The organism is Pseudomonas sp. AP42, assembly GCF_001728935.1.
Taxonomy (GTDB): Bacteria; Pseudomonadota; Gammaproteobacteria; order Pseudomonadales; family Pseudomonadaceae; genus Aquipseudomonas; species Aquipseudomonas lactis.
The window spans coordinates 1-56,887 of record NZ_LYSO01000015.1 but is presented as its reverse complement, the minus strand read 5'-3'; the positions used below and the strand labels follow the sequence as shown (position 1 = coordinate 56,887).

Genomic DNA, 56,887 nt, shown 5'->3' with positions numbered 1-56,887 from the left:
AAAACAAAAACGCCCCGGGCGAACCGAGGCGTTGTATCACTCAGCCAATCAACGGCTGGCGAAGTACATGGTGACTTCGAAACCAATACGCAGATCAGTGTAAGCAGGTTTGGACCAGGTCATATTCTTACTCCTATCAAGGGATGGGACGTTCACTACCAAGTAATACATATAGTCCACCTCCCATTGGAGATGTTCAGATATTGCTGCGCAATGTTACGCAATTTTATTCAAGTTAGCGCTGTCTCGGTGGAGAAAGCCTGTTGCAGGGTTGGCAATGATCACGGCGCTGCTTGCCAGTCGTCGTTGATACGCGGTCCGTTGGCCACGCAGCGCCAGCCGCCTGCTGCGTCATTGAGTTGGTGCGCGGCGTGCTGCACATCCTCGCGTGTGCGCTGTTGAATCAACTGTTGAAGCTGATCCAGATAACCCGACGAATGACCTGCCAGGTGCGCATGCCAGAGCAACTCGGCAGCTTCGTTGATGGGCAGCGTCTGGGCCGAGAACTGCTGCGCGAGGGCCTGGTTACCCAAGTCGGGGCAGCGCTCGATCAACGACGGCAGTTGCCTCAGGAAGGCCTGCAACTGTTCGACGATGCCGTCCAGGGAAGTGCTGGGCGATTGCACCCCAAACAGCAGGCCGGTTTGGCCGTTGATTGGTCGGATGCCGCTGAACACGGCGTAGCCGATTTGCAGTTCGACTCTCAGGCGCTGGTAGAACGGCCCCTGGAGCACATGCGCGAGCAAGCGCCAGTTGGCTTCATCGGCGAGAGATCGCGTCGGTGCTGGGCAAAATAGCAGTAGCGCCGCCTCGCTGGATTCGGTGTTGACTGCGTGCCAGCGCTTTTGTCCGTCAAGGGCCTGAGGTGTGAAAGGCAGAGTTGCCGGTTGCCCAGGCAACCGGGCCGCTGCGGCTTTGATCGCCGCTTCACAGGTGGCGGGCAAGCCTGTGACCAGCCCCTGCCAGCGTGCTGTGGCCCAGGACGCTGTCGTCCCCTGAGGCTCGGGTTGAACACCGGCACAGCAAGCAGGCAACGCCTTGAGCAGTTCCCGGATGGCGATCATCGGCGCGGGAGCGGGCGACGGTTCATCCGAGCCACTCAGGCACCGCGCCAACGCTTCGAGCACCGCCGGCATGGGGTCGTGGAGGCCGTACATCTTCACCTGCCAGTCAGTGGCGATCGTTTCGCAAGACAACTCGACGCCCGCCTGCCGTGCCTGTTCGCACAACGGCCGCAAGAGGCTTTCCAGCCCGGTGGGTACCGCCGAGTCAAACCGCCAGTGCAGGTACAGCGCACCTTCGTCCGTGTCATCCGTCAACGCCTGGCTGAAGGTCAGCGCCGACAGCTCCCGTCGGCCCCGTGAGCGATCCTGGGCAAAGGTACGCAAGCCACGATGGGCGCTGGTTTGGCCGCGAATCAGGCCGGCGCGTTCTTCCTTGGCGGGCGCACGAAGCAAAGGATTGTTAGGCGGCAGTTGCCAAGGGTGCCGGGAGGCGGGCAGGTGCAGTGAATCGAGCATGGCCTTGAGGGCAGCGGCGCCTTGTTCCGATAGGTCGTGGGCGTCGTTGCGCGCCAAGGCCAGGGCGCCTTGGACCTGTTGCTGGCGAGCATTGAGCAAGGCGAATTCTTCGCGTAACGCTGTCCAGTCGCTGTGTGCGAAGAAACTCAGCCAGTCGTGCAGTAACTCTTCGATCTGCGTGGCCGGTTCGCGCTCGCTGCCGAGAGTGAAGTGGATATCCAGCACGGCTTGATCCGCAAACTGGTACAGCACGGACGCCTGCAGCGCGATGGCCAGTCGTTGTGCTTGCAGTTCGGCGAACAGCCCGCCGGGGGCCGAGGCGTTGAGCCAGGTGCAGAGGAACGCCAGCGCTTCCCGAGGCGCGTTACAGGTAATGACTTGATGCAGGTGTTGGTCGGCGACGTGTTGATAGCGGCGTGCCGAGCCTTGCATCAAGGCCGGTGGAGCGGCCTGCGGGTGCAATGGCCCGGGTGTCAGTTGGTCACTGAACTGCTGGGCTATGGCCTGCAGGTCGGCCAGCGATTGTGGACCGGCGAGGCTCAAGGTCATCTGTCCGCTTTGATAAAAGCGTGCGTGGAACCCTCGCAAGGCATGCTGAAAGTCGTCGCTTTCCACCGGCAGGCTGTCGCGGTTGCCGGCATGAAAACCGCGCAGGGGATGATCCGCCGCCAAGCCTTGCAGCAGCGTCACTTGCTGTTGGGCCTTGGCATCCTGGGACCAGGCGATGAACTCCGCCTCCAGCACTTCGCGTTCACGTTGTTGATCGTCGAGGGCCAGGCGCGGGTGAGCCAGCATATCCGCCAAACGCGCCAGCCCGTCTGCAAAAACCGGCACCGGCAGTTCAAAGAAGAACTCGGTGGTGCGCTCACGGGTGCTGGCGTTGACCTGCCCACCGTGGCGCTGCACGTAGGCCATCAGCCCTTCGCCGGCTGGAAAACGCTCTGTACCGAGAAACACCAAGTGCTCAAGAAAATGCGCCAGCCCAGGCCAGGCCAATGGCACGTCATGGCTGCCGGCAGCCACCTGTAAAACGGCGGCGCAGCGCTTCAAGCGTGGCGCATGGCGCAGGCAAACCCGCAGGCCATTGGCGAGGGTCAGGTGAACGGGATGAGGGTGAACCGGCGCAGGCATGGGCACTTCCGAGGCGTGGGAAGTGCCTATGCTAGCAAACCCAATGGGTCAGGGCTTGTGCAGTGCACCGTAGAGTTCGGCGCGACGGTCTTGCAGGTAGTGGTTGGCGGCTCGGGCGTCGAATATCGATTGGCGCTCCAGGGTGCCGACGATCAAGGCTTCATCCAGGCCGGCCTGGGCAATTCGCTGGCCGTCCGGCGCGGCAATGCTGCTTTGCCCGCAGTAGTGAATCTCGCCTTCGTGCCCGCAGTAGTTGGCATAGGCCACGAAACATTGGTTTTCAAAGGCGCGCGCCCGTACGGTGACGTCGGCAACAAAGTCGAACGGCACCATATTGGCGGTGGGCACCAGGATCAGTTCGGCACCGGCCAGGGCCAGGCGCCGGGTGTTTTCCGGAAACTCCAGGTCGTAGCAAATCAGCATGCCCACCTTCCACCCGTTCAATTCCACCACCGGGAAATCATCGGGGCCGGCGCTGAACATCGAGTGATCAAGATCGCCAAACAGGTGGGTCTTACGGTAGTTGCACAGGCGCTTGCCGTGGGCGTCGATCAACTGCACGGCGTTGTAGATCTGGCCGTCCTCGGCCCGCTCCGGGTAGCCATACAGAATCGCCAGCCCGGCACCTTGCGCCAGTTCGGCAATTGCCTGCGCCGACGGCCCATCCTGTGCCTCGGCCAGTGCGCCAACGGCTTCGGCGCCAATGTTATAGCCGCTGAGGAACATCTCTGGCAGCACCAGCACATCGGCGCCGTGTGCCTCGTGGGCCAACCGGTGCAGGCGCTGCAGGTTAGCGGCCACATCCAGCGGCAGTGGCGGGCATTGGTACAAGGCGACACGCATGCTCAACTCCTTATTCTGCCAGGGCGATGGGCCCTATTTCATCGAACACGTCGCCCGGGCCTGGGTTCTGCGGGTGGGTGCTGCCTCCGAAGTGGTTCATGATCCCCCACACCGCGTTGAGCGAGGTTTGTACCGCGCCTTCGACCCAGGCAGGCGTCCACGATACATCATCACCGGCGATGAAGATCCCGCGTTGTTCGGCAGGCATATCCTTTTGCATGAAGTGCGCATACATCCGCTGGTTGTAGCGATAGTGGCCGGGCAAGGCGCCTTTGAAAGCCCCGAGGAAATGCGGATCGGCCTCCCAGGATACGGTGATCGGGTCGCCGATGATGCGCGCCTTGATGTCGACTTTGGGGTAGATCTTCTTCAGTGCATCGAGGGCCAGTTTCACCCGCTTGTCGATAGGCTGGGGCAGCATCTTCAGCGCGTCGCTCATCCACGAGTAGGACAGGCAGATCACCCCCGGCTTGTCGTCGCCGTTATCGAACAGGTAGGTGCCACGGGTCAGGCGGTCGGTGAGGGTCATGCTCATCAGGTCGCGACCGGTTTGTGGGTCTTTGTCTTTCCAGAATGGGCGGTCAACCATCACGAAGGTTTTCGAGGACTGCATGTAGCGAGTACGATCCAGGGCCATCCACATTTTTTGTGAGAACAGGGTTTCATCGCATTCGATCTGGGTGGTCAGCAGCCAGCTTTGGCAGGTGGTCAGCACCGCCGCGTATTCGCGGGTGTCGCCGTAGTTGTCGGTAACGGCGAAACGGCCATCGGCGGCGTGGGCGATGCGCTTCACGCCGGCCCGTGGCGCACCTCTATGCAGCGAGCTCAGGCTGGTACCGGCCGGCCAGTGAGCGCAGCGTTCCGGCACATGGCGCCAGATGCCCATGGGCACTTGGGCCACGCCACCGACGATCAGGTGTTGATGATCATCGCAGTTGGTCATCACCACACGGAAGATTTCCAGCATGGAGTTGGGGAAGTCAGAGTCCCAGCCGCCGGTACCGAAACCGACCTGGCCAAACACCTCGCGGTGGTGGAACGACAATTTGGCGAAGGCTTTGGAGGTGGCGACGAAGTCGTAGAAGGTACGGTCATCCCACAGCGGCACGAGCTTGTTCCACAGCTCCTTGAGCCGCGGCACGTCGCGGTCGCGGATCGCCTGCTGGATATCGCCGAACTGTGAACCGGCTTCCAGAGCGTCGGCCCAGGCATCGGCCACTTCCTGGAACAGAGCAGGCAAGTCGGCGAGTTTTTGCGCGTAGTGAGTCTGGCCTTCCAGATCGATCACAGTGCTGCCGGACGCCGGCGTCAGCGGGTTGGGAAAGGGCTTGGTCTCCAGTCCCAGTTTGTCCACGTAATGGTAGAACGCCGTGGACGACACCGGGAACCGCATGCCGCCCAGCTCGGCGATGATGCCTTCGGCGCCTTCAAAGGCCTGCGAGCGCAAGCGGCCACCCATCTTCGAGGCTTCATACACCACTGGCTTGAGCCCGAGCTTCATCAGCTCGTAGGCCGCAACCAGGCCCGCGATCCCGGCTCCCACAATTGCCACTTCGGCGCCGTGATTAACCGTAGGAATACTGCCCAGCCCGGCGGGGTGTTCGATCCAGTCATCAAAGGCAAACGGGAAATCCGGGCCGAAGATAGTGATGGGTTTCTTGCCGTCGCCCGGGTGGCGATTAGGCTTGCTGAGGGTGCTGGACGGAATGCTCATGGCTGACCTTACTGACGGCTCGGCGGGAGGAGGGCCCGTTGAGTATAGGAAAAGATGGCAGCCAGTTTAGGGAGCGTTGCGCTCGTTAATAAGACGCAATGTGTCGTCGTATTGCATTAGTTTTAGTCAATATGACGAGAATCGCGATCAGATTGGTTGTCCGCGATCCAGTTTGTTACTGAGGATGATCGAGGTGGTGGTTTTCTCCACGCCGTCGACACTGCCGATCTGGTCCAGCAATTGGTCCAGTTGCTCCGGCGAATCGGTGCGCAGCCACGCCACGTAATCGAACTCCCCACTCACCGCGCACAACTGCTGCACTTGCGCCATGGCGCTCAGCCTGCGCAACACCTCTTTGCCTGAGCGTGGTTGCACGGTAATGCCCACATAAGCCTGCAACCCACCATCCGCAACGCGCTGGCCCAGGCGCACGCCGTAACCGGTGATGACCTGGGTTTTCTCCAGGCGTGCCAGACGCGACGTGACGGTGGTACGCGCGATGCCCAACTGCCGAGCGAGCATGGCCACGCTTTCACGGGCGTTGAGCTGCAGGGCGGCGATCAGTTGGCGGTCGATTTCGTCTAGGGCGGGCAAGGGGGAGCTCCAGTGCGAGAGGGCAGTGAGCAGGCATGTTACAGGCTTGGCCCTGCGGAAAAAATCACTCGGCCAGATACGCAAAAGCCGCGCAATGCGCGGCTTTCTTGTGTGGTGGGCCCAGTAGGACTCGAACCTACGACCAAGGGATTATGAGTCCCCTGCTCTAACCAACTGAGCTATAGGCCCTCAGTAGGTCGCGGATTATAACGATGGTTTGTTCACTGTGCCATCCGAAAAATCCTCATGCCGTGTACGAAGGAAGCTGGCGGCAAAAAGCTCCGGCGGCAGGGGCAGGCTGACGATGTAGCCTTGCATCTGTTCACACCCCTCGCTTGCGAGGAATGCTTGTTGCGCCGGGGTTTCCACGCCTTCGGCGATGATGGTGAATTGCATGCTGTGGCCCAGGGCGATGATGGCGCGCACGATGGCTGCATCGTGAGGGTCGTCGGGCAAGCCGCGGACGAAGGATTGGTCGATCTTGAGGAAGTCCAGGGGCAGGCGTTTGAGGTAGCTGAGGGACGAGTAGCCGGTGCCGAAATCGTCGATCGCCAGCTGTACGCCCAGGCGCTTGAGTTGGTGCAATACCGCGAGCGCTTCTTCGGCTTGGCTCATGATGAAGTTTTCGGTGATTTCCAGTTGCAGGCAGCCGGGTTCGAGGCGGTAATCGCGCAGCAGTTGTTCTATACGTGACAGCAGGTTGGGGTGACGCAGTTGCGCGCCTGCGAGGTTGACCGACAGGGGGCCGAAGTCCTCGAAAGCCGCTTGCCAGGCGTGCAGTTGTCGGCAGGCCTGTTCCAGTACCCAGTCGCCGATTTGCAGGATCGTGCCGTTCTCTTCGGCCAGGGCGATAAAGTGCTCGGGCGGGACCTCGCCCAGCGTCGGGTGATGCCAGCGGATCAAGGCTTCGGCGCCGATCAGTTGTTGGGTGATCAGGCTGCGTTTGGGTTGGTAATACAGACTCAACTCTTCACGTTCGATGGCGCGGCGCAGTTCGTGCTCCAGCGCTACGCGTTCATTGGCTTGGGCAGTCAGGTCGCGGGTATAGCGCTCGACCCGGTTACGCCCCTTGGCTTTGGAGCGATACATTGCGGCGTCGGCATTTTTGACCAGGGTCGCCACGTCGGTGCCGTCCTGTGGATACAGGCTGGTGCCGATACTGGCGCTGATAAAGAACTCATGCTCGCCGGCCTGGAAGGGCGGGGTAAAGCAGTCGAGCAATTTGTTCGCCAAGTGCTGGGCGTCGCTGGCCTGTTGCAAACCGGGCAGCAGGATGATGAATTCGTCGCCGCCCAAGCGAGCAACGGTGTCCACGTCCCGCAACTGCTCCTTGAGGCGTACGGCGATGTCTTTGAGCAGCAGGTCGCCGACCGGGTGACCGAGGCTGTCGTTGATGTGTTTGAATCGGTCGAGGTCGAGAAACAGCACCGCGCCCTGCTTGCCACTTTCCTGCTGGCCGTTGAGGGCGGCTTGCAGCCGGTTTTCGAACAGCGTGCGATTGGGCAGGCCGGTCAATGGGTCGTGGTGGGCCTGATAGTCGAGGCGTGCCTGGGCCAGCTTGAGGCTGGAGATGTCGGCGAACACGGCAACGAAGTGCGTGACCAATTGTTCGCGGTTACGCACGGCGCTGATGGTCAGCCAACTCGGATACACCTCGCCGTTCTTGCGGCGGTTGGAGATTTCGCCTTGCCAGTGGCCATGGGTCGTCAACCGGTGCCACATCGCCGCATAGAACGCGCTGTCATGCAGGCCGGAGGCAAGCAGACGCGGGGTATGACCAAGGGCTTCACCCTCGCTATAGCCGGTTATCTCAGTGAAGGCGCGGTTGACGGCGCTGATGTTCTGCCGTGTGTCGGTGATCAAGACGCCTTCGGCGGTGCTTTCGAACACCGTGGCGGCCTGCTGCAGTTTTTCCTGCATTAACTGGCGTTCGGTGATGTCCCGGGCGATGGTCAGCATGCAATCTTCGTCGCCAATCGGCAGCGGGCGGCTGGACACTTCGCACAGGCGAATCTGGCCGTCGGCACGACGGATATGGCAGATGAAATCGCGGACAAAACCGTCGCGCTGCATCAATTCGAGCATGTGCTTGCGTTCGTTGAGGTCGACCCAGATGCCCAGGTCCAGGGCTGATTGGTCGAGTGAAGAGGCGCTGGTGAAGCCGGTCAGGTGGCTGAAACCCTCGTTTACTTCGATCAGCAGGCCGTCGCTCTGGCGGCTCAGCAGCAAGCCATCTGGGGAGGCATGGAAGGCTTTGGCGAACTTTTCTTCGGAGGTTTGCAGTCGCTGTTGGGTTTCCTTGAGCTGGGTGATGTCCCGCACCACCACCACCAAGGCTTCGGTGGTGTCGAGTTGGAACGGCTCGGCTGAGATCAGCCCGGTAAAGGCCTGGCCATTGCTGCGCAGAAAGGGCATTTCCAGGTTGCGGATGCTGGTGGTCTGTACTCGTTGCAGCAAATCCGGGCCGCCCCCTTGAATGCCCCATATATTCAGGTCGGGGGCGGTTTTGCCCACCACCTCGTCGGCGCGCAGGCCAATCTGGTCCTCGAATGCCTTGTTGACCTCCAGCAGGCAGCCATCAGACAACCGGGCAATCACCAGAATGTCGGGGCACTGCTGAAACACCGAGGCAAATTTCTGCTCGGACAGTTGCAGGGCTTCTTCGGTGCGCTTGGCTTCGCTGATGTCGATCATCAGGCCGCGCAGCACCGGCTCATGGCCGTGTTCGATCAGGCTGACAATGTCACGTACCCACAGGCAGCGGCCATCAGCGGTGATGACTCGGTAATCAATACTGTGATCGCGGTTTGCACGGGTTTCCCGATAGCAATAGGCCTCGGCGCGAGTCAGGTCGGCGGGGTGGATGATGTTGCGCCAGAAACCTGGAATCAGCCAATGAGCGCGGGGATAGCCGAGCAGGTCTTCGGCATGGGGTGACACGTAGCTGTAGGTGAAATCGCTGATGCTTGCTTCCCAGGCGATGGCGGACAAGCTCTCCACCAGGCCGCGATAGTGGTACTCGCTGCTTCGCAGTTCTTGCTCAAGGGCGACCCGGCGGGAAATTTCCGAGCTGAGCCGGCGATTGATCCGAATGACGATTGCCAGCACCGTACTCAATAGCAGCACCGCTGGCAGGCCGTACGTGAGCAGGTCAGCCCAGAAGGTGCGGTGATCGGTGAAACTACCGACCCAGTGTTGCTGGATCGCATCAGTTTCGGCTGAGCTGAGGTCGGCGAGGACTTTGTCCAGGATGCCCACCAGGATTTTTTCATCCCGCGGCACGCCCATTGCCAGTTGGTAGCGGTAGGGCGTTTCGCCGCTGACGTACAGGCCGTCGAGCTTGAGTTGGCGCAGGCTCCAGACGCTGGAGGCCAGGTCGCCGACTACGGCATCCACTTCATCGGTGGCCAGGGCTTGCAGCGTCGAACTGACGTTGGGCATCGCCACCAGATTCAGGTCCGGATGGTGGGTACGCAGCAGTTCATGGGGCGCGTAGTTTTCCACCACGGCAATTTTCAGCCCGTACAAATCCTTGAGGCTGCGTGGTTTCGCGCCGCCTTCATGGGCCAGGATGACGATGGGAAAGTCGAGATAGGGGCGTGTGAAGGCCAGGAAATTCTGGCGTTCGGGGGTGGACATGATGCCAGGCAGCAGGTCGAGCTGATTATTGCGGGCTTGTTCAAGCACCGCGGTCCAGTTAACGGGTTCGATCAGTTTGATTCGAACGCCCAGACGGTCCTGGAGTAGGCGTACGTAATCGGCAGCCAGGCCCTGATATCGGCCATTTTCATCACGATATTCAAACGGGGGCCAGGACGCGTCCACGCCGAGGCGCAGCTCCTGATGGTCCGCCAACCAGCTACGCTCATCATCCGTAAGAGTCAACGCGCCAGCCGTTGCGGTCCAGGTCAGCAGCGACAGCAGTATCACGGTCGGCAATCTGGGCATAACGGTCTCGTTATGGCACGGGGAATGTCTCGAGTGTAGACGGGCATTGCGGGGGCGGGGTGATGCGGGGCAGTAAATCTGTGGAAAGCGGTCGGTAGAAAGCAAAACCCCCGGCCTGGGCCGGGGGTTCTGGTATCACTCGTCGAGGAAGGAGCGCAGATGCTCGCTTCGCGTCGGGTGGCGCAACTTGCGCAGCGCCTTGGCTTCGATCTGGCGGATCCGCTCGCGGGTCACGTCAAACTGCTTACCGACTTCCTCAAGGGTGTGGTCGGTATTCATGTCGATGCCGAAACGCATGCGCAGTACCTTGGCTTCACGGGCAGTGAGGCCGGACAGTACGTCGCGAGTCGCTTCTTTCAAGCTCTCAACAGTGGCGACATCGATTGGCGACTGCATGGTCGAGTCTTCGATGAAGTCACCCAGATGGGAGTCTTCGTCATCACCAATCGGCGTTTCCATGGAGATCGGCTCTTTAGCGATCTTCAATACCTTACGGATTTTATCCTCAGGCATTTCCATGCGTTCGCCCAGCTCTTCCGGGGTCGGTTCGCGACCCATTTCCTGCAACATCTGCCGGGAAATACGGTTGAGCTTGTTGATGGTCTCGATCATGTGCACCGGAATACGGATGGTGCGGGCCTGGTCGGCGATCGAGCGAGTGATCGCCTGACGGATCCACCAGGTGGCATAAGTCGAGAACTTGTAGCCGCGACGGTATTCGAACTTGTCCACCGCCTTCATCAAGCCGATGTTGCCTTCCTGGATCAGATCAAGGAATTGCAGGCCACGGTTGGTGTACTTCTTGGCGATGGAGATCACCAGACGCAAGTTCGCTTCAACCATCTCTTTCTTCGCGCGGCGGGCCTTGGCCTCACCGATCGACATGCGACGGTTGATGTCTTTGATTTCCGCAATCGTCAGGCCAGTTTCGGTCTCAAGCGCGGTCAGCTTCTGCTGGCAACGGATGATATCGGGCTGCAGGCGGCCGATGGCTTCGGCGTATTTCGCCTTGCCCTTGGCCAGTGCGTCGCTCCAGCTTTCGTCAACTTCGTTGCCCGGGAACTGGCGCAGGAAATCGGTACGCGGCATGCGCGCATCACGCACACAGAGCTGCATGATCGCACGCTCTTGGGCACGCAGGCGCTCAAGGGCACTGCGAACACGCTCAACCAGGCCTTCGAACTGCTTGGGCACCAGCTTGATCGGCATGAACAGCTCAGCCAGGGCCACCAGCTCGGCAATCGCCTGCTTGTTGCCACGACCGTGCTTTTTCAGGGCCTTGCGGGTGATTTCCATTTGATCGGAAACCGCACCGAAGCGCTGGGCAGCGATAACCGGGTCTGGACCGCTTTCGGCTTCTTCTTCGTCGTCGCTGCTTTCAGCTTCGTCGTCGTCGGTGTCGTCGTCCGCTTTTGCGGCTTTCGCATCAACAGGCGGCGGCACTTCGGCGGCAGGCGGCGCAATGCCGTCGTCCGGGTCGATATAACCGCTCAGGACGTCGGACAGGCGGCCACCTTCGGTGGTGACGCGGGTGTACTCGGAGAGAATGTGGTCAACCGTGCCAGGGAAGTGCGCAATAGCGCCCATCACTTCACGGATGCCCTCTTCGATACGCTTGGCGATTTCGATTTCGCCTTCGCGTGTCAGCAGCTCGACGGTACCCATTTCGCGCATATACATGCGCACCGGGTCTGTCGTGCGGCCGATATCGGTCTCTACTGCAGCCAGCGCGGCAGCAGCTTCCTCAGCGGCGGCCTCGTCGGTATCAGCGTCGGCCAGCATAAGGGAATCCTTATCTGGCGCGACTTCGAATACGTTGATCCCCATGTCGTTAATCATGCGGATGATGTCTTCCACCTGCTCAGGATCTGAAATATCCTCAGGCAGGTGGTCGTTGACCTCCGCGTAAGTCAGGTAACCCTGCTCACGACCAAGAAGTATCAACTCTTTGATACGAGACTGCTGTTGCGCTTTTCCGGACATAACACCCTATCCACTGAAGGTCTTGGCGGGCAAAAAACAAGCCGAGGATTATACCCGAGCTATGACCTCACACGCCAGCTGAGGTCGGGTTTGATGCGTAAACATTCTGTTTTAAGAGGTCGCGCATCTGTTTTGCTATCTGAATTTGCTCTTCAGCCGATAATCCCGGCTGCCTCGCTCTCTTGATAAGTTCATCGAGGGTCTGAGTGTGTTGACCCGCGGATAACCTATTAATGGTGTCTAAAAACTGTTGTTCAAGGTTGTCGCCGTCAATTAGCCACTCCTTTTCCGCCAGTGCCCGCAATAAACGGCCCTGTTCCGTGCCATGCCAGCGAGCCATCAACTGAATTGAGTTTAGCTTAGGGTTTTTCTGCACGGCTTCGATCAGTGCGATAAGCACCTGAGCGTAGGTGTTGCTCTCGTTGGCAAAGTGGTCGGCACTTTCAACCTTGCCGGCCAATTGCGGGTGGTGAATCAGTGTGCGCAGTGCAATCAGTGTGGGGGCTTCCACCGCTACGGGTGTGCGTGGCGCGTAGGCTTCATCGCGATCACCGCGTTTGCCGTTTTTGCTCCAGGGCTTTTTGTCCCACTTCTTGCCGCCGGCGCCCGGCTTCTTCGGCGTCCATTCCTGCTGGGGCGCGAAGGCCTCCTGAGGTTGATGAAAGTCAGCGTAGTCCGGCATGGCGTCGTAATCCATGCCGGGGTCGTAGGCTGGCGGCGCATCCTGCGGGGCGCTGTGCACCAGCTGGCTTACGGCTTCGCCGCTCAAACCGGTGATCTCCAGCAGGCGCTGACGCATCAGTGTGCGCAAGTTGGCGCCCGGGACTTTATCGATCAGGGGCGCCGCGAGGGTGGCCATATGGGCCTTGCCTTCGAGGGAGCGCGGGTCGGCCTCTTCGGTCAGTTGCTGAAAAAAATAATCCGCCAGCGGCTGCGCATGTTGATTGATGCGTGCGCGGAACGCGTCGGTACCTTCCGAACGCACCAGGGTGTCCGGGTCTTCGCCTTCGGGCAGGAACAGGAAGCGAGCGCGACGCCCATCCTGCAGGCTCGACAGCGTGGCTTCGAGCGCGCGCCAGGCGGCGTTGCGGCCAGCCTGGTCGCCGTCGAAGCAAAACAGCACGCTGGGCACGACGCGAAACAGGCGCTTCAAATGTTCTTCGCTGGTGGCGGTGCCGAGGGTGGCGACCGCGTTGCGCAGGCCTTGTTGGGCGAGGGCGATCACGTCCATATAGCCTTCAACCACGATGATCTCGTCGAGGTTGCGGTTGTTCTTGCGCGCTTCGAACAGGCCGTAGAGTTCCTGGCCCTTGTGGAACACCGGGGTCTCCGGAGAGTTCAGGTACTTGGGCTTGTCGTCCCCGAGCACGCGGCCGCCAAAGGCGATGATACGGCCACGGCTGTCGCGTATCGGGAACATCACGCGGTCGCGGAAGCGGTCATAGCGCTTGCCGGTCTCGGCGTTTTCCACCAGCAGGCCGGCATCGATCATGGCCTTTTGCTGGAGGGTGTCGCTGCTCAGGTGCTTATACAGGTTGTCCCAGCCCGGCGGGGCGAAGCCGAGACCAAAATCCCGAGCGATTTCGCCGGTGAGGCCGCGCCCTTTGAGGTAATCGACAGCGGCCTTGCGCTGCGGATGGCTCTTGAGTGCCTGGCGGTAAAAGTCGGCAGCGGCGGTCAGTAGCGGGTACAGCGGCGAATCGGTGGGTTGCCGGGGTTTGTGCGGGCGACCACTTTCTTCGCGGGGCACTTCCATGCCGGCGGCTTTCGCCAGGTCCTCGACAGCCTGGGGGAAGTCCAGGTTGTCGTGGTCCATCAGGAAGCCCAGGGCGTTCCCGCCTGCGCCGCAACCGAAGCAGTAATAAAACTGTTTGTCGGGGCTGACGCTGAACGATGGGGTTTTTTCTTTATGGAACGGGCAGCAGGCGGTGTAGTTTTTGCCGGCTTTTTTCAGCTGTACGCGTGAGCTGACAACATCGACGATGTCGGTGCGGTTCAGAAGGTCGTCAATAAAGCTCTGGGGAATCAGCCCGGCCATGGCGTTCTCGTCATCACTGCGTGTAAATGAGGGCCCGTGACGTGTTCAAGCGCACGTATGGCGTGCTTGATCATCATCGTCTGCATGGGTCATCAGGAAGTGTATCTGCCGAATATTCACTGAGGGTAGTTTCTGATCAGTCTTCGGCATGGAAATGTTGCCCGGGCGTCCGGTCTTGGCCAATGGCGGCCTCGGAAACGCATCAATGGGCACAGCCGACACGGTTGATCGTCTGTTTGAAGAATAGGTGTGCTCGTCAGTAGCCTTGTTAGGCTCGTCAGAAGAGACGTGCACCGCTGGCAAAAGAGCCAGCCCTGACGTGTGAAGCAGTGTCTCGGTCGCGTGTGCGGCGTCGACGGTGAAGCATCAAGCGATATCCGCAAATGCCAACAGCCCGGCTGAGGGCCGGGCTTGGCAGAAGCTTGCTACGAACGTCTGTGTATTAGTACAGACGAACGGCGCGGCGCTGTTCGCGCTGAACTTTCTTAGCGTGACGCTTAACAGCGGCTGCTGCTTTGCGCTTACGCTCAGAAGTTGGCTTCTCATAAAATTCGCGGCTACGAACTTCAGCCAGAACACCGGCTTTTTCGCAGGAGCGCTTGAAACGACGCAGAGCTACGTCGAAGGGTTCGTTCTCTTTTACTTTGACGGCTGGCATCCAGAGCTACCTTCTTTCATTACCGGGAATCAACGTTCTCGTCGCAAAAAATTCGCGGCTGAGGTCGTCGGTTTTTAAGGGTTGCGGATGTTAACCCCTCATTGCCCGGAATGCAAAGCCTCTGATCGAAAACCGCTAGTCGGGAGGGGGAGTGGCGACTATTATGCGCGCCTTCGAATTCAGCCTCTACAAGGCGCAAACCCATGCTAGTACTGGGACTTGAAACCTCCTGCGACGAAACCGGAGTCGCACTATACGACAGTGAACGCGGGCTTTTGGCCGATGCACTGTTCAGTCAGATCGACCTGCATCGCGCCTATGGCGGCGTGGTGCCGGAGCTTGCCAGCCGCGATCACGTCAAGCGCATGCTGCCGCTGATCCGCCAAGTGCTGGATGAGGCCGGCTGTGTGGCAACCGAGATCGATGCCATCGCCTACACGGCAGGGCCCGGATTGGTCGGAGCCCTGCTGGTTGGGGCCTCTTGCGCCCAGGCGCTGGCCTTTGCCTGGGGCATTCCTGCCCTCGGCGTGCACCATATGGAAGGCCATTTATTGGCGCCCATGCTGGAAAAAACACCGCCAGAGTTCCCGTTCGTCGCTTTGTTGGTTTCGGGGGGGCATACGCAGCTGGTTCAGGTGGATGGGATCGGCCAATACACGCTGTTGGGCGAGTCGCTGGACGATGCTGCCGGCGAAGCGTTCGACAAAACCGCGAAGATGATGGGGCTTAATTATCCTGGCGGTCCGGAAATCGCTCGCCTGGCTGAGAACGGCGTTGCCGGTCGCTACACCTTCCCGCGGCCGATGTGTGATCGTCCTGGCTTGATGTTCAGTTTCAGCGGCTTGAAAACCTCTGCCTTGAACACCTGGCAGCAGAGCGTCAGCGCCGGGGACGACGGCCAACAAGCCCGTTGCGACATCGCGCTGGCGTTCCAGCAGGCTGTGGTGGAGACTTTGACCATCAAGTGCAAGCGCGCCCTGAAACAGGCGGGCATGAAGCGGCTGGTGATCGCAGGTGGCGTCAGTGCCAACAAGGCGTTGCGCAGTTCCCTGGAAAAGATGCTCGGCGACATGAATGGCAATGTGTTCTACGCACGCCCTGAGTTCTGCACTGACAACGGTGCGATGATCGCCTACGCCGGTTGCCAGCGTTTGCAGGTCGGGCAGCACGAAAGCCTGGCGATCAGCGTGCAGGCGCGCTGGCCGATGGAGCAATTGCCGCCGTTGTAAGGTTCAAGGGCGCCGGGCCCAGGCGGGGTATTTAAAAATGCCGTTCGCGCCCGGCAAACAGGTCGCGTAGATTGCCGCGGTGGCGCCAGACGATCAGCAATGTCAGTACGCTCATCGGCACCAGTGCTTGCGGTTCCTGCCAGGCCAGCAGCGGCAGGGTCAGCGGCGTAGCAATCAGCGCGGCCAGCGAGCTGGTGCGGGTCAGGTAGAACGTCAGTAGCCAGGCGAGCATGGCCAGTAACGCCGCAGGGGGGTAAATGCCCAGCAGCATGCCGGCCGCCGTGGCGACGCCCTTGCCGCCGCGAAAGCGGAAGTACAACGGGAACAGGTGGCCCAAGACGGCACATAGGCCCACCCAGGCTTGCTGTTGCAAGCTAAGGCCGACGAGGCTGGCGATCAGCACGGGCAGCAGGCCCTTGCACAGGTCGCCCAGCAAGGTCAGGACGGCGAGTTTCTTGCCGGCCAGGCGCAACATATTGGTGGCGCCGGCATTGCCTGAGCCACTCATTCGCGGGTCGGGATTTCCCGTCAAGCGGCTGAGCAAAATGGCGAAGGACAGCGAGCCGAGCAGGTAGGCGAAAATCGCCAGTGACCAAAACATGCTAACTATTCCGGGCGAGGACGCCCTGATTCTAACGGGGCATCGCGCCCTTGTCGTGCTGCGGAGAAAAGTGCTTGGACAGAGTGTTTATCGAAGGCCTGGAAGTCGACACCGTGATCGGGGCTTACGACTGGGAGCGCGGAATCCGGCAATGCCTGCGCCTGGACCTGAGCTTCGCCTGGGATAATCGCCCAGCCGCGGCCGGTGATGACCTGACCCTGGCACTGGATTACGCCAGGGTGTCTGCGCGTATCCAGGCCTTTGCCGAGCAGTCCCAGTACCAGTTGGTGGAAACCTTTGCCGAGCGCCTGGCCGAAGTGCTGATGAGTGAATTCCAGATTCCCTGGCTGCACCTCAAGTTGACCAAGCCCGGCGCGGTACCGGCTGCCAAGGGCGTGGGCGTGGAGATCGAGCGCGGATGTCGTTGACTCAGGTTTACCTCGGGCTTGGCAGCAATATCGAGCGCGAGGCTCGTTTATGCGCCGGCTTGGATGCGTTGGCGGGCTTTTTGACGGATATGCGCTGTTCAGCGGTGTTCGAAAGCCAGCCGGTGGGTATCAAGAGCGGGCCGTTTTTCAATCTGGTGGTGTCGGCTTATACCGACCTGCCGTTGATGGAATTGGATCGCCGCTTGAAATCCATCGAGGCCGACAATGGCCGCTACGCGCCCGACCGCAAAGGCCTGCCGCTGGATATCGATGTGTTGTTGTATGGCGATCTGGTGGGCGATTTTGATGGCTTGGTCCTGCCGCGAGCCGAAATTCTGAAAAACGCCTTTGTGTTGTGGCCGCTGTCGATGATGGCGCCGCAGCGTATGCATCCTGAGGCCGGCAAGACGATGGCCCAGTTGTGGCGAGACGCGCAGATTGATCAGGTGCTGGCACCTGTGGCGTTCGAGTGGCAGGGGCAGCCACTCACGCCGCTAGCTCTTTTGTAGGCGCCGAGCTTGCTCGCGAAAAACCTGAGGGCGCTGCGTCATCGTTGAGGTTCTTCGCGAGCAAGCTCGCTCCTACGGGGGCTTTTGCTGTTCCTTGTAGGCTTTCAATGCGTTTAGTCGTTCGCGCTTGAGCGCCTCGCCCAGTTCGGGGCCTTTGAAGCCTTTTTCCAGCAGTGGCGCTACCGGCACTTCGCGTGCGGCCTTTGCCGCTGCGCGCAAATAATCGGCCTGTGGATAACTGCGTTGCTCAAAACCCTGGCGGCCCCGAGCGTCCATTTCGCAGGCCGCCACGAACTCTTCAAAGCGTTGCGGCCGACGGTACACGTCGAAGCTTTGCAGCAACTCCAGCAATGTCGAGGCCTTGAGCTCCAGCGCACGATGCCCATGGGTATGATATTGCCCCACCAGCAGGGCCAACTCCTGGCAATCCTTCGGCACCTTGAAACGCTCGTTCACCGCTTTGATCAGCTTCAGGCCGCGTTGCTCGTGGGCAATATGCTGCGGCAACTTATCCACAGGCGTCAGGCCTTTGCCCAAATCATGCAGCAGGCAGGCCCAGCGCACGCTCAGCGGTTGCTTGTGCAGGGCGGCCTGCTCCAGCACGCTCAAGGTGTGCACGCCGGTGTCTATTTCCGGGTGATGCGCTGCGGGCTGCGGCACGCCGAACAGCGCGTCCACCTCCGGCATCAAGGTTTTCAGCGCGTCGCAGTCACGCAGTACTTGGATGAATACCTGGGGTTGAGCTTCCATCAGCGCCCGTGAGATTTCCTTCCAGCTGCGCTCGGGGGTAAGGGCCTCCAGCTCGCCGGACTCACTGAGTTGGCGCATTAACGCCAGGGTCTCAGGGGCGACTGTGAAGCCCAGAGGCGCATAGCGCGCGGCGAAGCGTGCAACGCGCAAGACGCGGAGGGGATCTTCGGCGAACGCGGGAGAAACATGCCGCAAAATACGCGCTTTAAGGTCGCGTTGGCCGTGGTAAGGGTCAGTCAGATTACCTTCGTCGTCCTCCGCCATGGCATTGATGGTCAGGTCACGCCGGATCAGGTCTTCTTCCAGCGTAACGTCGGGGCTCGCATGGAATATAAAGCCGCCGTAACCCCGGCCATTCTTGCGTTCGGTGCGAGCGAGGGCGTATTCGTCACCGTTCTTCGGGTCGAGAAATACCGGGAAATCAGCGCCCACCGGTTTATAACCTTTGGCGAGCATCTCTTCGGCCGTCGCGCCAACGACGACGCGGTCTATATCGGTGACCTCGATGCCCAGAAGGCGATCACGTACGGCGCCGCCGACTTTGTAGATTTTCATGAAAAAGCCTCCATTAGCGGCACAGGATAACGCCTGAGCCTGGCCAATGGAGGCTTTGCTGTTTCAGAGATGAACGACGGCCATGTCCAAGCGGCCGTAGTCGTTGTCGTTATGATCGCTGCGCGGTGGCACATGGTGGGTTTTCATCACCTGGTCGCCCTGCAGGGTTTCCAGATGAATATCAAAACCCCAGAGCCGATGCAGGTGCTTGAGTACTTCCTCAGTGGATTCGCCCAAGGGTTTGCGGTCGTGCTGCTGGTGACGCAGGGTCAGCGAACGGTCGCCACGCACGTCGATGCTGTAGATCTGCACGTTAGGCTCGCGGTTACCGAGGTTGTATTGCGCGGCCAGGGTTTCGCGAATGATGCGGTAGCCGGGTTCGTCGTGGATGGCAGGCACCACCAGGTCATCCTTGAGGTCGTCGTCCAGGATGCTGAACAGCTTGAGGTCGCGAATCACCTGGGGCGACAGGTACTGCAGGATAAAACTCTCATCCTTGAAGCTGCTCATCGCGAACTTGATGGTCGATAGCCAGTCGCTGCCGGCGATTTCCGGGAACCAGCTGCGGTCTTCCTCTGTGGGGTGCTCGCACATACGGCGAATATCGCGATACATGGCAAAACCCAGCGCATAGGGGTTGATGCCGTTGTAATACGGGCTATCGAAGCCTGGTTGGAAGACCACGCTGGTGTGGGACGTGAGGAACTCCATCATAAAGCCGTCAGTGACCAGGCCTTCGTCGTACAGGTCGTTCATCAGGGTGTAATGCCAGAAGGTAGCCCAGCCTTCGTTCATCACCTGGGTTTGGCGCTGGGGATAAAAATATTGCGCGATCTTGCGTACGATGCGCACGATTTCACGCTGCCAGGGTTCCAGCAGCGGTGCGTGTTTTTCCAGGAAGTACAGGATGTTTTCCTGCGGTTCGGCGGGGAAGCGTGCATTGTCCTTGTCGCTGTTCTTGTCGGCGCGCTTGGGGATGGTGCGCCACAGGTCGTTGATCTGTTTCTGCAAGTGCTCCTCGCGTTCCTTCTGGCGCAGGCGCTCCTCTTCGGCAGAAATAGGATAGGGGCGCTTATAGCGATCGACCCCGTAATTCATCAGCGCATGGCAGGAGTCCAACAGGTCTTCCACCGCATCGATACCGTGGCGCTCCTCGCACTGCATGATGTATTGCTTGGCGAACACCAGGTAATCGATGATCGAACTGGCATCGGTCCAGGTGCGAAACAGGTAATTGCCCTTGAAGAAACTGTTATGCCCATAGCAGGCATGGGCCACTACCAGCGCCTGCATGCAGATGGTGTTTTCTTCCATCAGGTACGCGATGCACGGGTCGGAGTTGATCACGATCTCGTAGGCCAGGCCCATCTGGCCCCGGGTGTAGGACTTCTCGGTACTGAGGAAGTGTTTCCCGTAGGACCAGTGGTGATAGCCCAGGGGCATGCCCACCGAGGCATAGGCATCCATCATCTGTTCAGCGGTGATGACTTCTATCTGGTTGGGGTAGGTGTCCAGGGCATAACCCGCCGCGATACGGCTGATTTCCCGGTCATAGGCCTGGATCAGTTCAAAGGTCCACTCGGAGCCGGTGGAAATGGGTTGGCGCTTGTTCTCTTTTTTGGCGGTCATGTCACTAACCTGCGCTGGAAGAGTTCACGGAAGACCGGGTAGATATCGCCGGCCGAGACCAGTTGCTGCTGGGCGAACGTATCGGCAAAGGCTTCGCCGATGCGCTCGTATTCGAACCACAGGGCCTGGTGCTCACGGGGGGTGATTTCGACGTAAGTGTAGTACTGCACGAACGGCATGATCTGGTTGATCAAAATATCCCGGCAGATCGGCGAGTCGTCGTTCCAGTTATCGCCGTCGGAGGCTTGGGCGGCGTAGATGTTCCACTCGTTGGCGGGGTAGCGCTCGGCCATGATCTCCTGCATCAGCTTCAGTGCACTGGAAACGATGGTGCCGCCGGTCTCCCGCGAGTAGAAAAACTCCTCTTCGTCCACTTCCCGGGCGCTGGTGTGATGGCGGATGAACACGACGTCGATCTTGTCGTAGTTCCGTTTCAGAAACAGGTACAGCAGGATAAAGAAGCGCTTGGCGATGTCCTTGGTGGCCTGGGTCATGGAGCCGGAAACGTCCATCAGGCAGAACATCACCGCCTTGGAGCTGGGGTTGGGTTGCTTGACCAGCAGGTTGTACTTCAAGTCAAAGGTATCGAGGAACGGCACGCGGTGAATGCGCGCGCTGAGTTTTTCGATTTCGGCCTCAACTTCCTGGATATCGCCGAAGTTGTCCGGCTCTTCGCGCTTCAAACGTGCCAACTCTTCCTTGGCCTGCTTGAGTTTGGCGCGGCTGCTGCCCGACAGGGCGATGCGCCGTGCATGGGCTGAACGCAGGGTACGGATGATATTGATGCGCGAAGGGTTGCCCTCGTTGCTGATGCCTGCGCGTACGGTCTTGAAGGTGTCGGTGCCGGTGAGGTTGCGCTTGACCAGGTTGGGCAGTTCCAGGTCTTCGAACATGAATTCGAGGAATTCTTCCTGGGTGATCTGGAACACGAATTCATCCATGCCTTCGCCAGAGTTGCCGGCCTTGCCCGGGCCTTTGCCACCGCCGCCGCCTTGTGGGCGCTGGATATGTTCGCCGGTGGTGAATTCCTTGTTGCCGGGGTGTACCACGGTCTGTTTGCCGCCGCGACCATGGTGAAGCACCGGTTCATCGATGTCCCTGCCGGGAATGCTGATTTGTTCGCCATGCTCCATGTCGGTGATGGAACGGCGGCTGACGGCCTCTTCTACCGCCTTTTTGATATGGTCACGGTAACGCCGCAGGAAACGCTGACGGTTTACCGTGCTCTTGTTCTTGCCATTGAGGCGTCGGTCGATCACATAGCTCATAGGGAGCCCTCCGGGCAGCTTCACGTTACAAGCTTCAAGCCGCGAGCTGGAAGCTTAGGGACAAGCGGTCAACTGCCAGGCCGGATGCCTGGCAGTACGCGCTTGCCGCTGCCTTACTGTGATTTGCGAACCCGTAGGTACCACTCGGAGAGCAGCCGTACCTGTTTGTCGGTGTAGCCTCGCTCGACCATGCGTGTGACGAAGTCGTTGTGTTTTTGCTGATCCTCCTTGCTGGCTTTGGCGTTGAAGCTGATGACGGGCAGCAGGTCCTCGGTGTTGGAGAACATTTTCTTCTCGATGACCACCCGCAGCTTCTCGTAGCTGAGCCAAGTGGGGTTCTTGCCGTTGTTGTTGGCACGGGCACGCAGTACGAAATTGACGATCTCGTTGCGGAAATCCTTCGGATTGCTGATGCCGGCGGGTTTCTCGATCTTTTCCAGTTCTTCGTTGAGGGCCACGCGGTTGAGGATTTCGCCGGTTTCCGGGTCGCGGTATTCCTGGTCCTGAATCCAGAAGTCGGCGTACAGCACGTAGCGGTCGAAGATGTTCTGGCCGTACTCGCTGTACGACTCCAGGTAAGCGGTCTGGATTTCCTTGCCGATGAACTCGATGTAGCGCGGCGCCAGGTATTCCTTGAGGAAGCGCAGGTAGCGCTCACGGGTTTCGGCTTGGAACTGCTCCTGTTCAATCTGCTGCTCAAGCACATAGAGCAAGTGCACCGGGTTGGCGGCGATCTCGTGAGGGTCGAAGTTGAAAACTTTGGACAGGATCTTGAACGCAAAGCGCGTCGACAGACCGTTCATGCCTTCGTCTACACCGGCTGTGTCACGGTACTCCTGGATCGACTTGGCCTTGGGATCGGTGTCCTTGAGGTTTTCGCCATCGTAGACGCGCATCTTCGAATAGATATTGGAGTTCTCCGGCTCCTTGAGGCGCGACAGCACGGTGAACTGGGCAAGCATCTTCAAGGTGTCGGGCGCGCAATGGGCCTTGGCCAGGGAACTGTTGAACAGCAGTTTGTCGTAGATCTTGATTTCGTCGCTGACCCGCAGGCAGTACGGCACCTTGACGATATAGATCCGGTCGATGAAGGCTTCGTTGTTCTTGTTGTTGCGGAAGGTATGCCATTCCGATTCGTTGGAGTGGGCCAGCAGGATCCCGGTAAACGGAATCGCCCCCAGGCCTTCAGTACTGTTGTAGTTGCCTTCCTGGGTAGCGGTGAGCAGTGGGTGCAGCACCTTGATCGGTGCCTTGAACATCTCCACGAACTCCATCAGGCCCTGGTTGGCCCGGCACAATGCGCCCGAATAGCTGTAGGCATCGGCATCGTTCTGCGGGAATTCTTCCAGTTTGCGGATATCGACCTTACCCACCAGTGCCGAAATGTCCTGGTTGTTTTCATCGCCGGGTTCGGTCTTGGCCACGCCGATCTGGTTGAGGATCGACGGGTAGAGTTTCACCACGCGGAACTGGCTGATATCACCACCGAACTCGGCCAGGCGCTTGGTGGCCCAGGGCGACATGATGGTGTTGAGGTAGCGCCGGGGTATGCCAAAGTCTTCCTCCAGGATTGCGCCATCTTCCGTGGCGTTGAACAGGCCCAGGGGCGACTCGAAGACGGGCGAGCCCTTGATCGCATAGAAGGGCACCTTCTCGATCAATTGCTTGAGCTTTTCCGCCAGGGACGACTTGCCGCCGCCGACCGGGCCGAGCAGATAGAGGATCTGCTTCTTCTCTTCCAGGCCTTGGGCGGCATGGCGGAAGTAGGAAACGATCTGGTCGATGCATTCTTCCATCCCATGGAAGTCTTCAAAGGCCGGATAGCGGCGGATCACCTTGTTGGAAAATATCCGCGACAGGCGCGAATTATTGGCGGTTTCCACCAGTTCTGGCTCGCCAATCGCCAGTAGCAGGCGTTCGGCGGCAGAGGCGTAGGTGCTGCGGTCCTGTTTGCACAGCTCGAGATACTCCTGAAGCGTGAGTTCTTCCTGCTGTGTGGACGCGAAGCGTTGTTGGAAGTGGCTAAAGATACTCATGACGTCGTCACCTCGCTCGATACGTGGAGCCGACGCCGGATCAATCAGTCGATGCTGGCAGTCATTGACGCACGCCAATGGCTGTTTTCCCCCCAGAACACCCTGAAACGCTACCGATGACCCGTACGCCGGTGTACCGGCTCTCCCCTGATTCGGATGGCCTGCGCTTAAGGATAGTTCGGAATCCGGGAGGTCAAGGCGCGATGCGCAATTAGTTTGGCTGCGCCGTTCGTCAGAAACGGCGCAAGCCCAAGCGTCACGCGGGGTAGCGGGGTGTGAAAAAAATTATTGCGAATCGCCTGAAGAAATTTCCGCAGGAAAGGTCGCACGCCACAGCTCAAACCCGCCGTCCAGGCTATAGACGTCGGAGAAACCCTGACTGATCAGATACGCGGCTGCGCTCTGGCTGGAATTGCCGTGGTAGCAGGCGACGATCAGCGGCGCATCGAGGTCAGCGGCGCGGATGAAGTCGGCGATGTTGACGTTGTCCAAATGCTGGGCGCCGGTGATGTGAGCGGCGGCATAAGTAGGCTGGTCGCGGATGTCGACGACTACAGCACCTTGCTCACGCAGGGCCTGGGCTTCTTGGGGAGGGATACGTTTGAATTCGGTCATGGCGGGCTCCTAGGGCTTGGCGGCGGCCGTCTGGGTAATGGAAAGGGGCGATTCGCACTGGCAGTCGAGACGTTCGCCCGTGTCGATGTTCATCAGGGTCATGGCACCGCCCCACACGCAACCGGTGTCGAGGGCGAACACGCCGGGCTCATCGCATTTGCCTTCCAGCGCGGCCCAGTGGCCAAAGATGATCTTTGTGTCACGGGTCTTGCGTTCCTTGTAGGCGAACCAGGGCTTGTAGCCGGGGAGGGCGGTGTCGGCGCCTTCCTTGCTTTTGAGGTCCAGTTTGCCTTCGGCCGTGCAGAAGCGCATCCGTGTGAAGTAGTTGGTGATGACTCGCAGGCGGGCCACGCCCGTGAGGTCGTTGTCCCACTTCACCGGGTCGTTGCCGTACATGCCGTCGAGGTAAGCGGTGTACAGGTTGTCATCGGCCAACGCAGTTTCAACTTCGGCGGCGCATTTGAGGGCCTTTTTCAGTGACCACTGGGGCGGGATACCGGCATGCACCAAGGCCATGTTGCGGCCTTCATCGTAGTGCATGAGTTTTTGCCGGCGCAGCCAGTCGAGCAATTGAGCACGGTCTGGGGCTTCGAGGATTTCCCGCAGGGTGTCGCCTTTTTTGAGGCGTTCGATGTTGTTGCCGGCCGCAAGCAAGTGCAGGTCATGGTTGCCCAGCACGCAGACCAGAGAATCACGCAGGCTATAGAGGTAGCGCAGGGTTTCCAGGGACTGCGGGCCGCGGTTGACCAAGTCGCCTACCAGCCACAGGCGATCATTTGCCGGGTCGAAGGCTACGCGCTCCAGCAGGCGCTTGAGAGGGTCCAGGCAGCCTTGCAGGTCGCCGACCGCGTACGTCGCCATCAGTGCAGGGCTCCTGGTACGGCCAGGCGGAAGGGCTTGATGATTGCATCGAACAGTTGGCCGTCGGTGGCCTTCATCTGATACGAGCCCTGCATGGTGCCGACCTTGGAAGTCATCACCGTGCCGCTGCTATAAGTGTGGCTGGTGCCGGCGTCGATCAATGGCTGTTGGCCGACAACGCCTGCCCCGCGCACTTCCTCAACCTGGCCGTCGCCATCGGTGATGATCCAGTGGCGCGACAGCAGCTTGGCCGGCACCAGCCCGTTGTTCTTCACTGTAATGGTGTAGGCAAAGGCGAAGCGGTTATGTTCGGGTTGCGATTGGTCCGCCAGGAAGCGGGTGACGACGCTGACGTCGATCTGATAGCGAGGATCGGACATGCAAGAGGCCTTAAAAGCGAAGGACAGCAGATGCGGGTCAGTCTAGGCCAAGAGGAGGGCACTAGGCCAGACATGCTGTCTGGGCTCTTGAAACGCGGTTAAACCTGTGGGAGCGGGCTTGCTCCCACATTGGAGGGTGTTGAACCTTATTCCGCTGTTGGCGCTGGCTGGATAGCAAGCTGGTCAGCCAGGCGCACGAACGCGGCCAGGTCCAGTTGCTCGGGGCGCAGGCCGCCGTCGACGCCGGCGGCTTCGATCTCGGAGTTGCTCAGCAGGGCCTTGAGGGTGTTACGCAGGGTCTTGCGGCGTTGGTTAAACGCTTCGCGTACCACACGCTCCAGCAGTTTGTGATCCTTGGCCGGGTGCGGCAACACGGCATGCGGCACCAGGCGCACGATGGCTGAATCGACCTTCGGCGGTGGGTTGAACGCGCCCGGGCCGACGTTGAACAGGTGCTCTACGCGGCAGTGATACTGGACCATGATCGACAAGCGGCCCCAGTCACCACCGCCAGGGCCCGCGGCCAGGCGCTCCACCACTTCCTTTTGCAGCATGAAGTGCATGTCGCGGATGATCCCTGCGTTGTTCAGCAGGTGGAAAATCAGTGGCGTGGAAATGTTGTAGGGCAGGTTGCCGACTACCCGCAGGCTGTTAGGCGCAGCGTTAAGGCTATTGAAGTCGAACTTCAGCGCGTCGCCCTGGTGCAGGTTGAAGTTGGCTTTGCCAGCGAACTGCTGGTTGAGGATCGGGATCAAGTCCTTGTCCAGTTCCACCACGTCCAGTTGCCCACCGCTGGCCAGCAGGCCTTGGGTCAGCGCGCCCTGGCCCGGACCGATTTCCAGCAGGCGGTCTTCAGGCTTGGCATGAATGGAGCGCAGGATGCGATCGATCACGCCAGCGTCGTGCAGGAAGTTTTGCCCGAAGCGCTTGCGCGCCCGGTGTTGGTAATGCTCAGTCATATACGGGTCTCGGCCATCTGATAGGCGGTTTCCAGGGCCACGTGTAGGCTGCCGGTATCGATCTTGCCGCTGCCTGCGAGGTCCAGGGCAGTGCCATGGTCGACGGAGGTGCGGATGATCGGCAGGCCCAGTGTCACGTTGACTGCGGCGCCAAAGCCTTTGTATTTCAGCACAGGCAGCCCCTGGTCGTGGTACATCGCCAGCACTGCGTCGCAGTGCTCCAGATATTTGGGGGTAAACAGAGTGTCTGCAGGCAATGGGCCGCGTAGGTCCATGCCTTCTTGGCGCAGGCGCTCTAATGTCGGTTCAATGATGTCGATTTCTTCATGGCCCAAGTGGCCGCCTTCACCGGCGTGGGGGTTGAGCCCACAGACCAGGATACGCGGTTGGGCAATGCCGAATTTGTGTTGCAGGTCGCTGTGCAGGATGCGCGTGACACGCTCTACACGTTCGGCAGTGATGGCATCGGCGATTTCACGCAGCGGCAAGTGGGTGGTCACCAGGGCCACGCGCAGGCCATGGGTGGCGAGCATCATCACTACTTGGGCGGTATGGGTCAGTTCGGCGAGGAATTCGGTATGGCCGGAAAAGGCAATGCCGGATTCGTTGATCACGCCTTTGTGCACGGGGGCGGTGATCATGCCGGCAAAGTCGCCGTCGATGCAGCCTTGGCCCGCACGGGTCAGCGTCTCTAGCACAAATGCCGCGTTGGCCGTGTTCAACTGCCCGGCCACCACCTTGGCCTGCAGCGGGGTGTCCCACACATACAGGCTACCGGCGGGGGCCGGCAGGTCGGGCCAGTTGCCCGGCGCCACGTCCAGCAGGTTGACGGCCACACCCAGCTGCGCGGCCCGCTCAAGGAGCAGGTCGCGGCTGGTAATAGCAATCAGGGGGTGTGGCTGGGGTTGCGAGGCGAGCAGCAGGCACAGGTCTGGACCAATGCCGGCTGGCTCGCCGGGTGTCACCGCGAAACGCTGGGGTTTCACTGGGGTGCCTGGTCGGTGCCTGTTTGCTCGGCGCCTGGCAGCTTGTTCTCTACATACGCTTCGTCACGGATCTGACGCAGCCAGGTTTGCAGCTCTTCGTCGTATTTGCGGTTACGCAGTACGCTCAGGGCTTGCTGCTCGCGGGCCTGGGTGGTGTTGTCCGTGGCGCGACGGCCAAGCACTTCCAGCACATGCCAGCCGTACTGAGTCTTGAAGGGCTTGGACAATACGCCTTGTGGCGTCTCGGCCATAACCTGCTGGAACTCAGGCACCAGGGCTTTCGGGTCGATCCAGTTCAGGTCGCCACCGTTAAGGGCAGAACCTGGATCTTCCGAGAAGCTTTTGGCCAGGGTGGCGAAGTCTTCACCGCTTTCAATGCGGTCATAGATCTTCTGTGCCAGTTCCTTGGTTTGGGCCTCGGTGCGGATTTCGCTCGGCTTGACCAGGATGTGACGAACATGGACTTCGTCTTTCAACGAAGTTTCGCCGCCGCGGCGTTCCAGCAACTTCAGGATGATGAAACCACCCGGAGTGCGTGCTGGCTGGGTAATGCCGCCGACTTCCATAGCGCTCAATTCGCGATCAAACGGAGGTGGCAATTGAGCGGCTTTACGCCAGCCCATGTCACCGCCTTCAAGGGCGTTGTCGCTGCCGGACTGCGCAATAGCCATCTGGGCAAAGTCTGCACCCGCTTTCAGACGCTCGTAGATCGCCTGGGTTTTAGCGGCGGCAGCATTGAGCTGCTCAGAGTTGGCTGCGTCCGGGGTAGGAATCAGGATATTGGCCAAGTGCAGTTCTTCGGAGAGCTGCATCTTGCCCAGGTCCGAAGCCAGGAAGTTTTTCACTTCCTGCTCGGACACCTGAACCCGCTCGGCCACACGGCGCTGGCGCACACGGCTGATGATCATTTCACGCTTGATCTGGTCACGGGCGTCCTCATAGGACAAACCGTCGTGAGCCAGGGCGGCGCGGAACTGATCAATGCTCATGTTGTTACGCTGAGCAATGGTGCCAACGGCCTGGTTCAGTTCTTCGTCCGAAATACGGATGCCGGAACGGTCGCCAATCTGCAATTGCAGGTTTTCGACGATCAGACGCTCCAGCACCTGGGGTTCCAGGACGCTGCTCGGTGGTACACCACCGCCACGCTTGGCGATGGTTTGCTGAACTTCCTTGACCCGTTGGTCCAGCTGGCTCTGCATGATCACGTCGTTGTCGACGATGGCCGCTACTTTATCCAGCTGTTGAACCGCGGCGTGTGCCGAAACAGTACCCAGGAACAGCGCGCCCAGCACTAGCGGGCGCAAACACTCAGAAAGCTTTGTCTTCACGTTCACGATAACCTTCAATGCCTTTGTCGAGGAAGCTCTCTACCTTGGCGCCGGTCAGGCCGCCGAGTCCTTTAAGGACGATCTGGAAGAAGAGCCCGTGGTCACCCTTTTCGTTCTGAGGGGCGAGCTGCGTGTATTCGTCGTTGGAAACCCAGTAACGGTTGATGACGCGCAGTTTCCAGCAGCAGTTGTCGTACTCGAAACCACCGAAGGCTTCCAGGGTACGGTTGCGGGCATAGTCGTACTGCCAGCGGGTGATCAGGTTCCACTGGGGAATGATCGGCCACATCATCGAGAAGTCGTGTTGTTGGATTTTGTAGTAATCCTTCACGAAATCCTTGTCACCTTCCTGGCCAAAGTCACCGCCGAACTGCCATTTGCCGGTCAGTTGGTTGTAGACAACCTGGTCGTTGCGATAGCGGTAGCCCAGGTTGACGACCTTGTTCGGGTTGTCTTCCGGCTGGTAGTGGAACATTGCGCTGCCGGAGCGAGGACTATGGGTCTCGGTATCCCAGTTGTAGTCGGCTGTGGCGCGCCAGTCGCGGTTGAAGCGGAACTCGTACTCCAGTGCAACAGGAGATACGTTCGAGTGCGCGTCATCACGTGTCTTGGCATCTACGCCCGGCAATTGAACTTCGCGATCCTTGAAGTACACCGCTTGGCCGATGGAAGCGCGTTGACGTTCGAAACCGTTCTCTTCAATCCAGCGGCTGGTAAGGCCAAAGGACAGCTTGTTCTCGTCGCCGATACGGTCGGAACCGCTGAAGCGATTATCCCGGAACAGTGAGGAGTAGCTGAACGAGTTCTCGCTGGTGTCGAAGACAGGGATCTCGGTCTGGTCTTTATTCGGTACGTAGAGGTAGAACGCACGAGGTTCGAGGGTCTGGTTGTAGTCTTTACCGAACCAATTGGTTTTGCGGTCGAAGTACAGGCCGCTGTCGATACTGGCAATAGGCACGGAGCGATCTTGCGAGCTGTTAAACGTCTGGCCGGCCAAGGCCATTTGGTCCTTGCCTTTACCATCGAGATCCAAGTCGTATTTGGTATAGACGTACTTCAACTTCGGCGTGATAAAACCGTAACTCCAGTTCATCGGGTACGAGACTGCGGGCGCAACGTTCAGACGGGTACCGTTTGCACGGGTCAGGCCTGTTACGTTTTCATCCAGGCGACGCTCTCCGATGGTGCCATCAGCATTAAACGGGCCACCGTCCTGGTTGCGAACTCTACCGCTGCGCAGGTCACGATCAAACCTTACTGCTTCTGTCTCATAGGAGAAGTTCAGCCCTGCCGGTTGAAACGGGAGGGTACCGTTAAATGTAATTTGCGGTAGTCGATCATACGGAGTGATCTGGGAAATCGTTGCCAGTTGGTACGACTGCAAGTTCACGGCAGCCTGGTAGCTGTCGCCACGGTAGCTCACGGTACCCTGCTGGTTCAGGAAGTCCTGGCTCTGAACGCCTTCCTGATAGGACTTCAAGTCCTGGAAGTAGAACGGATCACTGATCTTGGTGTAATCGACCAAGGTCGTCAGGCGCGAATCCAGCCCGCCCTTATGCTGCCAGTTGAGCATATAACGGGTTTTTTCGGAGTCGGTCTGCTTGCTTCGCTCGTCATTGTCATCGTTGAGATACGCCCCACCAAACTGCCCTTCACTCGACTTGGTCAGATAGCGGAACTCACCCTCCATCAACATGCCGCGCTTGGTCATGTACTGCGGGTACAACGTGGCATCGTAGTTCGGCGCCAGGTTGAAGTAGTACGGCGTTACCAGCGTAAAGCCAGTTTCCCCACCGGTGCTGAAGCTCGGCGGCAGGAAACCGGATTGGCGACGGTCGTCGATCGGGAAGTAGATGTACGGGGTGTACAGGATCGGGATGTTCTTGACCCGCAACGTCGCGTTGGTCGCCGTACCGAAACCGGTGGCGGGGTTCAACGTGATGTTGTTGCCCTTGAGCTGCCAGGCGTTGCTGTCCGGCTCGCAGGTGGTGTACGTACCGTCCTTGAGACGGATGATCGCGTTCTCTGCACGCTTGGCGTACAGCGCGTTACCGCGGATGCGCGACTTGTGCATCACGTATTCGGCGTTGTCGATCTGGGCGGCGCCGGTGTCGAGCTGGACCTGGGCATGGTCGCCCACGATCAGGGCGCCGTTGTCGCGCAGGCGCACTTTGCCGTTCAGTTCGCCACGGTTCTCAGCCTGGTACAGGCTGGCTTCGTCCGCTTCCAGTTGCATGCTGCCTTGGCGCATGACCACGTCACCGGCCAGGGTAGCGACCTGCTGCTCCTGCTCGTAACGCGAGGCCTTGGCGCCGATGAAGGTCGGTGCATCGCTCTTGTTCGTCTTGTCGTTCATGCCAGGACGAGTCGGCTCGATGTACGCGCCGCCGCAGTAAGGGCCGGTTTCGGCCAACTGTGCTGCGGTCAGCTTGTCGCGAGGTACCCAGTCCAGGTGGCTGTAGTCGGCACTGCGCGAACGCAGGCCACGGCCCTTGGACTCGGTGACCAGCATGGTCTTGGGCTCGGCGTCGACGCTGCCGCCAGCTTTGCCTTGCGGCGTGCTGTTGGCCGAGCTGACGGCAGCGCCGTCATGCACCGGGCGCGGTGGCAATGGGGCGGCGGCCGTCTTCGGCGCGCAATCCCAGGCACCCGAAGCAGAGACTGAGCAGTCATACTGTTCCGCGGCGACCACGAATGAGGTGGCGAAAGGTTGCAAGGCCAGCAGACTGCCGGTTACCAGCAACGGAAATTTTCTACGAAACGCGGGGGATTTCAATGCCATCTTATTAGTCCGGGCTTCCTGCGTGCCATCTGCCCGCGGTTTGGGCCGCACGCCTCTCGATGGTCTGAAAAAGATGCGTGATAATAAAGCATGCCCCGCTTGACGGCTAGCGCCGTCGGAGACCCTTGTAATGCCCGAGCAAGATCTACGTTTACAACAGCTGGAAGTCTGGCTGGATGAGCAGTTGCCGATCCTCTTCAACGCTCAGGACTGGGGCCCCGTGCCCCCGGCCACATTGACCGCGGCCAGCAGCGACGCGAGTTTCAGGCGTTACTTCCGATGGGAGGGCGGTGCCCATACGTTCGTCGTCATGGACGCGCCACCCCCCCAGGAAAACTGCAAACCTTTCGTCGATATCGCGCATTTGCTCGCGAAATCGGGAATAAATGTGCCAAAAATTTATGCAGAAGATTTGCCCCGAGGCTTTCTTTTGCTCAATGACCTGGGCACAAAAACCTATCTGGACGTGATTGACGGTGAAAACGCCGACCAATTATTTGCCGATGCCATCGACGCGCTGCTGGCTTTTCAGCAATTGCCGATGGATGCACCTTTGCCCAGCTATGACGTGGCTTTATTGCGTCGCGAGCTGGAATTGTTCCCGGAATGGTACGTGCGTCGTCACCTGGGCATCGACCTCGATGCTGAGCAACAGGCCCTTTGGCAACGCGCCAGCCAGCAGTTGATCGACAGCGCCCTGGCCCAGCCCAAGGTGCTGGTGCACCGCGACTACATGCCGCGCAACCTGATGATCAGTGAGCCGAGCCCTGGCGTGCTGGATTTCCAGGACGCGGTCTACGGGCCGGTGACCTACGACATTACCTGCCTGTTCAAGGACGCCTTCCTCAGTTGGCCCCAGGCCCGCGTGCGCGAATGGCAGCGTGGCTATTGGCAGCGCGCCGGGCAGTTGGGGATTCCCGTGCAGGACGACTTTGAAGAGTTTTTGCGTGCCAGCGACCTGATGGGCGTGCAGCGTCACCTCAAGGTCATCGGCATCTTTTCGCGTATCTGCCATCGCGACGGCAAGCCACGCTACCTGGCCGACGTGCCGCGTTTCTTTGCTTATATAGAAGCGGTGCTGGCCGACCGACCTGAGTTGAGTGACCTGGGCGAGTTACTCGCCAGCCTGCGCGAACCTGTCGAGGCCAGCGTATGAAGGCGATGATCCTGGCGGCGGGAAAGGGCGAACGCATGCGTCCGCTCACCCTGCATACGCCCAAGCCGCTGGTGCAAGCCGGCGGCAAGCGGCTGATCGAGTATCACCTTGAAGCCTTGGCGAAGGCCGGCTTTACCGAGATCGTGATCAACCACGCATGGCTTGGTCAGCAGATTGAAAACTACTTGGGCGACGGCGCCCAGTTTGGTCTGCGCATCCGCTACTCGCCAGAGGGTGAACCGCTGGAAACGGGGGGCGGGATATTCCAGGCGTTGCCGCTGCTGGGTGACGAACCGTTTCTGGTGGTCAATGGCGATATCTGGACGGACTACGATTTCACCCAGCTCAAGCAGCCGATCCGGGGCCTGGCGCACTTGGTGATGGTCGACAACCCTGCGCACCACCCGTCGGGCGGGGATTTCTATCTGGATCACGGCGTGCTTCATGATGCCGCGCCCGGTGCCGATAACCTGACCTTCAGTGGCATTTCAGTGCTCGACCCTAAAGTGTTCGCGGGTTGCAGCGCCGGTGCCTTCAAACTGGCCCCGCTGTTGCGCGAGGCCATGGCCAAAGGTTTGGTAACGGGGGAGCACATGGCAGGACGCTGGGTGGATGTAGGGACACTGGAGCGACTGGCCCAGGTCGAAACCTTGCTGACAGCGGGGCAGTAGGATGTTGTGGCCAGGGACGCTGATCGGCGCCGGGGCTGGCTTTGCCATTGCCAGTATTCCGGGGGCTTTGTTGGGGGCATTGCTGGGGCAGGCGCTGGACCGCCGCCTGCAATTGCACAGTTGGGCGCAACTGCGTGAACGCCTGGGTGGGCGCCCGGCCTTGCGCAACGATGAACTGTTGTTTGTGCTGCTGGGGCGCTTGGCCAAGAGTAATGGCCGGGTAGTCGATGGGCATATCCAGCAAGCGCGCCAGGAAATGCGCGCACTGGACATGACTGAGCCGGCCCAGCGCCGCGCGATCAGCGCCTTCAACCGTGGCAAGTCCGGCAGCGACCGGGTGCGCAGTTACCTGCGGGTGCTCAAAACGCAGCCCCATGCGGCGGAAGGCGTGCTGCGCGCCTGTTGGCGCATGGCGTGGGCGGACGGTCGGACGGATGCTGCCGAGCGCGACCTGATCGACCAGTGGGGCAAGTGGCTGGGCTGGACGCCGCAACAGCTACAGGCATTGGCGAGCGATTACGCACCGGAGCGCAAGCCACTGGCCAATCGTGGCGGTGCCTATCAGGAGGCATTGCGTATTTTGGGGGTGACGGCAACCACTGAGCCTTCGGTGATCAAGCGCGCCTACCGCCGCCTGCTCAGCCGCCACCATCCGGACAAGATCGCCGGCACGGGTGCCAGCCCCGCGCAAGTGCGTGAGGCGACCGAGCGAACCCGTGAATTGCATAACGCCTATGCGTTGATTCGTGAGCGTCGGGATTTTCGCTGAGGCCATCGCCACTCAACTCCATGTTGTAGGAGCGAGCTTGCTCGCGAAAAACTCCCAGGCGCCGCGTTTATTCAGGAAGCACGCACTATCGTTGACGTTTTTCGCGAGCAAGCTCGCTCCTACAGAAGGCAATGTTGCCCTCGATAGCGGAGTGTCAGTCTGCGCCGCCCTGCGGGCTCAACCACCCGCGAACCCTGCGGTACAACTGCTCTTGCTGCGCCGCGCTATTACCGGGCAACGCCGTGAGCGACACCTGCTTATAGCCGTCATTCTTCGAGCGCTTGGCTGCCTGAAGTCGTTCCTGAGCGTTTTTGCGATCCTGAGCGCCCTCTTGATAGAACACATCCGCCGTGGGCACCTTCAAGGCCGGCGCCAGTTGTTGCAGGTCCGGTTGGCGAGCCGCAGGCGTCTTGCCGGCTACCATCACCAACCTCTGCACTTGAGAAGGTTGTTTCTCGCTCAGGTAGCGTGCCGCCCACCAGGCGCCGGTGCCATGGCCGAGCAACACCACGCTGCGGGCGTTTTGGGTCTGGGCGAAGGCGACGGCGGCGTCGATACGGTCGAAGATGCGCTTGGCGTCGGTCTTGTCCTGCTCATCCGCCCCTGGCACCACCGCCGGGTCAGTGCCTTCGGCCTCGGCACTGGCGGCCTGTTCGACCGGCTTGGCTGCGGTGCTGCCTTCCTTGCTGCTGGTATCGACCGCCGCTGTCGGCGGTTCGATGAGCCGTGGCGGCAGGGTGTCTACATTGACGTCAGGCAATGACAGGCTGAGGGTGCCCCAGGCGGCGTCCGGCAACTTGCGCCGCAGAGGCGCGATGGCCTGCGGCCAGTCCGCGTTCTCCCCGGCACCTGGTATGAGGATCACCACACCCTCGGCTTCGGCGCTGTTGGCAGGTTTCCACAGCGCCAGGAACGAATCGCTACCCGCCTGCAATTGCTGTTGCTCCTGCTGCGGCACCTGGCGTTCGAGTGCATTGGCTTCTTGCTGGCTACGCTCGGGTAAGGGCTGGCGTTCAGCCGGCTTTTCGATGGCAGGCGAGGGCGCATCCTCGGCCTGGACAGGCAGTGCGCTGGTAAACAGAAGTGACAGGCACCATGCTGGCAGTGCCGAACGGTGAAGAAAAAGCATCGTTGATTCCCGGCCAGAAGTGATTCCAGCAGCCTAATGGGTTGGTCGGTATTTGTCAGGGGTATGAGGCGCGGTTCTCGTTACCAACAGGCTATCGGCGGTTTGTACGCCGCCTTGATGGGTGCGGCGCGACCATTCAACCAATGAATGGCAGACAACACGCCAGGGGCGGCTATTCTTGTGCCAGCCCATCATTCATAAGAGGCCGCGCACATGAGTACTTCCTCATTCAAGATCGCCCACAAACTGCTGACTGGCGCAGGTGCCATCGAACAACTGGCTGCCGAACTCACGCGCCTGGATGTGGATAACCCGCTGATCGTCACCGACGCCGCGTTGGTCCAGTCCGGCACCGTGGCGCTGGCCCTGGAGCACCTGGGCGATCGAGCCTACGAAATTTTCGACCGCGTGCTGCCCGACCCGGAAATTGCCATCGTCGAAGACTGCATGCGTGCTTACCGCGAAGGCGGGCATGACGGCCTGATCGGTGTGGGTGGCGGTAGTGCCATCGACATCGCCAAGAGCGTGGCGGCCTATGCCGGTTATCACGGCGCGCTGGCGGACCTGTTCGGCGTTGATCAGGTGCCGCGCAAAGGCCCGCCGTTGATCGCCATCCCCACCACGGCCGGCACCGGCTCGGAGGTGACCAATGTAGCGATACTGTCCGACAAGGCGGCACAGCTGAAAAAAGGCATCGTCAGCGATTACTTGCTGCCGGATGTCGCGCTGATCAGCCCGCAAATGACCTTGACCTGCCCACGCGGTGTCACGGCCGCCAGTGGCGTGGACGCCTTGGTGCATGCCATCGAATCCTACCTGTCGCTGAATGCTTCGCCGATTACCGACGCCTTGGCCATCGGTGCGATCAAATTGATTGCCAGCGCGTTGCCCAAGGCTTACGCCAACCCGGCGAACCTGCAGGCCCGTGACGACATGGCCACCGCCAGCCTGATGGCCGGCATGGCCTTTGGCAACGCGGGCGTCGGTGCCGTGCATGCGCTGGCGTACCCGTTGGGTGGGCGCTTCAACATTGCCCATGGCGTAAGCAACGCGCTGTTGTTGCCGTATGTGATGCACTGGAACAAGTTGGCCTGCGTCGAGCGCATGCAGGACATTGCCCAGGCCATGGGCGTCAATATCGCCGGGCTGAGCGTGAATGACGCTGCCGACCAGGCGGTAGAGGCGATGACACGACTGTGTGCGGCAGTGGAGATCCCGTCCGGCCTGCGCAGTTTCGGCGTGCCCGAGGACGCCATCCCGGCCATGGCCAGTGAAGCCGCAGGTATTGAGCGCTTGATGCGCAACAACCCGCGCAGGCTCAGTGCCGCCGATATCGAAAAAATCTACCGGGCAGCTTACTAACCGTTGAGATAGGTCACGGTGCGCGCAGCAAAGCATGAGGTATACAATGCGCGCCATCGTGATTTAGCTCAAAAAAGGTGCGTCATGCAGCCCTTCGTCATTGCTCCATCGATTCTCTCTGCCGACTTCGCCCGCCTGGGTGAGGAAGTGGACAAGGTGTTGGCCGCCGGTGCCGACTTCGTGCACTTCGATGTCATGGACAACCACTACGTACCCAACCTGACCATCGGCCCGATGGTGTGCGCCGCATTGCGCAAGTACGGCATCACTGCGCCGATTGATGCGCACCTGATGGTCAGCCCCGTGGACCGTATCGTCGGTGACTTCATCGAGGCGGGTGCGACTTACATCACCTTCCACCCGGAAGCCACATTGCACGTTGACCGCACCTTGCAACTGATCCGCGAAGGCGGCTGCAAGGCAGGCCTGGTATTCAACCCGGCCACGCCGCTGAGCGTGCTTGAGTACGTGATGGACAAGGTCGACATGGTCTTGCTGATGAGCGTCAACCCCGGTTTCGGCGGGCAGAAGTTTATCCCTGGCACCTTGAACAAGCTGCGTGAGGCCCGTGCGCTGATCGATGCGTCGGGGCGTGACATCCGCCTGGAGATCGACGGCGGGGTCAACGTCAACAATATCCGTGAGATCGCCGCAGCGGGTGCCGATACTTTCGTGGCCGGCTCGGCGATCTTCAACGCCCCGGACTACCAGGCCGTCATCGACAAGATGCGTGCCGAACTGGCGCTGGCGCGTCCATGAGCGGTTTTGAGCAGTTGTTCCCCGGCAAATTGCCACGGCTGGTGATGTTCGATCTGGACGGTACCTTGATCGACTCGGTACCCGACCTGGCGGCCGCGGTGGACCAGATGCTGCTCAAACTGGGGCGCAAGCCGGCGGGGATCGAGTCGGTACGCGAATGGGTCGGCAATGGCGCGCCGATGTTGGTGCGCCGGGCCTTGGCCAACGACATCGATGCCACGGGCGTGGATGAGGTTGAGGCGGAACATGCCTTGGAGCTGTTCAATGCCGCTTATGAAAGCAGCCACGAACTGACCGTGGTTTACCCCGGTGTGCGCGACACCCTCAAGTGGTTGAGCAAGCAGGGCGTGGAAATGGCCCTGATCACCAACAAGCCGGAGCGCTTCGTTGCGCCGTTGTTGGACCAGATGAAAATCGGTCGCTACTTCCGCTGGATCATCGGCGGCGATACCTTGCCGCAGAAAAAGCCCGACCCGGCGGCCCTGTTTTTCGTGATGAAAATGGCCAATATCCCGGCGTCTCAATCGCTGTTTGTCGGCGATTCGCGCAGTGATGTGCTGGCGGCGAAAGCGGCGGGCGTGCAGTGCGTGGCCTTGAGTTATGGTTACAACCATGGCCGGCCGATTGCGGAAGAGTCCCCCGCGCTGGTCATTGATGACCTGCGACTGCTAATCCCCGGTTGCTTGGGCGCTGGCGCTGAGATAACGTTGCCCGACATTGATTCGTCCCCTTCTGGAAATTCCATCGTGGTGGTCACTCGCAAACTCTGGATGAAAGTCATCAAGGCCCTGGCCCGCTGGCGTTGGCGCGCCTGACTGATCCTGGCCGCGAGTGCGGCACGTTTGCCTACCTGACTGTTTGACCCTCACACCACGAGGCACCTCATGACCCGCGAAGAATTCCTGCGTTTGGCCGCTGCCGGCTATAACCGTATCCCCATGGCTTGCGAAACCCTGGCCGACTTCGATACGCCGCTGTCGATCTACCTGAAGCTGGCCGACGAGCCCAACTCTTACCTGCTCGAGTCGGTACAGGGCGGGGAGAAGTGGGGCCGTTACTCGATCATTGGCCTGCCATGTCGCACGGTGCTGCGCGTACACGACCATCATGTGAGCATCACCCATGATGGCGTGGAGATCGAAAGCCACGATGTAGAAGACCCGCTGGCCTTTGTCGAAACCTTCAAGGCGCGCTACAACGTGCCGACCATTGCTGGCCTGCCGCGCTTCAACGGCGGCCTGGTGGGGTACTTCGGCTATGACTGCGTGCGCTATGTGGAAAAGCGCCTGGGCAAATGCCCGAACCCAGACCCGCTGGGCGTGCCGGACATTTTGCTGATGGTGTCCGACGCGGTGGTGGTGTTCGACAACCTCGCCGGCAAGATGCATGCGATTGTCCTCGCCGACCCTGCCCAGGCTGATGCCTTCGAACAAGGGCAGGCCAACCTGGAAGCGCTGCTGGAAAAGCTTCGCCAGCCGATCACCCCGCGTCGCGGCCTGGACCTCAGCCGTCCACCGGCGACCGACCCGGTGTTCCGCTCAAGCTTTACCCAGGATGACTACGAGCGCGCCGTCGATACCATCAAGGAATACATCCTCGCCGGTGACTGCATGCAAGTGGTGCCGTCGCAACGCATGTCCATCGACTTCAAGGCGGCGCCGATTGACCTGTACCGCGCACTGCGTTGCTTCAACCCGACGCCGTATATGTACTTCTTCAACTTCGGCGACTTCCACGTCGTGGGCAGTTCGCCGGAAGTGCTGGTACGGGTTGAAGACAACCTGATCACCGTGCGCCCGATTGCCGGTACGCGCCCCCGTGGCGCGACCGAAGAAGCAGACGTAGCGCTGGAAGAAGACCTGCTCAGCGACGAAAAGGAAATCGCCGAACACCTGATGTTGATCGACCTGGGGCGCAACGACACTGGGCGTGTCTCGGAAATCGGCTCGGTGAAACTGACTGAGAAGATGGTCATCGAGCGGTATTCCAATGTGATGCATATCGTGTCCAACGTCACCGGCGAGCTGAAGGCCGGGCTGACGGCGATGGACGCCCTGCGGGCGATTTTGCCGGCGGGCACCTTGTCGGGGGCGCCGAAGATCCGTGCGATGGAAATCATCGACGAACTGGAGCCGGTCAAGCGCGGTGTCTATGGCGGCGCCGTCGGGTATTTTGCCTGGAACGGCAATATGGACACCGCCATTGCGATCCGTACGGCGGTGATCAAGAACGGCGAACTGCATGTGCAGGCCGGTGGTGGGATTGTGGCGGACTCGGTGCCGGCCCTTGAGTGGGAAGAAACCCTGAACAAGCGTCGGGCGATGTTCCGTGCGGTGGCGTTGGCAGAGCAAACCCCACAAGACTAAAGCTGGAATAAAAAATGTGGGAGCGGGCTTGCTCGCGAATACAGAGTGTCAGTCGATACATGTGTGACTGATACACCGTATTCGCGAGCAAGCCCGCTCCCACATTAGTTTTTCACCGGTCTTGGGATTTGTTTAGAAATCCAGACTGACCCCGACATTGACCCCTTGCTGGGTCAAATTGTCGTCCTTCCTCAGGTTATACGCCGCCCGCAACGCCAGGTCCTGAGTCAGCTTGTGGCTGACACCCAGGCTCAAACGGTCAGAGTTGCTGCGAGGCGTATACCCGTCCAGCTTGAAGTCGATTCCCTGCACGCTGTTGAGCGAAATGTTCACCTTCTGGGTGTCATTTTCAAACTCATGCTCGTGGGCCACTTCGCCAAAAACTTGAGTTTGTGGCGTGATGCGGTAGTTGCCTTGCAGGCCGATGCCCAGGCGCTTGGAGTCGCGTTGTTGATCATCAAAGGTCAGGGCGGTGGAGCGGCTGCTTTTCTCAGAGTAGCCATTGACTTCAACTCGCGCGTAGTCGGCGCTGATGAAGGGCGACAGGTGCCAGTCGCTGCCCGGTGCGGCGATGTCATACCCCACGCGGCCGCTCAGGGCCCAGAGCCAGCCATCGGTATCACCTTTCTCCGAACCTTCGCTGACGCCCAGGGCGAACTTGCGCTTGAGGCTGTCGAAGTCTAGCTTGCCGCCGGTCAATGCAGCATCGGCCCACCAGTGATTTTGCTGGTACTGAGCGAAAGCCGTGCCCATATAGCTGTTGAGCTTGTAGTCCGAATCATTGGCACCGGCTTCGAGTGTCTGCCGATACAGGCCGGCGGCAACGCCCGCGCGCCAGTTTTCATTGAGCCGGTAGCTGCCACCGATATTCAGGTTATAGCCGCTGCCGTCGCCACTGGCCGAGCTGCTTTGATCATCAAAATCCAGGCGTTGGCCGCCACCGGCGACTATGGCGCGCCATTGGCCGACGGCTTGCCAACCGCCGTTGTCTGCTTGCCATTGGTTGCGCAGCTCGTCTTGGTGGGCGCGCAAGGTGCCTTGGGCCATTTCCGGCAGCAAGGTCAGCTCCCACGGCGCGGCGAGTAGCGAATAGGCGTAGTCGGCAATCAAGCGTTGCCCGGCCACGGTAGGGTGGACCGAGTCGTTGTAGATCAATTGGGTCGGGTCCGGGTTGGTGCCACCGATGCCGTAGGTAGGGTTGGCGGTGCAACTGTTACCGCTGAAGCAGGTGCCCGTCAGATTCTGCCCGGTGGCGAGGCCGAAGCGGGCCGGATCGGCGAAAGCCTCGTTCAACAACAGCGGGATGTTCAGCGGGATAACCTGCGCATCCACTTGTGACAGGCGCTGTACCAGGGACTGGTTGAAAATATTACTCAGGGCCGAAGTCGCTGCTTGCTGTGGGGTGCCATTGATGGCCGGCGTCAGCCCCAGGTCGGGTAGCATCCAGACCATGATGTAGCGCGCGCCGGCTTGTTGCAGGGCCTGGGCGCTGTCCGCCAGCCTGCCACCGGCGGCGACCGCTTGAGCGGGGCTGAGGACCCGGCCCTGCAGGAAGTCATTGCCGCCCCCGGAAAGAAAGTAAAGCGCGTTCGGGTCGGCTCTCCCACCATTAGCCGGCAGATAGCCCTGCCGGCTGCGCAATACAGTTCCGCCCCCGGGGTTGCCTGGGGGAATCGCAGCATTGGAGACTGAGGTAATGGAGTCGAGGATATTGTCGGTGCGGTAGCCACCCACTGCCCAGTTGTTTCCGTCTGGCAAACCCTGGGCTGCGCGAACCGGTGAGGTGGAGGCATTCAGGTCGTTGGGCGCGACGCCCAGTTTTGCGCCCAGCAGGGTCGAGGAGACCAGGCCATATTCACCCTGGAAGTTCGCCCCGGTTCGGTTGGTAAAACGTAATGTGGCGCCGGCCGAACCGTCGGGAAACTGGCCCGCATCCGCCAGGCTGTCACCGAAAACCACCATGGTTGAATAAGGTGACGGGGCTGCGAACGCCTGGGCGCAGGCCAATGACAGGAGGCAGCCGGCAAGGGGCGCGTAAAACGCTGGTCTGAGCATGCAAGATTCCATTCGGTTGTTTTTATGTTGGAGGTGAAACACTAGCAAAATTTTTGGCATTTTTTGTAAGGAAAACCGGAATCCGCCTACGTTGCGCCCCCGTATTTGCGGCTCCATATTGCACCGCTGGCGAGCCTACGTTACTGTGCCTGAACGTATGAATGAGACCCTCCCCGTGTTGATCATCAGCAAACTCTTGATGCGAGTAGTCAAGGCACACGCCCGTTGGCGTTGGCGCGCCTGACATTTTTCTCTGCCGGCCTGGCCGGACCTGTACCGATTTGCCTTCTTCACCCGTTGTCTGACGCCCCTTGCCAACTCCCCCTGGCAACCGGAACGTGCGTCTGGCAGCGGGTCACGCTCTTGGAAGGTGATCATTTGAAATCAGTGAATTCAAGAGGTTTGAACCCACATGTTGCTGATGATTGATAACTACGACTCCTTTACCTACAACGTTGTGCAGTACCTGGGCGAACTGGGTGCCGAGGTCAAGGTGGTGCGCAACGATGAACTTACTGTTGCCGAAATCGCCGCGTTGAACCCCGAGCGCATCGTCGTCTCACCTGGCCCATGCACGCCGACCGAGGCGGGTATCTCTCTGGAAGCCATCCAGTATTTCGCCGGCAAGCTGCCGATCCTGGGCGTCTGCCTGGGCCATCAGTCCATCGGACAGGCGTTTGGCGGTGATGTGGTGCGCGCGCGCGAGGTCATGCACGGCAAGACCAGCCCGGTGTTCCATCGCGACCTGGGTGTGTTCCAAGGCCTGAACCTGCCGGTGACCGTGACCCGTTACCACTCACTGGTGGTCAAGCGTGAGACCTTGCCCGAATGCCTGGAGCTGACCGCCTGGACCCAACTGGAAGACGGCTCGGTCGACGAGATCATGGGCCTGCGTCACAAGACACTGAACATCGAAGGGGTGCAATTTCACCCTGAATCAATCCTGACCGAGCAGGGCTACGAGCTGTTCGCCAACTTTCTCAAGCAGAGCGGCGGCACGCGCTAAGGACTTTTCATGGATATCAAGACTGCCCTGAGCCGTATCGTCGGCCATCTGGACCTGAGCACCGCGGAAATGAGCGATGTGATGCGCGAGATCATGACCGGTCAATGCACCGATGCTCAGATCGGCGCTTTTATGATGGCGATGCGCATGAAGAGCGAAAGCATCGACGAAATCGTCGGTGCGGTGTCGGTGATGCGTGAGCTGGCGGACAAGGTCGAACTCAAGACCCTCGACGGCGTCGTCGATGTAGTGGGCACCGGCGGTGACGGTGCGAATATTTTCAACGTGTCGACCGCCTCATCCTTTGTGGTGGCCGCCGCTGGTTGCACCGTCGCCAAGCACGGTAACCGTGCAGTGTCTGGCAAGAGCGGCAGTGCCGACTTGCTGGAAGCGGCCGGTATTTACCTGAACCTCACGCCGGTGCAAGTAGCGCGCTGCATTGACAGCGTTGGCATCGGCTTCATGTTTGCCCAGTCCCATCACGGCGCGATGAAGCACGCTGCCGGCCCGCGCAAGGACCTTGGCCTGCGTACCCTGTTCAATATGCTCGGCCCGCTTACGAATCCGGCCGGTGTGAAGCATCAGGTGGTGGGGGTGTTCAGCCAGGCGCTGTGCCGGCCGCTGGCCGAAGTCTTGCAGCGTTTGGGCAGCAAGCATGTGCTGGTAGTGCATTCCAAGGATGGCCTCGACGAATTCAGCCTGGCGGCGCCGACCTTCGTGGCGGAGCTGAAGAATGACGAGGTCACCGAATATTGGGTCGAACCCGAAGACCTGGGCATGAAAAGCCAGAGCCTACACGGCCTGGCGGTGGAAAGCCCGGCGGCTTCGTTGGAGTTGATTCGTGATGCCCTGGGGCGTCGCAAGACCGAAAACGGTCAGAAAGCTGCGGAAATGATTGTGCTCAATGCTGGCGCAGCCCTTTACGCCGCCGACCATGCCTATAGTCTCAAGGAAGGTGTCGCCTTGGCCCACGATGCGCTGCACACCGGCCTGGCTCGCGAGAAGCTCGAAGAGCTGGGAGCATTCACCGCCGTATTCAAGATGGAGAATGAAGGATGAGTGTGCCAACCGTTCTGGAAAAGATCCTGGCCCGCAAGGCTGAAGAAGTGGCCGAGCGCCGCGCCCGTGTGAGCCTGGCCGAGTTGGAAGCGCAGGTGAAAGCCGCCGATGCGCCACGCGGCTTTGCCCATGCCTTGATCGCTCAGGCCAAGCTCAAGCAGCCGGCCGTGATCGCCGAGGTCAAAAAGGCTTCGCCGAGCAAGGGGGTGATTCGCGAACACTTCGTACCTGCTGAAATCGCCGCCAGTTACGAGAAGGGTGGAGCGACCTGCCTGTCTGTGCTGACCGATATCGACTACTTCCAGGGTTCCGACCTGTTCCTGCAACAGGCTCGCGCCGCGTGCAAGTTGCCGGTGATCCGCAAGGATTTCATGGTTGACCCATACCAAATCGTCGAAGCCCGAGCCTTGGGTGCCGACTGCGTGTTGCTGATTGTTTCCGCGTTGGATGACGTGAAGATGGCCGAGCTGGCGGCCGTGGCCAAAAGCGTCGGCTTGGATGTATTGGTCGAAGTGCACGACGGCGACGAGTTGGAGCGCGCATTGAAGACTCTCGACACACCGCTGGTGGGCGTCAACAACCGTAACCTGCATACCTTCGACGTCAGCCTGGAAACCACTCTGGACCTGCTGCCGCGTATCCCTCGCGATCGTCTGGTGATTACCGAAAGTGGCATCGTCAACCGCGCCGATGTGGAACTGATGGAAATCAGTGGCGTGTACTCGTTCCTGGTGGGCGAGACGTTTATGCGCGCCGAGAACCCAGGGGCGGAATTGCAGCGCTTGTTCTTCCCGGAGCGCGGTACGACGATCAGCGGTTCGACACTAGACTGATTTGAAATACGCTCGGAACTGTAGGAGCTGGCCTGCGATAGCGGCGGGTCAGCCAACCTCTGTGTAGCTGACACACCGCTATCGCAGGCAAGCCAGCTCCCACATTGGGTTTTGTGTTTATTCAGGTAGGTGTTCGATGCTCCAGCCCGTGATCATGACTGTCGAAGCAGGCCTTGCCGCCGAGCAAGACCTATTGGCAGCCGTTTGCGCGGGGGAGCAGGCGTTCGGATTGCTGTTCTGGCAGCCCAGTGACCAAGCGCTGGTCATGCCGCGCCGTTTGAGCCGGTTGCCGGCATTCGAGGCTGCGAGCCAGGTCTCGGCCGATGCGGGTTGGCCGGTGTTGCTGCGTGAAACCGGCGGTGAGCCGGTGCCGCAGTCCGGCGCCACGGTCAATATCGCCCTGGTCTATGCCCCGCCGCGCAGTGAAGGCGACCAAGGGCGTATCGAAACCGGCTATCAGCGCTTGTGCCAACCGATCTGTGATCTGTTGATCGAGTTGGGCGGTAATGCGTCCGTCGGCGAAATTGACGGTGCCTTTTGCGACGGTCGTTACAACGTCAATCTTGATGGCCGCAAAATGGTGGGCACTGCCCAGCGTTGGCGACAAAGCGGTGGCCGCCCGGTCGGATTGGTGCATGGGGCGATGTTGCTGGAGAACGATCGTGAGCAACTGATTGCGGCGGTCAATCGCTTCAATCAAGCCTGCGGCTTGGAGCAGCGAGTTCGCGCCGACAGCCATATCGCACTGCACGAAGCGTTTCCCGCGCCGGATGCTATCAGTCGGCTCGACACGCTGTACCGTCAGATGCTGGCTGGCTTCCTGCCGGTTTAACGGGTGCCGAACACCACCATCGTCTTGCCTTTGACGTGCACCAGATTGCGTTCTTCCAAGTCCTTGAGCACGCGGCCGACCATTTCCCGCGAACACCCGACAATACGTCCGATCTCCTGGCGCGTGACTTTGATCTGCATGCCGTCGGGATGGGTCATGGCATCGGGTTGCTTGCATAACTCCAGCAGGCAGCGAGCGACGCGACCGGTGACATCAAAGAACGCCAGGTCGCCGACCTTGCGCGTGGTATCGCGCAAGCGCTGGGCAATCTGACCGCTCAGGGCATACAAGATATCCGGATCATGCTGGGCCAGTTCGCGAAATTTCGAATAGCTGATCTCGGCCACTTCGCACTCAACTTTGGCCCTTACCCAAGCGCTGCGTTCCTGCTCTTTGCCTGCTTGTTCAAACAGGCCCAGCTCCCCGAAGAAATCCCCGGTGTTGAGGTAGGCAATGATCATCTCACGGCCATCTTCATCCTCGATCAGGATGGTGACCGAGCCCTTGATAATGAAGAACAGGGTTTCTGAACGCTCGCCAGCGCAGATGATGTTGTGCTTGGCCGGATGACGCCGGCGCTGGCAATGCAACAGCAGCTTGTCGAGGTTCTTGATCTTGGGTGTGGGAGTAAGAGCAACCATGGTTGTATCCCGAAAAGACTGCGCGGTGTAGTTGGCGTTGTTTTTATCCAGCGGCCTCTCATTGATAGACGCTGTACAAGTCATGGCAATGCGCCATTCATTTGGCGCCAGCTTACCAGACACCTTCTGTCACGATTAGCCAATTTACCGGGCAAACGCTGTCATTTATCGAATTTATGCAGGGCGCTGCTGTTTCAAAGCCCTGTGCTAAGCTGGCGACCCTTTTTTAGCAGTGGAGTCTGGGCGATGAAGGCACGCATCCAATGGGCGGGCGAAGCCATGTTCCTCGGTGAGTCGGGCAGCGGCCACGTGGTGGTCATGGACGGTCCGCCGGAAGCCGGCGGGCGTAACCTGGGTGTACGCCCGATGGAAATGTTGCTGCTGGGTGTGGGCGGTTGCAGCAATTTCGATGTGGTCAGCATCTTGAAGAAGTCGCGCCAGGCCGTGGAAAGCTGCGAAGCCTTCCTGGAAGCCGAACGCGCCACTGAAGACCCCAAGGTTTTTACCAAGATCCATATGCATTTCGTGGTCAAGGGCCGGGCGCTGAAAGAAGCCCAGGTCAAGCGTGCCATTGAGCTGTCGGCCGAGAAGTACTGCTCAGCATCGATCATGCTGGGGGCGGCGGGCGTGGTCATTACCCACGACTACGAAATCATCGAGCTGGGTTGATTGCAGCAGGCAAAAGAAAGGGCGCTTTGGGCGCCCTTTTTTTCGGTTCAGATTCGATAGGTGCTTTTGGTCATGACCTTGGCCAACAGGCTCATGCCGAACCGTACCGGGGCTGGAAAGCGGAAGCCGCCCGCGTCCAGCGCGCTTTCTGCATGGTGTTCTTCATCGATGCGCATCTGCTCAAGAATGGCCCGGGACTTTTCGTCTTCGGCCGGCAGTTGCTCCAGGTGTTCATCCAGGTGTTTGCACACCTGATGTTCTGTCGCGGCCACAAACCCCAGGCTGACTTTGTCGCTGATCAGCCCGGCAGCCGCGCCGATACCAAACGACAAGCCATAGAACAGTGGGTTGAGCACGCTGGGATGGCTGCCCAACTGGCGGATGCGTTGTTCGCACCAGGCCAGGTGGTCGATCTCTTCCTCGGCCGCATGCTCCATCGCCGTGCGTACCTGTGGCAACTTGGCGGTCAGCGCCTGGCCCTGGTACAGCGCCTGGGCACAGACTTCACCGGTATGGTTGATGCGCATCAGGCCGGCCACGTGACGGGTGTCGGTCTCGCTCAGCTGTACATCCGGCTGCACGATGGCGGGCGATGGACGGTAAGGTTGGCCGCTGAACGGCAGCAGGGTGCGCATGGCCATGTCGGCTTGCAGCAACAGACGGTCAATCGGCGAGTAGTGACGTTGGGTAGTCATGCTGACCTCCGGGAAGAATCTCGGCGGCCAGTTTACCGCAAGAGAGCGTCCAGCGTTTGTGCTGAGTCAATTTGCCCTTGTGCACTCAGCCTGGTGGCCAGTTCATCTGGCGCTGACCCAGCACGTGCATATGGATGTGATAAACGGTTTGCCCGCCGTCTTCATTGCAATTCATCACCACGCGAAAGCCTTTTTCGCAGCCTTGTTCCACGGCCAGGCGTTGAGCAGTGAACAGGATATGGCCGGCCAGCGCCTTATCGTCCTCGGTCAGGTCATTGAGGGTACGAATGGGCTTTTTCGGGATAACCAGAAAATGCACCGGCGCCTGTGGGGCGATATCGTGAAAAGCCAGGACCTGGTCATCTTCATAGATGATCTTCGCCGGTATTTCTCTGTTGATGATCTTGGTGAACAGAGTATCCACAGCTGTATCTCCATCGTGAATGTGAGGTGAGTGTACTTAGGCCATCAGCGTGGGCAATAGGCCTTGTTGATGGCGCCGGCAATTTTGCGGGTCAGCCAGCGCGGGCTCAGGCGTGGGCTGAACGTCAGCCAACGGTTGCGGCGCCCGGGAATGATGATGGCTTTGTTCTTTTCCAGTGCGCGTACGGTGTAGAGCGCGACTTCTTCCGGGCTCATCAGTTGCTGGCTGCGGTCGAGTTTCGCCGTATCCATCTGTGCGGTGCCGAAGAATGCGGTGCGCGTAGGGCCGGGGCACAGCACTGAAACCTTGATGCCGCAGGTCTTCAATTCTTCGCGCAACCCTTCGGAAAAGTGCAGCACGTAGGCTTTGCTGGCGTAGTAGCTGCTCATCCACGGCCCAGGCTGGAAGGCGGCGACCGAGGCCACATTGAGGATTTGCCCGCCGCCATGCAGGGCCATGGCATTGCCCAGTGCGTGGCACATGCGGGTCAGGGCCAGGATGTTGACTTCGATGAGATCCTGCTCGGTCATCCAGTCCTGGGCCAGGAACGGCCCGCTGGTGCCGATGCCGGCGCAGTTGACCAGCAGGTCGATCTGCCGCTCACCCTCTTCGAGCTCCAGCAAAAAGCCGGACAAACGCAGCGGTTCGCCCAGGTCACAGGCACGAAACAGCACCTCGACGCCGAAGCGTTGGGTCAATTCCAATGCAATGCTTTCCAACTGATCACGCTGGCGGGCCACCAGAATCAAGCTGCGGCCGCGCCGTGCCAAGGCTTCGGCCAATGCCAGGCCGATGCCGCTGGAGGCGCCGGTGATCAGAGCGTAACGGGTCATGCCTTTCTCCATCGCAACGCCACCGGCCTATGACCGTGCGTCACAGGCGGCGGGCGTTTCTTCACTGTTCTGGAGAGTCTACAGGTTCGGCTGCGTCGTCAGCACTTTGCGCTGCGGCTTCATCAACGATAACGCTTTGATCGGCGTCTGCATCGGAGGTGATGGAGCTGCTTTCGTAGCTGCTGTCCATGTTGGCTTCAAGCTGGTCCAGATAGCCGTTCATGCCCAGGGTGACGACAATGATGAGCATCAAAGGGATAAACGCCAGCCACAGCGAGGCCAGTATTTTCACCGCAGTGGAGTTGCGTGGTGGTGGCGCGCCGTATTGGTTGGCGCCCGTATTGCCTGGCAATACCAGCAACAGCAGTGGGAATACGCTGTTTACCAGCGGAACCAGGTTGAGCAGGTACAGCCAGCCAGACCAGCCCAGGTCATGCAGGCGCTGCACGCCGATTTGCACGCTCACCACTACCAGTGCCACAAACAGCGCGAAACCCAGCAGTGAGCCAATAATGATGGCGATGGTTGGCGAGGCTGTCGCCACCGCGAAGCCCACCGTACTGATGATGCCCGCGGCCACCAACATCGCGACGGTCAGCGCCAGCGTCCAGGCCAGGTAGCGCAGGCGCCCGATGCGCCCGTGGATGGTGAACACCTTCAGAGTGGCGAACTCCGGCAGGTCGTCGCCAACGGCAGCGCGTGGTGGTGCATAAGGTGACGCGGCGGCGCGGTCAGCGGTTGACGAGCCTGTCTCGTGGGTTTCTGCCAGGCTGAATGCCACGGGTTGTTCGGCTTCGATGCGTGCGTCCACCCCGGCATTGTGCAGTGCCGTGAGGTAGGTTTCAGCGTCGGAGTGGGACAGGTCGCGTTTGAGCGCGACGGGGCGGCCGGTGAAGAGCTTTTCGATTGCGTCAACATCGCTTTTGAATAACTCGGCGAGGTTCAGCTTGGCGGTGGTGCTTTCGACACCTGGGCGCAAGGCTCCGTCAAACACAATCTTGAAACGGCTGTCGCTCATGCGGGCATCCTTGTCACTTAATCAGGGGGAGTATGCAGGCCTGTCCAATTGGCAGGCCCGGCAGTGGGTCAGCGTGGCCAGCGCAGTTGCGCGGCATGCTCGCGTGCTTTGCGGTATTCGGCATCCAGGCGCGCTATGAGCTCATCCACACTGGGCACATCATTGATCTCACCGACGCCTTGGCCGGCAGACCATACAGTTTTCCACGCTTTGGCCTCATCGCTCAACGGCTTGAGCTTGGAACCGAAGTTGACTTCCCCTTTGCCTTGAAGCGCAGCGAGGTCAAAACCGGCATTTTCCAGGCTCTGGCGCATGAAGCTTGCAGGTACGCCGGAGACAGCAGGAGTGTGCACGATGTCGGCGGCGCGCGATGTGAGCAGCATCTCCTTATAGGCATCCGGTGCCTGGCTTTCGGTGGTGCCGATAAAGCGCGTGCCGAAATAAGCGAGGTCTGCCCCCAGCACCTGGGCGGCAAGAATTTCGTGCCCATGGTTAAGGCAGCCCGCCAGCAGCAGGGTTTTGTCGAAGAACTGGCGAATCTCGGCAATCAGCGAAAAGGGGCTCCAGGTGCCAGCGTGGCCTCCCGCGCCAGCGGCTACGGCAATCAGGCCGTCGACGCCGGCTTCAGCGGCTTTCTCGGCATGGCGTCGGGTAGTGACGTCATGAAATACCAGGCCGCCGTAGCTGTGAACGGCATCTACCAATTCCTTTACCGCACCGAGGCTGGTGATGACGATGGGCACCTTGTGCTCGACGCAGATCGCCAGGTCGGCCTCCAGCCGCGGGTTGCTGTTGTGCACGATCAGGTTCACAGCATAGGGCGCAGGGTTGTCCAACTGCGCCAAGCCCGCTTCGATTTCTTCCAACCAGGCCTTGAATCCACTGCTTTCGCGTTGGTTGAGCGCCGGGAAACTGCCAACTACGCCGTTGCGGCAGCAGGCCAGGACCAGTTGCGGATTGGAGATCAGAAACATCGGCGCGGCCACCACGGGCAGGCGCAGACGTTGTTCCAGCAGAGCGGGCAGCGACATTGGAGGTTCCCCGAGTAATTGAAGTTAGAACGGTTTGACCACGACCAAAATTACGATAGCCAGCAATATCAGAACCGGGACTTCATTGAACCAGCGATAAAAGACATGGCTGCGGGTGTTCTCGCCACGGGCGAAGCGCTTTACCTGTGCGCCGCACATGTGATGGTAGCCAATCAGCAGGACGACCAGGGTCAGCTTGGCGTGGATCCAGGCGCCCGACTGGAAAATGCCGGGGTTGAGGGCCAGCATCCAGATGCCGAAGACCAGTGTGGCAACCATCGCCGGGCCCATGATGCCCCGGTACAACTTGCGCTCCATGATGCTGAAGCGTTCCTTGCTGACGGTGTCTTCGCTTTGGGCGTGGTAGACGAACAGGCGCGGCAGGTAGAACAGCCCGGCAAACCAGCAAACGATGCTGACGATGTGGAAGGCTTTGACCCATAGATAGAGCATTTTAGTTATTCCCAGGTTCACGGTAGCGAAGATAGTAGTGGCTCATGCGCCCGTACGTCACGTTGACGGTTGTCGCAGGACGATACGGCCCCTATTATCGACGGCTTTCCAGTGGGTTCGTTGAGGGCAGGTTTATGGTCAAGGTCGGTATCGTCGGCGGCACGGGTTACACCGGTGTCGAATTGCTGCGTCTGTTGGCTCAGCATCCGCAAGCTGAGGTGGTGGTTATCACTTCCCGATCCGAAGCCGGGCTGGCCGTGGCCGATATGTACCCGAACCTGCGAGGCCACTATGACGGCCTGGCGTTCAGTGTGCCGGACACCAAGACCCTGGGTGCCTGCGACGTGGTGTTCTTCGCCACGCCTCACGGTGTAGCCCATGCGTTGGCCGGTGAGCTGTTGGCGGCCGGTACCAAGGTTGTCGACTTGTCGGCAGACTTCCGCCTGCAAGACGCCGATGAGTGGGCCAAGTGGTACGGCCAACCCCATGGTGCGCCGCAGCTGTTGGAAGAGGCAGTCTACGGCCTGCCGGAAGTCAATCGCGAGCAGATCAAGCAAGCACGCCTGATTGCGGTGCCGGGTTGCTATCCAACAGCCACGCAATTGGGCTTCCTGCCATTGCTGGAAGCTGGTCTGGCGGATGCGTCGCGCCTGATCGCCGACTGCAAGTCGGGCGTCAGTGGTGCGGGCCGTGGCGCAGCAGTCGGTTCTCTGTACTCCGAAACGTCGGAAAGCATGAAAGCCTATGCGGTAAAAGGTCATCGTCACTTGCCGGAAATCCGCCAAGGCCTGCGCCGCGCTGCCGGCCAGGAGGTAGGGCTGACCTTCGTGCCGCACCTGACGCCAATGATCCGCGGGATTCACTCCACGCTGTATGCGACTGTCACCGATCGCTCGGTAGACCTGCAGGCGTTGTTTGAAAAGCGTTATGCCAATGAGCCGTTCGTCGATGTGATGCCGGCCGGCAGCCATCCGGAAACGCGCAGCGTGCGAGGCGCCAATGTGTGCCGTATTGCGGTGCATCGTCCGCAGGATGGCGACCTGGTGGTGGTGTTGTCGGTGATCGACAACCTGGTCAAGGGCGCGTCGGGCCAGGCGGTGCAGAACATGAACATCCTGTTCGGTCTAGACGAGAAGTTGGGCCTGTCCCACGCGGGCATGCTGCCTTAACGCGGGTTTACCGTTGCACAAAAGGCCCGTTGATCGGGCCTTTTGCATTTTTAATGGTCGCTGGGCAGATTGATATACCGTAACAATAGTTGACCGCTTTTCTAGGAGAAGCGGATAATGCCGGTCATTACGCATATGGCGGCGCTACGCCGGGAGATTATCAGCATGAGCGTTGAATCCTTCACCCCCACGGCTTTGCAATTCACCCACGGTGCTGCGCACAAGGTGAAGAGCCTGGTCGATGAAGAGGGTAATGATCGCTTGAAGCTGCGCGTATTTGTTACGGGCGGCGGTTGTTCAGGGTTTCAGTACGGTTTTACCTTCGATGAAGATGTGGCCGATGACGACACTATCGTTGAGCGCGAGGGTGTGAGCCTGGTCGTGGATCCGATGAGCTTCCAATACCTGGCGGGTGCCGAGGTGGATTATCAGGAAGGTCTGGAAGGCTCGCGCTTCGTGATCAAGAACCCTAATGCCACCACGACGTGTGGTTGCGGGTCCTCGTTCTCGATCTGACCGGTAGCAGATACAAAAACGCCGCTTGGCTTTACGGGCCAAGCGGCGTTTTGCTGTCTGGGATTCAGGCGGGGTAGATCGCGCCAAGCACTCGAAGCCCGCGAGCGCCAGTGACGCTGGGGCGATTGGCGGCAATTCCCTCAAGGCAGCAATGGGCCAGCCAGGCGAAGGCCATTGCCTCTACCCAGTCAGGGTCTACGCCGTAGGCCGCTGTAGTGCTGACATGGGTGGAAGGCAGTAGCGCGGTCAGCCGGCTCATCAGTGCCCCGTTATGGGCGCCGCCGCCGCAGATCAGCAAGGTTGTTGTGTCAGTTTGGGCGCTTTGCAGGGACTCGACGACGGTCAGGGCCGTCAGCTCCAGCAGGGTGGCCTGCACGTCTTGGGGGTCAAAGGCGGGCAAGCGGCCAAGGTGCTGCTGCAGCCAGGCCAGGTTGAACACCTCTCGCCCCGTGCTTTTCGGGCCTTTGGTCAAGAAAAACGGATCGCTGAGCAACGTGGTGAGCAACTGGGGCTGTACCTTTCCGCTGGCCGCCCATTGCCCGTCCCGATCGAAGTGTTCGCCGCGCTGCAAATGAATCCACGCATCGAGCAGTACGTTCCCTGGGCCGCAGTCGAAACCGGCGACAGGCTTGCCCGTCTCGATCAGGCTGAGGTTGCTGAACCCGCCGACATTCAATACCGCGCGATTGCCCGTCTGCTCGTCGAACAAGGCTTCATGAAAGGCAGGAACCAAAGGAGCGCCTTGGCCGCCGGCAGCGACATCGCGGCTGCGGAAGTCGCTGACGACGGTGATATCTGTCAGTTCGGTGAGAAGGGCAGGGTTGCCGATCTGAACGGTAAAGCCTCGGGCGGGTTCATGGCGAATCGTCTGGCCATGGCTACCAATCGCCCGAACGTCTTGAGGCTTGAGGTTCTGTTGATCCAGCAAGGCGTGGATGCCTTGGGCGGCGAGCGTGACCCATTGTTGCTGGGCGATTGCCGAGCGGGCGATCTCATCCGGGCCGCTGGCGCATAGGCTCAGCAGTTCTGTGCGCAAGGCGTCAGGCATCGGAATGTAGCGGGTGGCGATCAGATTGATCGCCGCACCTTGTTCGATAAGGGCGATATCCAGGCCGTCGAGGCTGGTCCCGGACATCACGCCGATATAGAGCGGCATACCTTAACGCTTCGCCGAAGCCAGCAAGGTGGAGCGCTCTTGATCCATCCGTGCCATCAGCGGCTGGCTCTGCTGCATGAAGCGCGCGCGTTCGGCCTTGGCAATCGGGTCGGCCATCGGCAGCTTCTGGCCCAATGGGTCGACGTGTACGCCGTTGACCTGGAACTCGTAGTGCAAGTGCGGGCCGGTGGAGAGGCCGGTGGTACCGATGTAGCCGATCACTTGGCCTTGTTTCACGTTGCCGCCAGTCTTCACGCCCTTGGCGAACCCTTGCATGTGGCCGTACAGCGTGCGGTAAGTGTTGCCGTGCTGGATGATCACTGTATTGCCGTAACCACCACGGCGCCCCGCCAACAAGACCTTGCCGTCGCCCGCCGCCTTGATTGGCGTGCCACGCGGCGCGGCATAGTCGACGCCCTTGTGTGCGCGAATTTTGTTCAGAATTGGATGCTTGCGGCCCATGGAGAAACGCGAGCTAATACGGGCAAAGTCAACGGGTGTACGGATGAAGGCCTTGCGCATGCTGTTGCCATCAGCCGTGTAGTAGCTGCTGTTGCCTTGTTTGTTGGTGTAGCGCACGGCGGTGTAGGTTTTGCCACGGTTTGTGAAGCGTGCAGACAGAATGTTGCCAGTGCCGACTACTTTTCCGTTGGCTACTTTCTGCTCGTAGATCACGTCGAATTCGTCGCCTTGACGGATGTCCTGAGCGAAGTCGATGTCGTAGCCAAATACGCTGGCCATGTCCATGGTCATGCTATGCGACAGGCCCGCACGCGCAGCCGATTGCGACAGGGAGCTGTTGATCACGCCATGTACGTAGGCGGAACGCATGACGGGTTTGGTGGTGATTCGGTTGAATGCGAAGCCTTTGGCGCCTTTGCTCAGGCTGATGCTTTCCAAGTCACTGATGCTGGTATGCAGGTTGTTCAACTGGCCGTCTGGCGTCAGCTCAAATTCAAGCTTTTGGCCACGTTTGAGCTGAGTGAATTGCTTGGCTTGTTTATCGCTGGCGAGCACGTCATTTACAGCGGCGGCAGGCAACCCAACCTTTTCGAACAGGGTAGAGAGAGTGTCGCCTTTGCCCACGATGACTTCGCGATGCTGGGGATTCTTGGTTGCGGCGGCCGCAGGTGCTTCCTGGGCGGCTTGCTGGGTGTCTTCGGGAGTGCTTTCGATCTGTGCGAAAGGTGATTCAGTTGCAGTGTTTGTGGCTTGTTGTGCCTCGGAAGCGTCTTGATCTTGTGTCAGTTGTTCAACTGGGCTTTCCAGATCAAGGCTCAGGGATGTTCGTTTGGCTTCAACGTCACTGGAAGGGAATACCAGCAGTGCCAGGCTGAGAAGGGCGGCGATACCACTTGCGGCGAGCAGGTGGGTCTTCGGGTAAAGCGGCGGCGCTTTAGACGGTTCAGTGGTCATAGGTAATTTTGACTTTGAAGATGAAATGGAAAAGATGAATGACATGATGAAGATGAAATAACTGTATAAAATATAACCAAATCATCTGTGGCGCAAGCTCGCGAACGCTGGGCTTGCTGAACGGTGTCCGTGCGCAGGGCAAAACTTGTAATTAGTCCCTGATCTTGTATGGTTGGTTCCCTTTTGAATCTGAGCCTTGCGGGTCTGTTATGAAGTCGGTTGAAGAGCAGCTAGCGCTGATAAAACGTGGTGCGGAAGAACTGTTGGTCGAGGCCGAGCTGATCGAAAAGCTCAAGCGTGGCCAACCCCTGCGTATCAAGGCTGGCTTTGATCCGACTGCGCCGGATCTGCACCTGGGTCATACCGTGCTTATTAATAAGCTGCGTCAGTTCCAGGAACTGGGCCATCAGGTCATCTTCCTTATAGGTGACTTCACCGGGATGATCGGTGATCCAAGCGGCAAGAGCGCTACGCGCCCGCCGCTGACTCGCGAACAGGTGCTCGATAATGCCGAGACCTATAAGACGCAGGTATTCAAGATCCTTGATCCAGCCAAGACCGAGGTGGCGTTCAACTCCACCTGGATGGACAAAATGGGGCCGGCAGATTTCATTCGCCTGACTTCCCAATACACCGTGGCGCGCATGCTTGAGCGCGATGACTTCGACAAGCGCTACTCGACCAATCAGCCAATCGCCATCCATGAGTTCCTCTATCCGCTGGTTCAGGGGTATGACTCGGTGGCGCTGCGTGCGGACGTTGAGTTGGGCGGCACCGATCAGAAGTTCAACCTGTTGATGGGGCGTGAATTGCAGCGCGCCTATGGTCAGGAGGCTCAGTGCATTCTGACCATGCCGTTGTTGGAAGGCTTGGATGGCGTCAAGAAGATGTCCAAGTCCTTGGGTAACTATGTCGGTATCCAGGAAGCGCCGGGTGTGATGTACGGCAAGCTGGTGTCTATTCCGGATGCACTGATGTGGCGTTACTTCGAGTTGTTGAGCTTCCGCTCGATGGACGAAATCAATGCGCTGCGTGCGGATGTCGAGGCGGGCGCTAATCCTCGGGATGTGAAGATTAAGCTGGCTGAAGAAATCGTTGCGCGCTTCCATGGTGAGGAGGCTGCGGCCAGCGCTCACCGTGCGGCAGGTAATCGCATGAAAGATGGCGAGCTGCCTGACGATCTGCCGGAGATTGAGCTGACTGCTGCCGAGGCTATGCCGATTGCGGCTGTGCTTAATAAGGCTGGCCTGGTGAAAAACTCGGCGGTCGCGCGCGATCTCTTGGGTTCGGGCGGTGTGCGTATAGATGGTGAGGTGGTTGATCGCACCTTTATATACGAGCTGGGCGCCACTCACGTTTGCCAGGCGGGTAAGAAGGCATTTGCGCGTATTACGCTCAAATCCGAATAAGTCTGAAATAGGTGTTGACGGCGAATTATATCTGTCTATAATTCGCCCCACTTCCGGCGCAGTCGAAACGGAAAACTCCTTGGTAAACAAAGAGTTACGCAGTTATCGACAG

At 59.8% G+C, this 56,887-nt stretch carries 50 protein-coding genes and 1 tRNA gene; 18 read left to right on the top strand and 33 right to left on the bottom strand.

What is annotated here, in order from left to right:
• Window positions 1-48: 48 nt before the first annotated feature.
• The 10 genes from pqqA to rpsU form a co-directional block, all read right to left on the bottom strand.
• Entirely contained in the window at window positions 49-123 is a 75-nt protein-coding gene (gene pqqA / locus A7K61_RS31100; RefSeq protein ID WP_003194766.1) for a pyrroloquinoline quinone precursor peptide PqqA, read from the bottom strand.
• A 158-nt stretch (window positions 124-281) separates the two neighbouring features.
• Complete coding sequence (gene pqqF / locus A7K61_RS08540) at window positions 282-2,651, bottom strand: pyrroloquinoline quinone biosynthesis protein PqqF (RefSeq protein ID WP_083263066.1); 2,370 nt, start codon at window positions 2,649-2,651, stop codon at window positions 282-284.
• 48 nt (window positions 2,652-2,699) lie between these two features.
• Window positions 2,700-3,494 carry a carbon-nitrogen hydrolase family protein gene (locus A7K61_RS08535; protein ID WP_047711926.1) on the bottom strand — a complete coding sequence of 265 codons (795 nt, stop codon included), beginning with the start codon at window positions 3,492-3,494 and terminating at the stop codon, window positions 2,700-2,702.
• Window positions 3,495-3,504: 10 nt separating this feature from the next.
• Complete coding sequence (locus A7K61_RS08530) at window positions 3,505-5,208, bottom strand: NAD(P)/FAD-dependent oxidoreductase (protein ID WP_069557406.1); 1,704 nt, start codon at window positions 5,206-5,208, stop codon at window positions 3,505-3,507.
• A gap of 147 nt (window positions 5,209-5,355) precedes the next feature.
• The gene (locus A7K61_RS08525; protein ID WP_003194755.1) at window positions 5,356-5,802 is read right to left on the bottom strand and encodes an Lrp/AsnC family transcriptional regulator; all 447 of its coding nucleotides are present in this window, start codon (window positions 5,800-5,802) and stop codon (window positions 5,356-5,358) included.
• Window positions 5,803-5,914: 112 nt separating this feature from the next.
• Window positions 5,915-5,991 (bottom strand) — tRNA-Ile (locus tag A7K61_RS08520).
• A 15-nt stretch (window positions 5,992-6,006) separates the two neighbouring features.
• On the bottom strand, window positions 6,007-9,750 hold the full coding sequence (locus A7K61_RS08515; RefSeq protein WP_069557405.1) for a bifunctional diguanylate cyclase/phosphodiesterase: 3,744 nt from the start codon (window positions 9,748-9,750) through the stop codon (window positions 6,007-6,009).
• A gap of 135 nt (window positions 9,751-9,885) precedes the next feature.
• Window positions 9,886-11,733 carry an RNA polymerase sigma factor RpoD gene (rpoD, locus tag A7K61_RS08510; RefSeq protein WP_003194751.1) on the bottom strand — a complete coding sequence of 616 codons (1,848 nt, stop codon included), beginning with the start codon at window positions 11,731-11,733 and terminating at the stop codon, window positions 9,886-9,888.
• A 67-nt stretch (window positions 11,734-11,800) separates the two neighbouring features.
• On the bottom strand, window positions 11,801-13,771 hold the full coding sequence (dnaG, locus tag A7K61_RS08505; protein WP_032895025.1) for a DNA primase: 1,971 nt from the start codon (window positions 13,769-13,771) through the stop codon (window positions 11,801-11,803).
• A gap of 442 nt (window positions 13,772-14,213) precedes the next feature.
• Entirely contained in the window at window positions 14,214-14,429 is a 216-nt protein-coding gene (gene rpsU / locus A7K61_RS31095; protein WP_002551877.1) for a 30S ribosomal protein S21, read from the bottom strand.
• Between the two features lie 203 nt (window positions 14,430-14,632).
• Between rpsU and tsaD the strand changes: the two genes are divergently transcribed.
• A complete protein-coding gene (gene tsaD / locus A7K61_RS08495) occupies window positions 14,633-15,658 on the top strand; it encodes a tRNA (adenosine(37)-N6)-threonylcarbamoyltransferase complex transferase subunit TsaD (protein ID WP_069557404.1) in 1,026 nt (341 codons plus the stop codon).
• Window positions 15,659-15,689: 31 nt separating this feature from the next.
• Here the strand turns inward: tsaD and plsY are convergent, their stop codons facing one another.
• Window positions 15,690-16,259, bottom strand: a complete 570-nt coding sequence (gene plsY / locus A7K61_RS08490) for a glycerol-3-phosphate 1-O-acyltransferase PlsY (protein ID WP_032895027.1) — start codon at window positions 16,257-16,259, stop codon at window positions 15,690-15,692.
• A gap of 74 nt (window positions 16,260-16,333) precedes the next feature.
• On the opposite strand from plsY, the gene folB reads away from it, so the two are divergent.
• The gene (folB, locus tag A7K61_RS08485; protein ID WP_032895029.1) at window positions 16,334-16,687 is read left to right on the top strand and encodes a dihydroneopterin aldolase; all 354 of its coding nucleotides are present in this window, start codon (window positions 16,334-16,336) and stop codon (window positions 16,685-16,687) included.
• Window positions 16,678-17,196 carry a 2-amino-4-hydroxy-6-hydroxymethyldihydropteridine diphosphokinase gene (gene folK, locus A7K61_RS08480; RefSeq protein ID WP_044269459.1) on the top strand — a complete coding sequence of 173 codons (519 nt, stop codon included), beginning with the start codon at window positions 16,678-16,680 and terminating at the stop codon, window positions 17,194-17,196. The genes folB and folK overlap by 10 nt, the downstream gene beginning before the upstream one ends.
• 72 nt (window positions 17,197-17,268) lie before the next feature.
• Here the strand turns inward: folK and A7K61_RS08475 are convergent, their stop codons facing one another.
• From A7K61_RS08475 to A7K61_RS08425, 11 genes are all read right to left on the bottom strand, one after another.
• Entirely contained in the window at window positions 17,269-18,501 is a 1,233-nt protein-coding gene (locus A7K61_RS08475) for a multifunctional CCA addition/repair protein (RefSeq protein ID WP_069557403.1), read from the bottom strand.
• Window positions 18,502-18,564: 63 nt separating this feature from the next.
• On the bottom strand, window positions 18,565-20,130 hold the full coding sequence (locus tag A7K61_RS08470) for a SpoVR family protein (protein WP_069557402.1): 1,566 nt from the start codon (window positions 20,128-20,130) through the stop codon (window positions 18,565-18,567).
• A complete protein-coding gene (locus A7K61_RS08465) occupies window positions 20,127-21,398 on the bottom strand; it encodes a YeaH/YhbH family protein (protein WP_047711918.1) in 1,272 nt (423 codons plus the stop codon). The genes A7K61_RS08470 and A7K61_RS08465 overlap by 4 nt, the downstream gene beginning before the upstream one ends.
• 113 nt (window positions 21,399-21,511) lie before the next feature.
• Entirely contained in the window at window positions 21,512-23,434 is a 1,923-nt protein-coding gene (locus tag A7K61_RS08460) for a PrkA family serine protein kinase (RefSeq protein WP_003194732.1), read from the bottom strand.
• Window positions 23,435-23,719: 285 nt separating this feature from the next.
• Window positions 23,720-24,049, bottom strand: a complete 330-nt coding sequence (gene glpE, locus A7K61_RS08455; RefSeq protein ID WP_032895035.1) for a thiosulfate sulfurtransferase GlpE — start codon at window positions 24,047-24,049, stop codon at window positions 23,720-23,722.
• Between the two features lie 9 nt (window positions 24,050-24,058).
• Window positions 24,059-24,910 carry a symmetrical bis(5'-nucleosyl)-tetraphosphatase gene (locus tag A7K61_RS08450; protein WP_047711917.1) on the bottom strand — a complete coding sequence of 284 codons (852 nt, stop codon included), beginning with the start codon at window positions 24,908-24,910 and terminating at the stop codon, window positions 24,059-24,061.
• Entirely contained in the window at window positions 24,910-25,290 is a 381-nt protein-coding gene (gene apaG, locus A7K61_RS08445; RefSeq protein ID WP_044269452.1) for a Co2+/Mg2+ efflux protein ApaG, read from the bottom strand. Before apaG ends, A7K61_RS08450 begins: the two co-directional genes overlap by 1 nt.
• 146 nt (window positions 25,291-25,436) lie before the next feature.
• Window positions 25,437-26,249: a 16S rRNA (adenine(1518)-N(6)/adenine(1519)-N(6))-dimethyltransferase RsmA gene (rsmA, locus tag A7K61_RS08440; protein WP_069557401.1), complete on the bottom strand. Its 813-nt coding sequence runs from the start codon at window positions 26,247-26,249 to the stop codon at window positions 25,437-25,439.
• Entirely contained in the window at window positions 26,246-27,235 is a 990-nt protein-coding gene (pdxA, locus tag A7K61_RS08435; RefSeq protein ID WP_069557400.1) for a 4-hydroxythreonine-4-phosphate dehydrogenase PdxA, read from the bottom strand. Before pdxA ends, rsmA begins: the two co-directional genes overlap by 4 nt.
• On the bottom strand, window positions 27,232-28,566 hold the full coding sequence (locus A7K61_RS08430; protein WP_139129474.1) for a peptidylprolyl isomerase: 1,335 nt from the start codon (window positions 28,564-28,566) through the stop codon (window positions 27,232-27,234). The genes pdxA and A7K61_RS08430 overlap by 4 nt, the downstream gene beginning before the upstream one ends.
• Complete coding sequence (locus A7K61_RS08425) at window positions 28,547-31,348, bottom strand: LPS-assembly protein LptD (protein WP_057710303.1); 2,802 nt, start codon at window positions 31,346-31,348, stop codon at window positions 28,547-28,549. Before A7K61_RS08425 ends, A7K61_RS08430 begins: the two co-directional genes overlap by 20 nt.
• Window positions 31,349-31,478: 130 nt before the next feature.
• Here A7K61_RS08425 and A7K61_RS08420 point away from each other — a divergent pair, with 130 nt between their 5' ends.
• The 3 genes from A7K61_RS08420 to A7K61_RS08410 are packed head-to-tail and all read left to right on the top strand — an operon-like array spanning window position 31,479 to window position 33,944.
• Window positions 31,479-32,504, top strand: a complete 1,026-nt coding sequence (locus A7K61_RS08420; RefSeq protein ID WP_032895044.1) for an aminoglycoside phosphotransferase family protein — start codon at window positions 31,479-31,481, stop codon at window positions 32,502-32,504.
• Window positions 32,501-33,175 carry an N-acetylmuramate alpha-1-phosphate uridylyltransferase MurU gene (gene murU / locus A7K61_RS08415; protein WP_069557399.1) on the top strand — a complete coding sequence of 225 codons (675 nt, stop codon included), beginning with the start codon at window positions 32,501-32,503 and terminating at the stop codon, window positions 33,173-33,175. Before A7K61_RS08420 ends, murU begins: the two co-directional genes overlap by 4 nt.
• A gap of 1 nt (window position 33,176) precedes the next feature.
• Window positions 33,177-33,944 (top strand): TerB family tellurite resistance protein, encoded by a 768-nt coding sequence (locus tag A7K61_RS08410; RefSeq protein ID WP_069557398.1) that lies wholly within the window; start codon window positions 33,177-33,179, stop codon window positions 33,942-33,944.
• A gap of 154 nt (window positions 33,945-34,098) precedes the next feature.
• On the opposite strand, the gene A7K61_RS08405 is transcribed toward A7K61_RS08410, so the two are convergent.
• Window positions 34,099-35,073, bottom strand: a complete 975-nt coding sequence (locus tag A7K61_RS08405) for an alpha/beta hydrolase family protein (protein ID WP_069557397.1) — start codon at window positions 35,071-35,073, stop codon at window positions 34,099-34,101.
• 213 nt (window positions 35,074-35,286) lie between these two features.
• Between A7K61_RS08405 and A7K61_RS08400 the strand changes: the two genes are divergently transcribed.
• The 4 genes from A7K61_RS08400 (at window position 35,287) to trpE (ending at window position 39,560) form a co-directional block, all read left to right on the top strand.
• Window positions 35,287-36,435: an iron-containing alcohol dehydrogenase gene (locus tag A7K61_RS08400; protein ID WP_057710306.1), complete on the top strand. Its 1,149-nt coding sequence runs from the start codon at window positions 35,287-35,289 to the stop codon at window positions 36,433-36,435.
• A gap of 84 nt (window positions 36,436-36,519) precedes the next feature.
• A complete protein-coding gene (gene rpe / locus A7K61_RS08395; protein ID WP_003194703.1) occupies window positions 36,520-37,194 on the top strand; it encodes a ribulose-phosphate 3-epimerase in 675 nt (224 codons plus the stop codon).
• Window positions 37,191-38,009 (top strand): phosphoglycolate phosphatase, encoded by an 819-nt coding sequence (locus A7K61_RS08390; protein ID WP_044269436.1) that lies wholly within the window; start codon window positions 37,191-37,193, stop codon window positions 38,007-38,009. The genes rpe and A7K61_RS08390 overlap by 4 nt, the downstream gene beginning before the upstream one ends.
• A 69-nt stretch (window positions 38,010-38,078) precedes the next feature.
• Entirely contained in the window at window positions 38,079-39,560 is a 1,482-nt protein-coding gene (gene trpE / locus A7K61_RS08385) for an anthranilate synthase component I (protein ID WP_047711906.1), read from the top strand.
• A 132-nt stretch (window positions 39,561-39,692) separates the two neighbouring features.
• Here the strand turns inward: trpE and estP are convergent, their stop codons facing one another.
• A complete protein-coding gene (gene estP, locus A7K61_RS08380) occupies window positions 39,693-41,615 on the bottom strand; it encodes an esterase EstP (RefSeq protein ID WP_069557396.1) in 1,923 nt (640 codons plus the stop codon).
• Between the two features lie 412 nt (window positions 41,616-42,027).
• Between estP and A7K61_RS08375 the strand changes: the two genes are divergently transcribed.
• The 4 genes from A7K61_RS08375 to A7K61_RS08360 all read left to right on the top strand — a co-directional run bounded on the left by A7K61_RS08375 (window position 42,028) and on the right by A7K61_RS08360 (window position 45,345).
• On the top strand, window positions 42,028-42,621 hold the full coding sequence (locus A7K61_RS08375) for an aminodeoxychorismate/anthranilate synthase component II (RefSeq protein WP_044269431.1): 594 nt from the start codon (window positions 42,028-42,030) through the stop codon (window positions 42,619-42,621).
• A gap of 9 nt (window positions 42,622-42,630) precedes the next feature.
• Window positions 42,631-43,680, top strand: coding sequence for an anthranilate phosphoribosyltransferase (trpD, locus tag A7K61_RS08370; RefSeq protein WP_003194694.1), 1,050 nt, complete (start codon window positions 42,631-42,633; stop codon window positions 43,678-43,680).
• Complete coding sequence (gene trpC / locus A7K61_RS08365; protein WP_069557395.1) at window positions 43,677-44,513, top strand: indole-3-glycerol phosphate synthase TrpC; 837 nt, start codon at window positions 43,677-43,679, stop codon at window positions 44,511-44,513. Before trpD ends, trpC begins: the two co-directional genes overlap by 4 nt.
• A gap of 136 nt (window positions 44,514-44,649) precedes the next feature.
• Window positions 44,650-45,345, top strand: coding sequence for a lipoate--protein ligase family protein (locus A7K61_RS08360; RefSeq protein ID WP_044269428.1), 696 nt, complete (start codon window positions 44,650-44,652; stop codon window positions 45,343-45,345).
• Here the strand turns inward: A7K61_RS08360 and crp are convergent.
• The gene (gene crp / locus A7K61_RS08355) at window positions 45,342-45,986 is read right to left on the bottom strand and encodes a cAMP-activated global transcriptional regulator CRP (RefSeq protein ID WP_044269426.1); all 645 of its coding nucleotides are present in this window, start codon (window positions 45,984-45,986) and stop codon (window positions 45,342-45,344) included. The two genes, A7K61_RS08360 and crp, sit on opposite strands and share 4 nt — an antisense overlap.
• 246 nt (window positions 45,987-46,232) lie before the next feature.
• Here crp and A7K61_RS08350 point away from each other — a divergent pair, with 246 nt between their 5' ends.
• Window positions 46,233-46,655: an OsmC family protein gene (locus A7K61_RS08350; protein WP_003194686.1), complete on the top strand. Its 423-nt coding sequence runs from the start codon at window positions 46,233-46,235 to the stop codon at window positions 46,653-46,655.
• Window positions 46,656-46,702: 47 nt separating this feature from the next.
• Here A7K61_RS08350 and coq7 read toward each other — a convergent pair whose 3' ends face one another.
• The 6 genes from coq7 to hemJ form a co-directional block, all read right to left on the bottom strand.
• Window positions 46,703-47,350 carry a 2-polyprenyl-3-methyl-6-methoxy-1,4-benzoquinone monooxygenase gene (gene coq7 / locus A7K61_RS08345; RefSeq protein WP_003194684.1) on the bottom strand — a complete coding sequence of 216 codons (648 nt, stop codon included), beginning with the start codon at window positions 47,348-47,350 and terminating at the stop codon, window positions 46,703-46,705.
• 85 nt (window positions 47,351-47,435) lie between these two features.
• Complete coding sequence (locus A7K61_RS08340; RefSeq protein WP_003194682.1) at window positions 47,436-47,774, bottom strand: histidine triad nucleotide-binding protein; 339 nt, start codon at window positions 47,772-47,774, stop codon at window positions 47,436-47,438.
• A gap of 44 nt (window positions 47,775-47,818) precedes the next feature.
• Complete coding sequence (locus A7K61_RS08335; RefSeq protein WP_003194680.1) at window positions 47,819-48,607, bottom strand: SDR family oxidoreductase; 789 nt, start codon at window positions 48,605-48,607, stop codon at window positions 47,819-47,821.
• 61 nt (window positions 48,608-48,668) lie between these two features.
• Entirely contained in the window at window positions 48,669-49,625 is a 957-nt protein-coding gene (locus A7K61_RS08330) for a DUF805 domain-containing protein (protein WP_044269424.1), read from the bottom strand.
• A 68-nt stretch (window positions 49,626-49,693) separates the two neighbouring features.
• A complete protein-coding gene (locus A7K61_RS08325) occupies window positions 49,694-50,656 on the bottom strand; it encodes a nitronate monooxygenase family protein (protein ID WP_044269422.1) in 963 nt (320 codons plus the stop codon).
• A 24-nt stretch (window positions 50,657-50,680) separates the two neighbouring features.
• On the bottom strand, window positions 50,681-51,109 hold the full coding sequence (hemJ, locus tag A7K61_RS08320) for a protoporphyrinogen oxidase HemJ (protein WP_003194674.1): 429 nt from the start codon (window positions 51,107-51,109) through the stop codon (window positions 50,681-50,683).
• A 134-nt stretch (window positions 51,110-51,243) separates the two neighbouring features.
• On the opposite strand from hemJ, the gene argC reads away from it, so the two are divergent.
• Together argC and erpA are read left to right on the top strand one after the other, a co-directional pair.
• Window positions 51,244-52,278 (top strand): N-acetyl-gamma-glutamyl-phosphate reductase, encoded by a 1,035-nt coding sequence (argC, locus tag A7K61_RS08315; RefSeq protein WP_047711902.1) that lies wholly within the window; start codon window positions 51,244-51,246, stop codon window positions 52,276-52,278.
• 165 nt (window positions 52,279-52,443) lie between these two features.
• Entirely contained in the window at window positions 52,444-52,794 is a 351-nt protein-coding gene (gene erpA / locus A7K61_RS08310) for an iron-sulfur cluster insertion protein ErpA (protein WP_003176443.1), read from the top strand.
• A gap of 64 nt (window positions 52,795-52,858) precedes the next feature.
• Here the strand turns inward: erpA and A7K61_RS08305 are convergent, their stop codons facing one another.
• Both A7K61_RS08305 and A7K61_RS08300 read right to left on the bottom strand, forming a co-directional pair.
• The gene (locus A7K61_RS08305; protein WP_069557394.1) at window positions 52,859-53,950 is read right to left on the bottom strand and encodes an anhydro-N-acetylmuramic acid kinase; all 1,092 of its coding nucleotides are present in this window, start codon (window positions 53,948-53,950) and stop codon (window positions 52,859-52,861) included.
• A gap of 3 nt (window positions 53,951-53,953) precedes the next feature.
• Window positions 53,954-55,366: a peptidoglycan DD-metalloendopeptidase family protein gene (locus A7K61_RS08300; protein ID WP_069557393.1), complete on the bottom strand. Its 1,413-nt coding sequence runs from the start codon at window positions 55,364-55,366 to the stop codon at window positions 53,954-53,956.
• 209 nt (window positions 55,367-55,575) lie between these two features.
• Here A7K61_RS08300 and tyrS point away from each other — a divergent pair, with 209 nt between their 5' ends.
• Window positions 55,576-56,775: a tyrosine--tRNA ligase gene (gene tyrS, locus A7K61_RS08295; RefSeq protein ID WP_005791998.1), complete on the top strand. Its 1,200-nt coding sequence runs from the start codon at window positions 55,576-55,578 to the stop codon at window positions 56,773-56,775.
• The last annotated feature ends 112 nt before the right edge of the window (window positions 56,776-56,887 follow it).

Coding starts and splice junctions, on each gene's coding strand:
- pqqF (WP_083263066.1), bottom strand. CDS start 2,651: ATGCCTGCGCCGGTTCACCCTCATCCCGTTCACCTGACCCTCGCCAAT.
- A7K61_RS08535 (WP_047711926.1), bottom strand. CDS start 3,494: ATGCGTGTCGCCTTGTACCAATGCCCGCCACTGCCGCTGGATGTGGCC.
- A7K61_RS08530 (WP_069557406.1), bottom strand. CDS start 5,208: ATGAGCATTCCGTCCAGCACCCTCAGCAAGCCTAATCGCCACCCGGGC.
- A7K61_RS08515 (WP_069557405.1), bottom strand. CDS start 9,750: ATGCCCAGATTGCCGACCGTGATACTGCTGTCGCTGCTGACCTGGACC.
- rpoD (WP_003194751.1), bottom strand. CDS start 11,733: ATGTCCGGAAAAGCGCAACAGCAGTCTCGTATCAAAGAGTTGATACTT.
- dnaG (WP_032895025.1), bottom strand. CDS start 13,771: ATGGCCGGGCTGATTCCCCAGAGCTTTATTGACGACCTTCTGAACCGC.
- rpsU (WP_002551877.1), bottom strand. CDS start 14,429: ATGCCAGCCGTCAAAGTAAAAGAGAACGAACCCTTCGACGTAGCTCTG.
- tsaD (WP_069557404.1), top strand. CDS start 14,633: ATGCTAGTACTGGGACTTGAAACCTCCTGCGACGAAACCGGAGTCGCA.
- plsY (WP_032895027.1), bottom strand. CDS start 16,259: ATGTTTTGGTCACTGGCGATTTTCGCCTACCTGCTCGGCTCGCTGTCC.
- folK (WP_044269459.1), top strand. CDS start 16,678: ATGTCGTTGACTCAGGTTTACCTCGGGCTTGGCAGCAATATCGAGCGC.
- A7K61_RS08475 (WP_069557403.1), bottom strand. CDS start 18,501: ATGAAAATCTACAAAGTCGGCGGCGCCGTACGTGATCGCCTTCTGGGC.
- A7K61_RS08470 (WP_069557402.1), bottom strand. CDS start 20,130: ATGACCGCCAAAAAAGAGAACAAGCGCCAACCCATTTCCACCGGCTCC.
- A7K61_RS08465 (WP_047711918.1), bottom strand. CDS start 21,398: ATGAGCTATGTGATCGACCGACGCCTCAATGGCAAGAACAAGAGCACG.
- A7K61_RS08460 (WP_003194732.1), bottom strand. CDS start 23,434: ATGAGTATCTTTAGCCACTTCCAACAACGCTTCGCGTCCACACAGCAG.
- glpE (WP_032895035.1), bottom strand. CDS start 24,049: ATGACCGAATTCAAACGTATCCCTCCCCAAGAAGCCCAGGCCCTGCGT.
- A7K61_RS08450 (WP_047711917.1), bottom strand. CDS start 24,910: ATGGCGACGTACGCGGTCGGCGACCTGCAAGGCTGCCTGGACCCTCTC.
- apaG (WP_044269452.1), bottom strand. CDS start 25,290: ATGTCCGATCCTCGCTATCAGATCGACGTCAGCGTCGTCACCCGCTTC.
- rsmA (WP_069557401.1), bottom strand. CDS start 26,249: ATGACTGAGCATTACCAACACCGGGCGCGCAAGCGCTTCGGGCAAAAC.
- A7K61_RS08425 (WP_057710303.1), bottom strand. CDS start 31,348: ATGGCATTGAAATCCCCCGCGTTTCGTAGAAAATTTCCGTTGCTGGTA.
- A7K61_RS08420 (WP_032895044.1), top strand. CDS start 31,479: ATGCCCGAGCAAGATCTACGTTTACAACAGCTGGAAGTCTGGCTGGAT.
- murU (WP_069557399.1), top strand. CDS start 32,501: ATGAAGGCGATGATCCTGGCGGCGGGAAAGGGCGAACGCATGCGTCCG.
- A7K61_RS08410 (WP_069557398.1), top strand. CDS start 33,177: ATGTTGTGGCCAGGGACGCTGATCGGCGCCGGGGCTGGCTTTGCCATT.
- A7K61_RS08405 (WP_069557397.1), bottom strand. CDS start 35,073: ATGCTTTTTCTTCACCGTTCGGCACTGCCAGCATGGTGCCTGTCACTT.
- A7K61_RS08400 (WP_057710306.1), top strand. CDS start 35,287: ATGAGTACTTCCTCATTCAAGATCGCCCACAAACTGCTGACTGGCGCA.
- rpe (WP_003194703.1), top strand. CDS start 36,520: ATGCAGCCCTTCGTCATTGCTCCATCGATTCTCTCTGCCGACTTCGCC.
- A7K61_RS08390 (WP_044269436.1), top strand. CDS start 37,191: ATGAGCGGTTTTGAGCAGTTGTTCCCCGGCAAATTGCCACGGCTGGTG.
- trpE (WP_047711906.1), top strand. CDS start 38,079: ATGACCCGCGAAGAATTCCTGCGTTTGGCCGCTGCCGGCTATAACCGT.
- estP (WP_069557396.1), bottom strand. CDS start 41,615: ATGCTCAGACCAGCGTTTTACGCGCCCCTTGCCGGCTGCCTCCTGTCA.
- A7K61_RS08375 (WP_044269431.1), top strand. CDS start 42,028: ATGTTGCTGATGATTGATAACTACGACTCCTTTACCTACAACGTTGTG.
- trpD (WP_003194694.1), top strand. CDS start 42,631: ATGGATATCAAGACTGCCCTGAGCCGTATCGTCGGCCATCTGGACCTG.
- trpC (WP_069557395.1), top strand. CDS start 43,677: ATGAGTGTGCCAACCGTTCTGGAAAAGATCCTGGCCCGCAAGGCTGAA.
- A7K61_RS08360 (WP_044269428.1), top strand. CDS start 44,650: ATGCTCCAGCCCGTGATCATGACTGTCGAAGCAGGCCTTGCCGCCGAG.
- crp (WP_044269426.1), bottom strand. CDS start 45,986: ATGGTTGCTCTTACTCCCACACCCAAGATCAAGAACCTCGACAAGCTG.
- A7K61_RS08350 (WP_003194686.1), top strand. CDS start 46,233: ATGAAGGCACGCATCCAATGGGCGGGCGAAGCCATGTTCCTCGGTGAG.
- coq7 (WP_003194684.1), bottom strand. CDS start 47,350: ATGACTACCCAACGTCACTACTCGCCGATTGACCGTCTGTTGCTGCAA.
- A7K61_RS08335 (WP_003194680.1), bottom strand. CDS start 48,607: ATGACCCGTTACGCTCTGATCACCGGCGCCTCCAGCGGCATCGGCCTG.
- A7K61_RS08330 (WP_044269424.1), bottom strand. CDS start 49,625: ATGAGCGACAGCCGTTTCAAGATTGTGTTTGACGGAGCCTTGCGCCCA.
- A7K61_RS08325 (WP_044269422.1), bottom strand. CDS start 50,656: ATGTCGCTGCCCGCTCTGCTGGAACAACGTCTGCGCCTGCCCGTGGTG.
- hemJ (WP_003194674.1), bottom strand. CDS start 51,109: ATGCTCTATCTATGGGTCAAAGCCTTCCACATCGTCAGCATCGTTTGC.
- argC (WP_047711902.1), top strand. CDS start 51,244: ATGGTCAAGGTCGGTATCGTCGGCGGCACGGGTTACACCGGTGTCGAA.
- erpA (WP_003176443.1), top strand. CDS start 52,444: ATGAGCGTTGAATCCTTCACCCCCACGGCTTTGCAATTCACCCACGGT.
- A7K61_RS08305 (WP_069557394.1), bottom strand. CDS start 53,950: ATGCCGCTCTATATCGGCGTGATGTCCGGGACCAGCCTCGACGGCCTG.
- A7K61_RS08300 (WP_069557393.1), bottom strand. CDS start 55,366: ATGACCACTGAACCGTCTAAAGCGCCGCCGCTTTACCCGAAGACCCAC.
- tyrS (WP_005791998.1), top strand. CDS start 55,576: ATGAAGTCGGTTGAAGAGCAGCTAGCGCTGATAAAACGTGGTGCGGAA.